The following is a 56,973-nucleotide window of genomic DNA, read 5'->3' as shown; positions in this document are numbered from 1 at the left end:
ATGGTTTCCAGCGAGACGCCGGATTTCTCCGCGAGGTCGCGCTGTTCGATCCGAAGCATGGCACGCGCCGCTCTGATTTGTTCGCTGGTCAACATTACGCCCCAAGTGTAAGTTTTTGCGCCCGAGGTGTTGACACATCAGGGGCAAAGGATTACTCTGGTAGCGTAACATCGATGCCCTTGCGGGCAAACAATGCCGCGTGCGCGCCCCACAGATATCGGTGGGGGCGTCGACGGCGCATGGCGCCAATTTGACCATGAAGATCAATAAGATGTTTCGTGGCCGAGTGTGCAATGTAGAGCGTGTCATGAGCAATGACTCCGCTGAGATCAGCCTTGATCAGCTGCCGGTCGGCTCCGCGGCCTCCTCGCTAGAGGACGACTCCCGGCTGCTCGCGCTTGAAAGGCAATTCAACGCGATCTTCGCAGAGTTGCTTGCGTTGGATCGGTTGCGCCACAATCAGAAAACACGTCAAGGTGCTGCTCCGCAGCGACCGGAGCAATCGACCGGCCAGACGAGCCTCGAGGAGCACGCCTGTGAGGAAGCCGTAGCACGTCGGATCGAACCTGTTCTCGCCCGTCTCTACCCAATCGAACGGGCGATCATGGAGACGCAAGCGCGCACAATCGCTGGGTTGGGTCTAAAAGCACGTCATGCAGCCCACGTGATGTCCCAGTACTGGGAAGACCCTCTTGACCAGATTGATTGGGATGCGCAAGCGGTCCGTCTGCTAATCGAAGCAGTCTGCGACGTAGGGGGCACGCCACTGCCATTTCGCCATGCGGGCGACAACGATGATTGCGCCACACGTCGAAGCTCCTTGCAAGGCGCGCCGGGAATGGAAGAAGGCGAATGAGCATCGTATCGATCATGGCCGCGATTCTCGAAGATGAATTGCGAGAGCACGGCATTCTCACGCTGACCCAGCTCGATTGCGAGACAATGGTCCACAACATGATCGAACGTACGGCCGAGCTTGCGGTAGACATCAAACAGCATCGACTGGAGCCGAACCCAAGCGACGGAACCTAGTAGTCTGCTCAGAACCTGACAAAGCCGCACGCGCTTTCCTCTCCGGACAGGACGGATTTGTGGGCGGCAACCTGAGCAGCGATAGGGATTCTCACTGGCCCTGGCGTTCTTTGCGTTGCCGATTGACGATGCCGAACACTCCTTGTCATTTCTTTTTATACGCCAGGGTACTCACGCGATAATTGCCTCGTTGCAGCGGCTCGCTGCTTGCCTTCTCTGATCATCCCATCTGAGGCCGCTCGGGACGGCCTAGTTGGTGGGGACGGCACTGGTGAATCATCCCATTCAATCGAAAGCGGTTTCGCGTGGAGCGCGCATGCTGCGCACCGCGTTCGGCTCAGCTATCGCCCGCTTTCTTGAAGATTCGACCGTCGTCGAGGTGATGCTTAACCCCGACGGGCGATTGTGGATCGACCGCCTGTCTGTCGGTTTGGCAGACACCGGACGATTCGTGTCGGCCCAGGACGGGGAGCGCATTGTCCGATTGGTCGCTCATCACGTGGGTGCCGAGGTTCACGCAGGCAGCCCGCGCGTCTCGGCTGAATTACCGGAGACAGGGGAGCGCTTCGAGGGACTATTGCCGCCGGTGGTCGCGGCCCCGTCCTTCGCTATTCGCAAGCCAGCGGTCGCCGTGTTCACGCTCGACGACTATGTCGCCCAAGGAATCATGATCTCGTGCCAAGCCGACGCTTTGCGTCGCGCGGTTGGGGCACGCAAGAATATTCTCGTGGCTGGTGGTACCTCCAGCGGCAAGACGACGCTGACCAACGCGCTATTGGCGGAGGTTGCCAAGACTTCGGATCGGGTCATCCTCATTGAAGACACGCGAGAGCTGCAGTGCAAGGCACCGAATTTGGTGGCGCTCCGCACCAAGGATGGCGTGATCTCGTTATCGGAGCTTGTCCGATCGTCGCTGCGTCTGCGCCCCGATCGGATTCCGATCGGCGAAGTGCGCGGTCCGGAGGCTCTCGATTTGCTCAAGGCCTGGGGCACAGGTCATCCCGGGGGCATCGGCACCATCCACGCCGGCAGCGCGATTGGTACTTTGCGCCGGCTCGAGCAACTCATTCAAGAAGCGGTTGTCACCGTGCCGCGCGACCTGATTGCGGAAACCATCAACGTCATCGCTGTGCTTTCCGGCCGCGGCAACGAACGCCGGCTCACCGAGCTCGCCAGTGTCGAAGGTCTCGGAGCTTCGGGCGACTACGTTCTTTCAGCCATAGGGGACCCATCATGAAGTTCAATCAATCGGGCATGCGAGGGATTGTAGGGGCGGCCGCGTTCGCAATCACCTACCTTACCATCACTTCAGCATCGGCTGCCGGCTCCAACATGCCGTGGGAGCAACCGCTCAACCAGATCCTGCAATCGGTTGAGGGCCCCGTCGCCAAGATCGTCGGCGTCATCATCATCATCGTCACCGGACTCTCGCTCGCGCTAGGCGATACGTCCGGGGGCTTCCGCAAGTTGATCCAGATTGTGTTCGGCCTGTCGATCGCGTTTGCGGCCTCGAGTTTCTTCCTGTCGTTTTTTTCATTCGGCGGGGGAGTTGTGATCTGATGGACGGACAGATCCCAGGATTTGAAGCACCGGTCCATCGCGCGCTGACCGAGCCGATCCTGATGGGCGGGGCGCCACGCTCGATCGCCATCGTTAACGGCACGCTCGCTGCTGCCCTCGGTATTGGTCTGCGCCTCTGGGTCGCGGGCCTCCTGCTTTGGTTCGTTGGTCACATGGTCGCTGTCTGGGTGACCAAGCGCGACCCTGCCTTTGTCGAGGTCGTCCGCCGGCATCTCCGGATCCCCGGTTATCTCAACACATGAGGTCTTCTATGATGAATCTCGCCGAATACCGCCGATCCAATACCCGGCTCGCTGACTTCCTGCCGTGGGCCGCTCTTGTCGATGAAGGAATCGTCCTGAACAAGGATGGGTCGTTTCAGCGCACGGCGAGATTTCGGGGACCGGACCTCGATAGTGCGGTGCCGGCCGAGCTCGTTGCTGTCGCCGGCCGTCTCAACAATGCGCTGCGGCGCCTGGAATCAGGCTGGGCGATCTTTGTCGAGGCGCAACGCCATTCCACTGGCAGCTATCCCCCGAATACATTTCCCGATGCGGCTTCCGCCCTCGTCGATGCAGAGCGGCGAGCACAATTCGAGGAGGCCGGCGCCCACTACGAGTCGAGCTATTTCCTCACGTTTCTCTATCTGCCGCCGCCAGAAGGAACGGCGAAAACGGAACGGCTGCTCTACGAAGGGAGCAACCGCACCGTCGATGCCGATGGGCGCGAAATCCTCCGTGGGTTCGTGGATCGGACTAATCGTGTTCTGCAGCTGGTGGAAGGCTTCATGCCGGAGTGCGCCTGGCTTGATGACGAGGAGACGCTCACCTACCTGCATTCGACGATCTCGACCAAGCGACATCGGGTCAGGGTGCCCGAGATCCCCATGTATCTCGACGCGCTGCTCGCCGATCAGCCGCTAACCGGTGGTCTTGAGCCGATGCTCGGGTCGGCGCATCTGCGCATCCTGACGGTGGTCGGGTTTCCGACGGCGACCACGCCCGGAATTCTCGACGACCTGAACCGGCTTCCGTTCACCTATCGCTGGTCGACCCGCGCGATCATGCTCGACAAGGCCGATGCAACAAAGCTCCTGACCAGGATCAGGCGGCAATGGTTCGCCAAACGGAAGTCGGTGGCCGCGATCCTCAAGGAGATCATGACCAACGAGGCTTCTGCTCTTCTCGATACCGATGCCCACAACAAGGCAATGGATGCAGACGCGGCGCTGCAGGAATTGGGCTCCGACCAGATTGGAGAAGCTTTCGTTACGGCGACGATCTCAGTCTGGGATGGCGAGCCCGCGAGCGCCGACGAGAAGCTCCGCCTGGTCGAAAAGGTGATCCAGGGACGCGATTTCACCTGCATGATCGAGACGGTCAATGCTGTCGAGGCCTGGCTTGGCAGCGTCCCGGGCCATGTCTACGCCAACGTCCGTCAGCCCCCGATCTCGACTTTGAACTTGGCGCACATGATCCCGCTGTCCGCGGTGTGGGCCGGCGAGCCCAGGGACCATCATTTTAAGGCTCCGCCTTTATTCTTGGCCAAAACGGAAGGATCGACCCCGTTTCGATTTTCACTCCACGTTGGTGACGTCGGGCATACGCTGGTGGTCGGGCCGACAGGAGCGGGTAAGTCGGTGCTGCTGGCGCTGATGGCGCTGCAGTTTCGGAGGTATCCGGAATCGCAGATTTTTGCGTTCGATTTTGGGGGATCCATCCGTGCTGCCGCGATCGCCATGGGCGGCGACTGGCATGACCTCGGTGGAGCTGTCACTGGGGAGACTTCTGAGTCCGTCTTTCTTCAGCCTCTTGCCGGTATCGATGATATCGGCGAGCGCGCCTGGGCGACGGACTGGATCGGTTCAATCCTAAGCCGTGAACGCATTGAGGTCACCCCCGAAGCCAAGGAGCATATCTGGTCGGCTTTGAGCTCGTTAGCCTCCGCGCCGGTCGAAGAACGCACGCTTACTGGTTTCTCCGTTCTGCTGCAATCGAACGTTCTGAAGCGGTCCCTGCAGCCCTATTGCATCGGCGGCCCTTATGATCGTCTGCTCGATGCCGAAAATGAACGGTTGGGAGCGTCATCCGTCCAGGTCTTCGAGACGGATGGCTTGATTGGTACCGCTGTTGCGCCCGCAGTTCTGGCTTATCTGTTTCACCGGATCGAGAGCCGCTTTGATGGTCGGCCGACCCTGCTCATCATCGACGAAGGGTGGCTCGCCCTCGACGACGCGGACTTTGCCGGACGGCTGCGCGAGTGGCTGAAGACGCTGCGCAAGAAGAATGCCTCGGTCATCTTCGCCACCCAATCGTTAGCGGATATCGACGGCTCAGCGATCGCGCCGGCTATTATCGAGAGCTGTCCGACACGGATCTTGCTCCCGAACGACCGCGCCATCGAGCCACAGATCATGGCGATCTATCGGCGCTTTGGGCTGAACGACCGGCAGATCGAGATCCTGGCTCGCGCCATACCCAAGCGCGACTACTACTGCCAGTCGCGTCGCGGCAATCGTCTGTTCGAACTTGGTCTAGGCGAGGTTGCGCTTGCCTTCACCGCGGCTTCTTCAAAGGCCGATCAGGCGCTGATCGAACAAGTCCTTGCCGAACACGGCCGCGATGGTTTTGCGTCCGGATGGTTGAAGGCACGCGATATTGCCTGGGCGACCGACCTCATCCCTCATCTTGCTCAATTGGAGGCGTCCAAATGAAGCGCCTGTGTCGTCTTGCCGCCGTCGGCGTCATTGCGGTCACCCTAATCGTTGGCTGCAGGCCTTGTTCGGCGCAGTTGGTTGTGTTCGACCCCAACAATTATGCGCAGAACGTGCTGACTGCAGCTCGTACCCTGCAACAGGTCAACAACCAGATCGTGTCGCTGCAAAATCAGGCGCAGATGCTGATCAACCAGGCGAAGAATTTGGCCACGCTGCCGTTTTCGTCGTTGTTGCAGCTGGAGCAATCGATCCTGCGAACCCAGCAGCTTCTCGCCCAAGCTCAGCGCATCGCCTATGACATCCAGCAGATCGATCGTGCTTTCTCTACGACCTATGCGTCCGCATCATCGAGCGTTTCGGACCAGGCGTTGATAGCGAACGCGCAAAGCCGTTGGCAGAATGCAATGGCGGGCTTGCAGGATGCTTTGCGGACACAAGCCACGGTCGTCGGCAACCTCGACACCAACCGCACCGAGATGTCCGCTCTTGTCACCTCGAGCCAGGGGGCGACCGGCGCGCTGCAAGCGGCCCAGGCCGGCAATCAGCTTTTGGCGCTGCAGGCCCAGCAGCTTGCCGATCTCACGGCGGTCATCGCGGCTCATTCGCGCGCACAAAACCTGGAGTCCGCGCAGCATGCGGCCGCCCAGGACCAGGGCAGGGAGCAACTGCGGCGTTTCCTGACCCATGGCGCCGGCTATCAACCCACAACCGTGCAGATGTTTCACTGATGAAAACGAAAATGGTCCAACGAACTCCAACCTTCTCAGCCGTCGTGCTGGTTCTCCTTGTCGTCGCTGCCTGCGCGATTCGGCTACACGGCGGCGGGGAGCAGACGAACAAACCCGTGTCCGCCGACCTGACATTCGTTCCATTGCTGCCGAAGCTCACGGAATGCCGCTCTGTAACCAACGAGGAGAATGACGCTCTGCCCGAGTGTCTGAAAGCCTCGAATGAGAACCATCGCCAGTTTCACGGGCAGAAAGCTCCAGCAACGTCCGATACCAGGGCGGCCCAAGCGGGCTCCTCGTTGTTCGTTGCCCCGAAGGACGAGAGCCGTCTGCCATCTGATTCCCCTCCGATCCAGCCGACCGACAAGGAGTGAACGATGGGTGGCACGGGAATCATTGATCAGTTTCTGGAGACGTTCACCCGGTACATCGATTCCGGGTTTGGCCTGCTCGGGGGCGAAGTCGGATATCTTGCCACGACGCTCGCGGCAATCGACGTCACGCTTGCCGGCCTATTCTGGGCATGGGGGGCGGATGAGGACATTCTGGCCCGGGTCGTCAAGAAGACCTTGTTTGTCGGCGTCTTCGCGTTCCTGATCGGCAATTGGAGCAGCCTCGCACGCATCGTCTTCGAGAGCTTTGCCGGCTTGGGGCTGAAAGCTTCCGGCACTGGCCTTTCCACGGCCGACTTCTTGCGGCCAGGAAAGATTGCTCAGGTTGGGCTCGATGCCGGACGACCGATTCTCGATTCGATCTCAGGGCTGATGGGCTATGTCAGCTTCTTCGAGAACTTCGTCCAGATCTCGGTGCTGTTGTTTGCCTGGATCGTGGTGCTGCTGGCGTTCTTTATTCTGGCCATCCAGCTCTTCATCACCCTCATCGAGTTCAAGCTGACGACGCTCGCGGGCTTCGTGCTGATCCCATTCGGTCTGTTCGGCAAGACCGACTTTGCCGCCGAGCGCGTGCTGGGCAACGTGATTTCGTCGGGCGTCAAGGTTCTGGTGCTGGCCGTCATCGTCGGTATCGGGTCGACGCTGTTTACCCAGTTCACGGCCGGTTTTGGTGGCAATCAGCCGACCATCGATAACGCCATGGCGCTCGTGCTCGGAGCCCTTGCCCTTCTGGGCCTTGGCATCTTTGGACCGGGAATTGCCAACGGCATCGTGTCGGGCGGACCACAGCTCGGTGCCGGCGCCGCAGTCGGCACCGGCTTGGCCGCAGGCGGTGCCGTCGTTGCGGGCGCGGGTCTTGCCACCGGTGGTGTCGGAATGGCCGGCGGCGCGCTGCTGGGCGGAGCCCGTGGGGTCGCCTCGGTTGCGAGCGGGGCAACCAGTGCCTACCGAGCCGGAGGACTGTCGGGTGTCGCGAGCGCAGGCGGCTCGGCGATTGTCAGCCCGCTGCGCCGTATGGCTGCGAGCTTCGCAAGCAGCTCGTCAACGAGTGATGCAGCACCGGCCTGGGCGCGCCGGATGAAACGTGCGCAGACGGTCAATCAAGGGGCATCCGCTGCCACTCATGCTGTCCGCAGTGGTGATAGCGCAGGTAGCGGGGCTTCCGTTGATCTGTCCGAGGGAGGACACTGATGTTCAAGCGGCCATCCGTGCACTACGGCAGCACGCCGCAGCCCGTAACGCCCTATCAGAAGGCAGCACAAGTCTGGGATGAGCGGATTGGTTCGGCCCGGGTCCAAGCCAGGAACTGGCGGTTGATGGCATTTGGATGCCTGTTGCTGTCCGGCGGGCTCGCCGCGGCTCTCGTCTGGGAATCCACCCAAGGCACGATCACTCCGTGGGTCGTGCAGGTTGATCATCTCGGCCAGGCCCAGGCGGTTGCGCCGGCAAGTTCCTCCTATCAGCCGACTGATCCGCAAATTGCGTTTCATCTCGCGCGGTTTATCGAGGATGTACGGGGCTTGCCGACCGACGCCATCGTGCTGCGGCAGGACTGGCTCAGAGCCTACGATTTCACGACCGATCGTGGCGCCGCCGCGTTGAACGATTACGCCCGAACGAACGATCCCTTTGTCAAGCTCGGCAACACCCAGGTCGCGGTCGAGATTTCCAGCGTCATCCGCGCCTCACCGCAAAGCTTTCGAGTGGCATGGACCGAGCGCCGTTACGACAGCGGCCAGCTCGCTGCGACCGAGCGCTGGACCGCGATCCTTTCCGTGATCATCGAAACCCCGCGCGACACCGATCGCCTGCGCAAGAATCCGCTTGGCGTTTATGTCAATTCCATCAACTGGTCGAAGGAGCTTGGCCAGTGAGAAAGCCTGCACCGTTGTCGGTTGGTCTGAAGCGCAATAGCGGCCCCGTTGGTCTCGTCGTTCTCGTAACGGCCGCGCTCTCCGGCTGCACAACGTTCAAGCCCCCGCAGGTCAGCTATGATAACGACCTACAATCGTCCCCCGATCTCCCAATGGCGGCGGACGAACGCGCGCGCCCGCTGCACGTCCCGCCGCCCTGGACACCAACCCGCGGCGGTAAGAAGGGCGATGAGGAGGCCAACGAGCCGGCGGACCGGATCGCGACGGCCAATGATGCCGCGCGGGTCGAGCCGCGGCGGGCAGGGTACTTCAACGCCGTCCAGGTGTTTCCTTACAGCCCCGGCGCGCTCTATCAGATCTATGCCTCGCCCGGCCAGATTACCGATATCGCGCTCGAGCCGGGCGAGCAGCTGACCGGTTCGGGACCACTTGCCGCCGGCGACACCGTACGCTGGATCGTCGGCGATACCGAAAGCGGCAACGGAGATACCAGGCGCGTCCACATCATGGTCAAGCCGACGCGGACCGCTATCGAGACAAATCTCGTCGTCAACACCGACCGGCGGACTTACCTCATCGAGCTGCGCTCCCGCGAAAGGCCATACATGCCGTCGGTCGCCTGGTTTTACCCCGAAGACCGAAGGGACCGCTCCAAGGCTTTGCCCCCAACTCCGCTCATCCCGGCGATAGACCAGCGCCGCTACCGCTACGTCGTTGAGGGCGACAACCCGCCCTGGCGGCCAGTCAATGCGTATGATGACGGCCGAAAGGTCTATATCGAATTCTCGCCCGGGATCGCACAGGGCGAAATGCCGCCGCTGTTCGTCGTCGGCCAGGACGGCAAACCGGAGCTCGTCAACTATCGCGTCTACAAAAATATCCTGATTGCCGACCGTCTGTTTGCCGCGGCCGAACTGCGCCTTGGCGGAGAGAAGCAACAGATAGTGCGGATTGCGAGGAACGACGGAGGCCGATCGTGACGGACAATGGTTCAAGCGAGCGCGTCAGTCCTTCAACTGGACCAAGATCGGCGTCGACTGATCATACGCAGGCCGTACGATTGGCTACAGAGCGTCCCAAGATCACGCGGCTCTCCCGCAAAATTCTTGCAGGCGGCAGCACGCTGGCTTTGCTGCTCGTCGCCGGCGCGGTGCTATGGGCCTTGGGCAACCCGCCGCACAATCCCGCACTGGGCGAACTCTACAGCACAGACCATCACAACGTGGCAGACGGTCTGACGAAGTTACCGCAAGACTATGGCGGCGTTTCACACGAGACCACCCGATCTGGACCGCCGAAGCTGGGTGACCCGGCGCCCGCCAGCGCAACGGCGGCATCAGCAATCGGCCTTGACGCTGAACAACAACGTGCCAACCAGGAAACCGAGGCAGCTCGGACCAGCAAAGTCTTTGCATCGACAACCGCGCCGCCGACGTCGCCGCATGCTGCATCTCAGGAGACGGCCACCAACGCCACGGCATCATCCTCGGACGAAACCTTCACGCAGAATGGGCAGGATCGCAAGCAACTGTTCGTCAATGCTCCCATCGATCGGCGGACCACGGCGCCCGACAGGCTTCTGCGTCCTGCATCTCCATACGTCGTTCAAGCGGGGACCATCATTCCGGCAGCGCTCATGACCGGGATTCGCTCTGATCTCCCCGGCCAAATCACCGCACAAGTGACAGAGGCGGTCTATGATACTCCTTCTGGCCGTGCAAAACTTATCCCGCAAGGCGCAAGACTCATAGGAATCTATGATAGCCAGGTCGCATTTGGCCAGTCTCGGGTGCTGTTGGTGTGGACGCGTCTGATCATGCCGGATGGTCGATCGATCGTGCTGGAACGGCAACAGGGAACGGATGCGGGCGGGTATTCCGGTCTCGAGGACGACGTCGACAATCACTGGGCTGAGCTGTTCAAGGCGGCGCTGCTGTCAACCACCCTTGGCGTGGGAGCGGAGCTTGGCTCTGGTGCGGATAGCGGCAGCAACACCGATATTGTTCACGCGCTCCGCCTGACCGGGGCGAATTCCTTGAACCAGACTGGACAACAAGTCGTTCGAAGGAACCTCAATATTCAGCCAACCCTGACAATTCGGCCTGGCTTCCCGATACGAGTGATCGTCAATCGTGACCTGGTGATTGAACCATGAAGCGAATGATACAACCGACTAAGCTCAAGATCGCGGCCATTGAAGATGATATGCCAGTTAGTCTGACCGTGCGGATGCCGCCCAGCACTCATCGCGATCTGGTCGCCTATGCCGAAATTCTAAAGCTCGAAAGTGGAAAAGCGGTCGATCCGACATCACTGATAGTGCCCATGCTGACGCGCTTCATGGCCACTGATCGAGCGTTTGCCCGAGCCAGAAGAAAGCAACTTCAGACGGGGAAAGATGCCGGATAGCGTTCATTCAATAACTTGATGAAATCCCTTAGCGGCGGACTTTCGTTATCCTCCCTCCATGCTGCGGCGAACTCGAGGCGGCTTGGTCCGGTTCCGTCCCGGACTTCTCGATACGTCAACCCGGGGAAATTGGCGCCGATGTCTGACTCGAGCACAAGACTTAAGCCTAGCCCCATGGCGACCAGGCTCTTGAGGACCCCACGGCTAACGTCGTGCCGTTCGATCCGCAGGCGATCGCTTGTTGACGTAAGCTTTGTGGTCAACAGTCCTTCCAGCTCGCGGCCCGGATCATACTGACTTAGCAAGATGGTCTGGTCTTGCAGATCCGTCCAGTAGACGACATCCTGCGCAGCAAGGGCATGGCTCTCCGGCAGAACGACCAGGATGCGCTCACTCCAAAGTCGCATTACCTTGCTGTAAAAGGAAGGTGCGTCACCTGTTACAATGTGAATGTCGATGGCTCCGTTGCGAAGCGCGGTCACAAGCCGCGCTCTCGATCGCTCGATAGTCCCAAGCTGCACATGCGGAAATCTCGTTCGAAATTCGAGCAACGTCGCACGAAGGTTGCCGGTCGTCAGTGACGTGCAGAATCCGACGGTGAGTCGCCCCGATTCGCCCCGTCCATTTGCTTGGGACACCGCTATGATCATATCCATCTGATCAAGTACGGATCGCGCCATGCGGAGAAATTGACGTCCCGCGTCGGTTGCCTGAACGCCGCCGCTCGTTCGTGCAAACACCGCTACCCCAAGCGTGTCTTCGAGTTGACGAATGGAGCGGCTGATAGTGGATTGCTTTATCAGCAATGCTTCGGCGGCTTGTCGGATGCTGCCGTAATCCGCTGCTATCACCGCATATCTGAGCTGCCGAAGGTCAAGACCCGAAATTGCGCTGCCGCCGTGCGGCCTATTATTGGAATAGGGCATAAAAATACGTCGGTGCTGTAGCGAAACCACAACAATTGCACCACGAGTCCTAGCGATTGCGGCGCTGAGCGCTGTGACCGCGAGTAGGAGAACTGAAACTCCGGCATGGCCTCTAAGGCTCTTAATGGTAATTAGATACCAAAAACTTAATTGTAAGTAAATTTCAGTGCTCGCGGACTGCTTTCAAGTTGCCCGGTCATCTAGCAGAGGCGTCGCTGCGAGATCGCAAAATGCGACCTTCGCGGATCGCCAGGTCGCTCGGGACGGTTCGTTTCAGCGCTACGCTTGTTGTGCGATAGGCCATGGGAGGAGTAACCGAGGGGTCTACTGGATAGGTGATGAAGGAGCGGGATCGTCGAGCATTGAATAGCTCAGCTTATTTCATCAGACGATCGAACGGAGCCGGGCGTGTCCGGAAATGACTTCATATTGTGCAGTCGATAGACGTTCGTCAGCAGTATGTTTGGGTACCTGTCTGTTCGCCAAGTCAAATGTATATCGGACGCATTGACCAACGATTTGCGTTGGCGCAACGCGAACACATAGGCAAAAATTGAATCAACCTGGCAACTCGACGCCTTCGCCTAAAACGCAGTTTCGAGTTTGTAGCCCGGCTCGGGGTGAAGCCGTTTCGGCTGCCGCGGTACTCCCATCGATCAGGTCACCGGGCGCAAGCAGACGGAACGCGCCCTTCATCGGCTCAATCGGACGCTCAGAACCCTCGGCGCGGCTGACGCAGCAGCCGTGCGCGCAACAACCGAGCAGGAATTGCTCGATGAAATGTGTAGGGTCGGCGTGGAATGCAGCGGTTATCGCCTGGCCTGGATCGGGTTTGCCGAACACGACGAGGCCAAGTCGGTACGGCCGGTGGCATGGGCTGGCGAGCATCCCGAATTTGTTCAAACGGCGAAGATCACCTGGGCGGACACCGAGAAGGGACGGGGCCCGACCGGGACCGCGATTTGGACCGGTGAAGCGCAGATCAACCAGGACGTCGCGACCAATCCGGCCATGGCGCCCTGGCGCGAGGACATACTCAGGTTCGGTTTTTACGCCAGCATCTCGCTGCCTCTCAAGACTAAATCGGAAGTGTTCGGCAACCTCGCTTTCTATGCAGGAGAACAGGATGCCTTCGGCCCGGAGGAGGTCGGCCTGCTGAAGGAGCTGGCCGGAGATCTTGCGTTCGGAATTTCAGCGCGGCGCGACCGTGTCGGGCACGAGGCGGCGCTCTCCGCCGTGCAGGAAAACCTGAAAGCGACCGTCCAGGCGATCGCCGCCGCAGTTGAGATGCGCGACGTTTACACGGCAGGCCATCAGCGCCGCGTGGTTGATCTTGCGGTCGCAATCGCGCGCGCGATCGGTCTGACAGAGGAGCAGGTCGAGGGCATCTTCCTTGCAGGCCTGATTCACGATGTCGGCAAGATCAACGTGCCGGCCGAGATACTGACCAAGCCGGGCAGTTTGCGCTGCTCGAATTCCAGATGGTCCAGACCCACGCGCAAACCGGATATGACATCGTAAAGGGTATCAAGTTTCCCTGGTCCGTCGCCCAAGCCATCCTGCAGCATCACGAGCGGCTCGACGGCTCGGGCTACCCGAACCACCTCAAAGGCGAGGACATCCTGATCGAGGCCAAGATCCTGGCGGTCGCCGATGTAGTCGACGCGATGATGTCGCATCGTCCCTATCGCGCCGGGCTCGGTCTCGATGCGGCTCTGGCCGAGATCGAGGCCGGGAAAAACCACATTTACGACCCCGCGGCTGTCGACGCCTGCGTCGCCCTCTTCCGCCAGAAGGGCTTCAAGTTCAATTGAATCAAGTTCGATTGAATTGCACGCCGCTATCGGCGTTGGCGGCGGCCAGGGTGAACCGCCTCGTTGTTCTCGCGAGGGGCTGGACCCCTTGATTCAAATCAAAATCATCTTCCTAGTAGTGAATATATTGCAACCTAACGTTAAGTTGCATTGATGCTGGGGCCGCCAGAAAGTCCTTTCAATGTTTTTGCGCAACGTCCTGCTTGCCTTAGGCGGTGTCTTGGTGCTCGTCGGAGCTGGACTCTTCATCGCGTGGTTCAGCCAGATGAGAAGCCGCCCCGTCGCGGTAGTCGAAAGATCGGTCGAAAGCCGACCGGCAGTTCTGGTGGCGGCCCGTACAATCGCCCTCGGCACATTGTTGCGAAAAGAGGATATCGCCTGGAAGGACGTGATGCCGGGTGAGGTTCGCCCCGGATATCTCATGCGTGGCCAAGTTTCGGAAGCGGAATTCTTGGGCGCGATCAGTCGGCGCAATTTTGCCCAGGACGAGCCGCTGATTGCGAGCGAGTTCGTCAAGCCCGGCGATCGGCAATTTCTCGCTGCAGTGCTCAAGCCGGGGAGCCGCGCCATATCGATTTTCGTTGATGCGGCGCAAAGCGCGGCGGGGATGGCTTTGCCCGGCGATCGTGTGGATGTGATATTGACGCAAAGCTTCGGCGAACAAGCAACCGATCCCGGGCGCAAGACGGTCAGCGAGACCATGCTGCGCGACGTACGGGTGATCGCCATCGATCAGTCTCTGACCCCGTCGACCAACGTAGCGGCTGCGATTAGCACCGAGGCCCGTATTCCGAAGACAGTCACGCTCGAGCTGCTTGAACGGCAAGCGGAGGCGCTCATGGTTGCCGCGCAGCTGGGCAAGTTTCAGCTTGCGGTTCTGCCCCTTGAGCGCGTAGCCGTCGAGCATCCTGAAGAACAGACGGAGGCCGGGCCAGTCTGGGCATCGGATGTCTCGCCTGCTCTCAGGGAGGTCGGGCCACCGGCGCTACGGAAATGCAATCCGGATGAGTCGCTTTCCGGGAGCTCGCTCGAATGCCTGGTCCGCCGTCCACCCAACTCGTCTGGCGGCAGCGCGCCCTTTTTTGACCCGGCAAGTCATCGCGCCCGGTAACGTCGAGAGAGGCCCAAAGTGATGGATACGCCCGGACAAGATCCCGGCCTGACCCACGCCCAGGAAGCTGCGCCGGTTGCGACGGTTTTTGTATCCGATCAGGACTCCGAGGGAGTCATCCGTCAATCGCTCAGCGATCTTGGTATCGACGATGCCGAGTTCAAGAAAGGTACGGTCGAAACCGCAACTGCCTACCTCGCCACGCAACCGTCACCGCGTCTTCTCTTTGTGGACCTGAGCGGCGTCGATGACCCGGTCGTGCATATTTATGAGCTTGCGGACCGATGCGAACCGAGCGTCAGCGTCGTGGTGATCGGCGACAGGAACGACATCATTCTCTACCGCGACCTAAAAAACGCCGGTGTGAGCGAATATTTCTTCAAGCCTTTGATCATCGACGCGGTTAAAGCAACCTGCAACCGCATTCTGAACGACGGGCGCGAACATTCGCCGAGTCAACGCACCGGCAAGCTCGTCTTCGTGATCGGCGTCCGCGGCGGCGTCGGAGCCACCACGATCGCAGCTAACGCGGCCTGGTATTTGGCTGAGAAAAAGCAACGCTGGGTCATGCTTGTCGATCTCGACCTGCACAATGGCGACGCTGCGCTGCAATTTGATTCGACGCCGGGCCATGCGCTCAGCGAAGCGTTCGAAAAGCCTGAGCGCGTCGACAGGCTCTTTCTCGAACGCGGAACGATACATGTGCGCGAGCGTCTCGATTTGCTGGCGTCTCTTGAACCGCTGAGCGAGAGCACGACGCTAGCCGAAGGCGCCGTGCTCTCGCTGCTGGGAAAATTGCTGCACCGGTATCGTTTCGTCTTTGTCGACTTGCCGTCGATCGTCGCGTTGGGGCTGGCTCAGGTGCTGCATCAGCCGAGCGTCTGTGTCCTGGTCAGCGATGCCAGTCTGGCGTCGGCGCGAGAACTATCGCGCTGGCGCGAATGGATCGGGCCCAATTCTGCCGAGCGCCGGACGCTGCATGTTCTCAACATGAACGGAGCCGACGGAGCGCTACCGCAAGCCGAGTTCATTCGTGCGGTTGGCCAGGCCCCCGATATCATCATCCCGTATGATCGGGACATCGCGATTGCCTCAAAATTTGGTGTGAAGGCCACACGGAAATGCGCTGTGCTCAACCGTGGTCTGGCGCGGTTGCTCCGCGACTTTACGGGAGAGACTGACGGGCCAACGCGTTCGATATTCAGTCGGATCTTTGGTTGACATGGGCCAGTTCGGCAGAAAAACCGCCAGCGAAACGCCTGCCGCGGAGCTGGCTCCGACGAACCTGCGGCAGGCAACCGCGGTCGCCGATGCCCTGATGAAGGCCTCGACGAGGCCGACGGTCTCCGAGGCGAAGGACTTCATCCGCGACCAGATTTTTCTGCGTATCGAGCCATTGGTTGCGGTGCGGATCAGCCAGCAAGACCTGATGGTCTCCGTCAATAAATTGGTGGCCGAGATCGCGACTGGACGAAAAATCCTCCTGAACCAGGATGAGCAGCGCGTTCTCAGCGCCAGCATCGTCGACGAAATGGTCGGACTCGGACCGATCGAGCCGCTCCTACGGGATCTGTCGGTAGCCGATATCCTCGTCAACGGGCCGCGCATGATCTATGTGGAGCGGCGGGGCAAGCTGGAGTTGACCAAGCTGCAATTTCGCAGCGATGCGCACGTTCTGCATGTGGCGCAACGCATTGCATCGTCGATCGGCAGGCGCATCGATGAATCAAGTCCCATGCTGGACGCAAGATTGGCGGATGGCAGTCGTGTCAACGTGATCATTCCGCCGCTCAGCCTCAGAGGTCCTTGTATTTCGATCCGCAAGTTTTCCAGGTCCATGATGGATTTCGCAAGCTTTGTCACCGGAGGTACGCTTTCGCCGGAGCTCGCAAGCGCGCTCGAGATCGCCGCGCGTTGTCGTCTGAACATTATCATCTCCGGCGGTACCGGCTCCGGTAAAACGACCCTGCTCAACTCTCTTTCGCGCATGATCGATCCGGGCGAGCGCATCATCACGATAGAAGATGCTGCCGAGCTCCAGCTTCAGCAGGCTCACGTCATTCAACTGGAGATGCGTCCGCCCAATGTCGAAGGGCGCGGCGAAATCAGCCAGCGTGACCTGATGCGCAACGCCCTTCGAATGCGGCCGGACCGGATCATCGTGGGGGAGGTTCGTGGAGCAGAGGCGTTTGACATGATGCAGGCGATGAGCACAGGGCATAACGGCTCCATGTCGACGGTTCATGCCAACTCCGCGCGCGATGCGTTGGGACGTATCGAGAACATGATCCTGATGGGAAGCGGCAATTTGCCGATGCGGGCGATTCGCACCCAGATCGTCAGCGCGCTCGACCTTGTGGTGCATGCCGAGCGCATGCGCGATGGGGTTCGCCGGGTGACCGAAGTTGCGGAGGTTGTCGGATTGGAAGGGGAGGTCATCACCCTCGGTTCGTTGTTCACCTACAAATACCAGGGCGAAAACCCGGATGGCACCCTCCGCGGAGGTTTCGAACCGACGCAGGTCCGGCCGCAATTTCTTTCGCGGCTGGAATATTTCGGATTAGCCTCTGCGTTCTTGCGGTCGCTTGGCGTTCTGGAGAAAGCAACCGAGGAATAGACTCATGTCGTCCGTCATCGGGTTGGCGCTTGTTCTGCTGCTGATCGGCGGGGTCGTACTGACGGCGGCGCTGCTGATGGGCCGAAGAACACGCCTGGAGATAGAGAAACGCGTGAACCTTGTCGCTGGCAAAAGGGAGACGCCGGGGTTCGCGGACGGGCTCGGCGAGCTGTTGAAAACCAGAAAATTCGACGCGCGGGTGCGGCGCATATTCACGATCGGAATCAAATACACTTGGGCAATGCGGTCCGGCGCGCTCAAGCTCCTGCTAATAGCCGCCCTATCGGCCGGCGGGATGTGGTTCCTGACTCAGCAGCTCCTCGGTCTCTCGTCATTGCTCGCGGTGGCGGCGAGCGCGGCTGCGTCATTCTTCGCGCCGCGCCTTCTTCTTTCCCGGGAGCAGAAGCAGACCGAACGCATGTTCGTCGACTTGTTTCCGGACGCGGTCGACACCGTCGCTCGCATGCTCCGGGCCGGCCTGCCGATCACGGTGGCGATGCGGACTGTCGCTGTCGACGGATCCCCACCCGTCAGCAGAGTATTCGGCTTGATCGCCGATGAGCTGCGAATTGGCGTTCCGCTCGAGGAAGCCCTGGATACAAACAGCCGGGAAATAGGGCTGCCGGATTTTCGCTTTTTTGCCGTAGCCATGACGCTGCAGTTTGCGACCGGAGGCAACCTCACGGCGACGCTGGAAAGTCTTTCCGACATCATACGCAAACGCCGCGCGGCCCGCCTCAAGGCCAAAGCCGCCACCGGTGAAATTCGCCTCACCGCTTATACTCTCGGAGCGATACCGATTCTGACCACCGGAGCGTTGCTCGTCGTCCAACCGCGCTATCTCACCCCCTTATGGACGGACCCGCGCGGCCATTTGATTCTCGTGCTGGCTGGCGCTCTGTTGCTGCTATCGTTCCTTACGATGCGGAAGATGATGCGCAGCGTAACCAACGCGTGACGGAAGTAGAGGCGAAGCCATGAATGCGTGGCAGCTCTGGAACTCTCTGACTTTCGCTGACCTGATGGGGCTGTTTGGCATAATTGTGCTGGCTGCGGGTGGCGCGGTTCTGATTGCTTCCAGCATTCTGGTGCATGCGGACGCGCTGGCGCGGCGCGTCAATCTGGCCCTGCCGCAAGCCGCGATGGCAGAGGCTGCAGCGCCGGGAGAGGCACATCCAACGATCGTGCAGCAGCTTCCTTCGCTGGCGGTCGGCGTCTCGAAGACGGAGCTGCAGCAGATCATCCGGCTGTTTTCGTACCTCCGTGTGCCGGCCGATCGGGCAATGTCATATTTTGTCGTCGCCAGGGTTGTTTTTGCCTTGAGCTTTGCCACATTGACAGCCGCGGCGGCGGTGCATTGGGCCTTCTCTGGGGCGCGCTGGTGGCTGCCGATCATGGCTGCGATCGTAGCCGCGATCGTGGGCTGGATTTCACCGATCTTCTATATCGATCACGTTGTCAGGCAGCAGACCAAGGCCGTCGCGTCAGGGCTGCCGGATGCGCTCGAATTGCTGGTGGTCTGCGTCGAGGCCGGTTTGTCTCTCGAGGAAGGGCTTCATAGGGTCGCTCACGAGCTCAGGGAGGCGCAACCGGCGCTCGCCGATGAACTCGTTCTGACCTGGGCGGAAATCAATGTCCTGCCCAGTCGCGCGCAGGCGCTCACCAATTTCGCTGCTCGCAACGACATTCCGAGCGTGCGATCAGTCGTGAGCATGCTGTCCCAGAGCCTGCAACTCGGAACGCCACTTGCCCAATCGCTGCGGGTGGGGGCAGTGGAAATGCGCAATGACCAGATGATGCTGTTGGAAGAGCGGGCAAGCCGGCTGCCGGCGATGCTGACCATTCCGGTGATGCTGTTCATCATGCCTACGGTCTTTCTGCTCGTCGGCGGACCGGCTGCCCTGCGATTGATCGATATGTTCCAGCGTGGGTTTCATTGAAGCGGTCATTGGCGACGGGAAAGCCGGAGCGTCCGGCCATGCCGGCGAAATCGAACCGCGGGCGATGGGCGACGGGGCATTTGGGCAACACCTGGACGGTATTGCGATGATAGCGTCAAGTGCGCCCTCGTCCGCCATTGACATTAATCTAATTTCAACAAAAGGTTGCATCTCTTTGTAAAATCGCTTTTGGGCATTTGCTTCGAGCTGGAGCATGAGGTTTGTCGCTTTCGAGCGAATGAGTCGCAATTGAATCCGCCGCTTGGGGGATGGCTGTTATTTTGGTTGGGCGGCAATTGAATGGCTGGCGCGCTCGTTCCGTGTTCGATGGCGGCGCCAGGGATCACGATGCATGGGACTTGGCCAGCCGCGCCGAACGTTCCGAAAATGGCTTTGTCTAATATCCCGAAAGAGGCAGGCATGTTCCACAGGTTGGTAGGCGGTATTGGCCTGGCCCCACAAAGCGGAACGCCATCGGTGTTCAGAGGACTTTTTTCGGGCCGCGTGGTGATGGGCTACACGTGGGCAGCCGTGGCTTTGATGGCTGCGACCATCAGCATCGGGATCTACGGCATCGGTCCGGCGAGGTCGCAGGTGCGCGTGGTTCAGGATGACCCTGTGCCAGCGCGGCAGATTTCGGTGACGCGCGACAAGTCGCGCACGATCAAACTGGATAAGCCATTTGCCTCGGCGCTCGTTGGAGCTCCAGATATTGCCGATGTTCTGCCGATGTCCGATCGCATAGTCTACATTCAGGGAAAAAAAATCGGAACCACCAACGTTACCCTATTCGATCAAGACAAGAATGTGATCGGCGTGATCGGACTGGAAGTCACGATCGATATCCAGAATATCGCTAGCAAGATTCGCTCCGGAACGAACAGCCCCGGCATCCGCGTCTCCAGTAGCAACAACCAGATTGTGTTGAGCGGCGAGGCGAGGGATGCCGTGGATGCCGAAAAGGCAGTCGCGATCGCCAGGGGAATGGCGACGCCGCCGGAAGGAAAGGATCCAGAAAAATACGTCATCAACGCGATGCGCGTCGCTGCGTCGCAGCAAGTGATGTTGAGAGTTCGTTTCATCGAAGTGAGCCGCCAGGCGGAGCGGGAAATCGGCGTGAACTGGTTCGGTGCCAATGCCAGCGGAACACGTGGCATCAATACCGGAACGGGCGCCATCAGCCAGGCTGGCCCCACGGCTACGAGCGCCGGGGTTCCCGTGTTCAACACAATCGGAACGTTCGCTGGAAGCACCTTGAGCGCGCCCTTCGGCGTTGGGCTTTTCAATCTTGCTAACAAGGGCGGCAGCGTCGACGTTCTTATCACTGCGCTGGAAAAGAAAGGACTCGCAAGGCGGCTCGCGGAGCCGGATCTCGTCGCTCTTTCCGGCGATACGGCGAGCTTTCTCGCGGGCGGAGAATATCCCGTGCCTTCCGTGCAGTCCTCGTCGGGCACGACCCCTGTCATCACCGTATTGTACAAGCCATTCGGCGTGCAGTTGACGTTCGTTCCAACCGTGCTCGCTAGCGGAATTATCAATCTGCGCCTGACGCCTTCGGTCAGCGAGCTCGATTACACGAACGCCGTTGCGATCTCCGGTACTCTTGTCCCGGCGTTGAGCAAACGCGAGGCGCGGACGGCGATCGAACTGCGCGACGGGCAGAGCTTCGCGATTGCCGGTCTTCTTCAGTCGGATAATTTGCGGGACGTCGGACAACTGCCCTGGCTCGGTTCGGTGCCCGTTCTCGGGACGCTGTTCCGCAGCACGTCGTACCAGCAGAAAGAGACTGATCTCGTGGTGATCGTCACGCCTCATCTTGTCGCGCCAGCGGCTCCGGGCCAGGCCCTGGCGACGCCATTTGACAAACAGCTTCCCGGCAACGATGTCGACCTGTTCCTGATGGGCCGACCGGAAGTCCGCAAGCAATATACCGATTACCTGACATCTGGTGGGGCGAATGTAGGGCCCTATGGTCACATGATGCCCCTCGAACCGAAATGATGGCGCGACGTTGGGAAGGAAGGTTCGAATGACGAAAATGACCGGCTTGGTCGCACTCCTGATCCTGATCGCCTCTGGCGATGCGCGGGCGGCGGACTACCCGTTTTGGGATGAAATGGCTCGGTATTTTCAGCGGATCGATACGATTTCGGTGACCTCCGGTGACGCCAGAGAGGTGAATGCGGTCACCCACATCATCGCCCCTTGGCCGCGCCATGTCCGTAACCGGCGCATTCCCGCAAATGGCGAGCGCATGGTCGGTGCAGTCACACGCTACCGGAACCCGGGTGGTCCGGGTACGGCCGCGGCTGCGCCGACCCTCGCCCCGATCATTATTCCAACCGCGAGCAGTAGTGGCGGTGGCGGCGGGGGAGGCTATGGCGGCGGGCAGTAGGGCGCGCGGGACAATCACCCGGATGCAGCTCTAGCCGGAACTCTCCCGAGTTGAAGCGCCCGGGCACCAGTTACAGACTCTAGCATCCGCTTTCCGAAATTCGTGAGTCGTTGCTACCGTATTCCCACACGAGATTCGGAAAGTCATGGGTACTAGCAAGCTTATGGTTCTAGCACCGCTTTTCGAGATGTCCCTGAGACGAATTCGCGGCAGGTGGTGCACGAACTTCAGATCGGCGGACGAAGGGCATTTCGAATCGATATGGCGCGCATTTTTCATTTGTTGTCTGCAGGACTGCTCACAATCGCGCTTGGAGGGTGCGAAACCGTAGCGGGCTCGGTCGCGGTCGTCGACGATGCAGGAACCACCGTGACGATCTCAGAGCCTGGGGACGTCAAATATTATCCTTCAGATGAACCCTTGCGGTTGGGCGAGGAATATTTCAATCGCGGGATTTACGGAACAGCCGAGAAGTATTTCCAGAGTGCGGTCGAAAAGGCTCCGAAGGACGTGAGTGCATGGATCGGACTTGCCGCTAGCTATGACCGCCTTGGGCGTTTCGATCTGGCGGACCACGCGTATGGCCAAGCCATCAAGCTGGGTGGAGAAACCACGCAAATTCTCAATAACCTTGGTTACTCCTACATGCTGCGCGGAAAACTGACCGCCGCTCGGACGAAATTCATGGAAGCTTACCGGCGTGAACCTGATAACCCGACGGTTCTCAACAACATCAATCTGCTGAATTCAAGCTATCGATTCATTGAGCGCGAGCTGCCTCCGCAGTAGATGTATTCTGTATCGAGCGGGGCTGGCGGCGCGGAGCGTTGCGTTGCATCGAACACAATCATCTCGCCATGACCGACGCTTCAATCGGAATCAGAGGGCAGCCGTTTCGACGAGACCCCGGCGCAGGAACTCGGTGGCGCGTTCGGCTAGCACGGCCTTGCTGAAGTAAAAGCCTTGCCCGACCAGGCAGCCGGCGGAGACAAGGAAATCGAGCTGGACCTTGGTCTGAACGTCCTCCGCAACGACATTGATGCCGAGTTCACGCGCCAGACTCAGCATCACCCTGGTAATCGCGATAGCGCTGGCGTTTTCCGGGATGCCGAGGATGAAGCGCTGCGCCAGCTTGAGACGGTCCACCGGATAGGCACTCAAATAGGCGAGAGAGGAGTACCCGGTCCCGAAGTCGTCGATCGCAATACTCGCCCCGAGCCGCGGGACCCGTGCCAGGGCATCGCCATGTATCTGCGTGGTTTCCATCAAGACGGACTCGGTAAGCTCGAGTTCGATTTCGCCGGGACCAATGCTCCATCGTTTCAGGTCCTCAGCCAAATCCTCCTCGAACCCCGTGCAAATGCACAACTCCGCCGCGGAGACGTTGATCGCCAGGCGAGATGGGGCGATTCCCTGGTCCCGCCAGGCCTTGAACTGCCGGCATGCCTGATCCAACACCCAGTGACCAAGGGGGCAGATCGTCCCTGTTTGTTCCGCAAGGGGAATGAAGAGATCGGGCAATAGCAGGCCGCGTCGCGGGTGGTTCCAGCGAACCAGCGCTTCCAGCCCGACGATCCGGCCGGAGGTACGCTCGACCTGTGGCTGGTAGTAGAGTTCGAGCTCATGGTTATCGAGCGCGGCGCGCAGTTCGTTGGTCAGCGTGAAATGTTCGCGCACTTCCCGGTCGAGTTCCTCGGCGTGGAAGCAATAGCGGTTACGGCCTTCGTCCTTTGCCCGATAGAGTGCGAGATCGGCCTGGGTTAGCATCGTCTCAGGTTCCGCAATCGCCGGATCGCAGAATGAGATTCCGGTGCTTACCGTGATGTGAATCTCGGACGCGGATCGGCTTGATCCAGATCAACTACAGATCCCGGCCTGGAACGGGTGATATACGCGCTGGTGTGCGATCTTGCGCAACGCCCGCTACGGATATTGCGGCGGATAGCATGCCGTCGTGCTCAACGTCATGGTGTTGGCGCTGCCAAACGTTGAAGTCCCATAAAACCACGGGATGACAAACTGGAACGTATAGGTTGCGCTCACCTGCTTGCCGCAGGCAGGTTGCGTGACCGTGAAGGCCGCAGCCGTGACATCAAGCCCCCATGCCTCGCCTACGGCATAATTTTGGATCAGGCCCGCGTTGGCGCACGCCGTGCTATTGACGGCGGCGCATCGCGCGGCGGCTTCGGTCGCCCGGCTCAAGGTCGTAAATGTCCATAGCAGGCGGCCGATGTCGATGATTCCGAAGATGAACAGCAACAGCACCGGCAGGACGAAGCCATATTCAATGGCGACTGCGCCGCTCCGACGAGGCCGAGTTCGCGATTTCAGGATTGGCGCCATCGCCTAGTTCACCCTGACCACCGCTTTCGCGGTAAATGTGCTCGGCACCGGCAGACCGGGAAGGGACAAAATGCTCAGGTGATTGAGCGCCGCGTTGACCTGAACATATTGGCTCACAGCGCTCCCGTCGGGGCAAGTCGAACTGCATGTCGCCACCGCGATGCCGGTTGCTTGTGGACAGCCGCAAAACTGCGATGGAGCCGGAGTGGCTGTCAGGGCCGGCGTGCCGCCCGGATAGACGCTGCTCGCATTGAGTACCGAATTGGTAATGCCCGCGGAATCCCAACCGTTCTTGGCCGCATATAGCATGCCTGCTTCGACCGCATTGCTCACCTGCATTGCCTCATACATGGCGAACCCGAGATCGACCGTCCCCACCAGTAGAATGAACAGGAATGGGATAAACAGCGCGAACTCGATGGCCGCCGTGCCCGATTCACTCCGGCGTCCGGACAGTTTTCCAAATCTCGTCTTGGTCGGGGTCATAAATGCTCCTCGTCTACTCGACAAGCCGAGACGCGCTGCCACCGATCGGAACGGCGCATTGAGAGCCGAGAGTGGCGTTATTGTAAATCGCGATCTTGCGAGCGATCAGCTGACCGCAGGTGCGGGCATTCAGCGTCGCGTTGTTGTCGAACTGGAGGATCTGATTCGGAAAATAGACGGCGCCATTTAGGTTCAGGATCGTGTTGTTGCTGAATCTCTGAGTACTCGTTGAAGTCGCAGTCCGGGGGCTGGCAAAGACCAGACCGGTATATTCTCCACTTGTGGGGGCCGTGAGGTTCATCGTCAAATTATTCCCAAGGGACATGGCGTAATTGCCATTGATGATCAGCGTGACGCCGGTTCCGTTCACCGTCACGTTGTTTTGCAGACTTAGTTGAGTGTCGATGTAATAGGCGCCGGGGTCGAGGTTGAGCGTTACGTTATTGCTGTAATTCAAACGGCATAAATGGACTTCCCCGGTGGGGTTGAGGATATGCACGGTGGAGGCGGACGCAGGCGGATTTGTGCAAGGGCCTGGCGGCGGCTGCAGCGGGACGCCGGCGTAGGGGTCCGTCATCGCCGCGGCATTCTGCTTTTGAGGCGTGCCGGTAAGTCTGGCGTTGTTCGCCAGCGACCACTTCCCGACCACCGAAACGGGGCCCGTGATCAAGGCGTTGTTGTTGAGCGTGAGGGCGCTGTTGCTGTTGGAGTTGGCGCCGACGCCGCAAGCATTCACGGCGGCGTTGTTGTTGAGATAAACCGCCGCGGAGGCCGTAGGGTCCAGCGCAAAAACGCAATAGAGGCCCGCATTGCCCTGGAGCGCCACCGCGCTTACGCCCAGCTTGAAAATCCCCGAGCCGAACAATCCAACGAGAATGAGAGTCTGAGGCTGGGTGATGATCACCTGGACCGCGGTTGGATCCGCGGCATGCGCGGCGCTGGCCGGCGGACTGACCGGCGGATGATTGACGGTGATCACGACGCCATCGACGCCGTTGACATAGCCGACGGCGGCCGCGAGCGCATACGCCTCGGTCCTGAAATCGGCGGGATGGCCTGTTGCCAGTGCGGTTGCGGCGCCGAACGCCGCCGCGTCCGCGGCCGACTGCATTTGACGATGCTTGTAAATGGCGAAACCGATGTCGACAGCCAACGCGGCCATGCCGATCAACACGGCCGCTAACAGGCCCATTTGTATGGCGACGCTGCCCTGGTGCGACCAGCGAAGTTTTCGTGCCAGGGCGCCGATCCGAATACGCATCCTAATGTACCCCATACAGATGCTGTCCGCGATGCGGCCACATGACGAAGCCGCAAAACGGGTCAGTTGCATAACGGCTCGATGTCGGCTCGCTCCACGCGAGCCGACCTGACATGGCTGCTCGAAATTAGAACGTTCCGCGATGCGAAATGCTCTGCCGTCGAGCGCCGATCGATAATCGCGCAACGTCATGAACTATAATGCCAGAGTTACCGATACCGTTGCTCTTGCCCTTGGCGCATCGGGGCACGTGCTGTCCAAAAACGCGCAAGGGTTTGGGAACCGTATTCTTTTGGGGTGTTGAGCTATGTCAACGCTTAATTGTCAATCTGTAATATCAATACCATTGATTGTATCTGTATTCAGGAACAAAGGGGCATGGGATGCGTAAGTTCGCTACAAAGGTGGCCGGCTGGCTTTCGATCGACTCTGAGTCAGGTGTCACCGCGATCGAATATGGGCTTCTCGCCGCGCTGATCGCTGTCGTGATCATCGTGGGCGTGACGCTCATCGGCACCAACCTCCAGGCCATATTCAACTACATCGGCGGCAAGCTGAAGGTACCTGGCACCTAGTAGTCTCAGCCGGCGACGCCGTGGCCGTCGCCATGTGGTGATCGCCAGACTGCCGTTGCGGTGTTGAACCGCATCAGGACGTCATGAGCGCGTTCCGATTTTGTCGATTTTGACAATGGGGCATGCGATGCGTAAGTTCGCTACAAGGGTAGCCGGCTGGCTTTCGATGGAGTTTTAGTCAGGTGTCACCGCGATCGAATAGGGGCTTCTCGCCGCACCGATCGCTGTCGTGATCATCGTGGGCGTAACGCTCATCGGCGCCAACCTCGAGGCCATATCCAAATACATTAGTGGCAAGCTAATGGTACCGATGCCTAGTAGTTTACACCAGCGACGCTGGCGTCGTCGCCGCGCGCCAGGACGCGCGGCATTTGCGGGTGGACAGAAGCCATGAGCCTTCTGTTTCTGGTCCACGCTATCTGTCAGCCGGCGAGCCTGATTGTGCTCGGCATCAGCGCTGCCATCGATTTGAAGGACAGAGTCATTCCAAATGAGCTTGTGGTGGCTATCGCCGTGATCGGATTTGCTCAGGGTCTTGCTTTGAGACCCGGGCTGGTTTGGTTTAGCCTGCTCGTTGCCATCATTGTATTCTTCGGGCTATGGATCGTCGCTCACGTCAAGATCATTGGGGGCGGCGACCTGAAGCTCATCAGCGCCGTGACACTTCTTGTCCCGCCCGATCGCGTTGGACAGCTCTTGATCGACATCGTTCTGGCCGGCGGGCTGCTCAGCTGCTTCTATCTCGCGGCGCATTACGGGCTTAAGCGTCTGCCCGAGCCTCGATCCGCCGCGGCGGAAGCTGCTCCTTCGGCGAAGAAGAGCGGGTTTGTCCGGACGCTCAAGGCGGAGCGTATCAGGATCGGTGGAGGATATCCTATGCCTTACGCCGTGGCCGTGCTGGGCGGCGTCATCGTTTACAACGCCATGCAGTTCCTTCAACCTTAGTTGTGCCGTTGCGCGATAATCAGCCAATCAACGGCAGGATATGAGGAAGCGCAAGATGCCCATTCCCACCATGCCCGACGAGAAAATGCGCCTTGCGCTGAAGGAGCTGGAGCAGGCCGCTTAAAACCACGAGCGATGGGCCGAAATGAATTTCGGCACCGTGATCTGGCGCCGGATCAACGGGATATCAGCGACGACGCGCATCGCATGTGCCGGTTTGGCCAATGGTACTAAAAGGATGGGATAAGCGAGCTTGAATACCATCCCGGCGTCGCAGAGATCGGACTTGAGCATGAGCGGATGCATCAGCATGCGGCGAGACTCCTGCGGGCGTCCGCGAGTGGCGACCCGATCGAGATCGGGGACTTCGAACGCTTCGTGACCTCGGTGAAACGTCTGCGTCTGGAACTCGCGACCGTCCAGCGTGAACTCGCGGATACGCTCTTTAACCTTGATCCGTTGACGGGGACGCGGAGCCGCACATCGTTGCTGACAGGCCTCCGCGAGCAACGGGAACTGGTAAGGCGCGGCGTGCAACCGTGCGCCCTGGCGATGATGGATCTGGATCACTTCAAGGCTATCAACGATAAGTATGGACACGCCACCGGGGACAAGGTGCTGATCTATTTTGCGCGCCACATCATCATGCACCTGCGCCCCTACGACAAGATATTTCGATTTGGCGGCGACGAGTTTCTGATCTTTATGCCGGACGCCGACCTGAAGGCAGGCCGCGACGTCGTTGATCGGTTGCGGGAGGAACTCGGGGCGTTGCGAATTGACGCGAATGGCAAGGAGATGTTTCAAGTCACCGTCTCGTTCGGGTTGACCCTTTTGGACCCGGACATACCCGTAGAGCAGTCCATTGATCGCGCCGACAACGCTCTTTACGTCGCCAAGGCGATGGGAAGGAACCGCGTAATCGTCTGGAACGATTCAATGAGTGCATCCCCGGCCGGCTCTGTCTAAATGCTGGTGTGCCAAAGGACGTAATTCCCGCAGGCTCAAACTTGGTTCGATACCGGAGATCTCCGCCCTCGCGCGTATTCTCTTGAAGACGAAGCGTAGGTTTCGCTCGGGTTCGAGCAGACCCTCGGCAACGATCAGCGCGCAGACCGCCGCTCGTACGTCTCCATCACACACTGCGATAACCTGGTCCGCCCGCCAGCTCAAGAGCGTCAGGCTCGATCTGGCAAATTTGCGCGGAGGGACGGAACATTGGGCCGCATTCCGTGTTGACCGGACGGTCGTGTCCTATTTTGTTCACTTGTCAATCGAGACCCATGGCGAGGCTTTATCGGCTCGGTTGGCGTGTCCGCGTGCGTTGCGTTTGCGGCGTTGTGGATGCCCCTGTCAGCGAGAGAAAGTGCGAATATAAGGCCAAGCCAGACTTGCAAACTGCGTGTGGGCGAAAGGTCGCGGTTTTCCGCTCGGGAGACTCGGCAGCCGTTTGATGCGTCCGCGATCCGGAAGCAGGGGTGTGAACTTGATCGAGCGTTGGTCGAACCCGAAAGGCAGTGCCTGCTTACGAGTTTCGGCGATTGAAGGTTGCGTACCTATCGAAGCCCGGTACCAGCCGTTAATGCAGGCGCGCCTCGGGTTGACATCTTCCCCAGCCTGTTCATGGCACCGGTCGGCCTGTAGAGACCACGTCGTTCCGTCACCGGCTTAAACGCGTCCATCAGCCCCACGAGAGTCTCAGCCGCGCCGAGCATTAGAAAGCCGTCAGGCTCAATCGCCTTGGCCAGGCGATTAAAGATATTGATCTTAGTTTCTTGATCGAAATAGATCAGCACATTTCTGCAGAAAATGACGTCAAAGATACCAAGCCTTGAAAAGTCATGCAGGAGATTGAGCTGGCGATGCTGAACCATCGCGCGCAGATCGGCATTGATCTGCCAAAGCTCGCCTGTCTGCTTGAAGTATTTGACCAGTAACTGAATTGGCAGACCGCGCTGGACTTCAAACTGGCTGTAGAGTCCCGTCTTGGACTTCTCGAGCACTTCCTGCGAGAGATCGGTTGCAAGAACCTCAACTCGCCAACCATTCAAAGCTAGCCCCATCTCCTTCAAGCACATCGCGATCGAATAAGGTTCCTGGCCGGTTGAGCCGGCCGCGCACCAGATCCGAACGCTCCGGCGACCCGCGCGCGTCTTAAGCAGCTCTGGCATGATCACATCGCGAAAATGATCGAACGGTGTCTTGTCCCGGAAGAAGAACGTCTCATTGGTGGTCATTGCTTCGACCACCTGAGCGACAAAGGGACTCGAGCCACCCTTCAGCTTCTGCACGAGGTCGCTAACGTCGCGCATCCCAGATTTGCGCGCCAATGGGAGCAGCCGGCTTTCAAGCAGGTATTGCTTGTCTGACGACAGATCGAGACCTGAATGATCCTTGAGAAGTTTGCGCAGGAATTCGTAGTCAGGAGGGATCATGGGTGCTCTCGAAAGCAGGCGAATTGATCACGGAGATATCCGCGAATTCTGGTCAATCAGTCGGATATCTTGGAATCTCGGATATCTTGGAATCTGGCCACGACAGCGTCCCTGTTGAAAGGCTTCACGACGTACTCGTCGGATCCGGCATGCAGCGCATCCGAGATGTGATCGATATTGCTTTCGGTTGTGCAGATCACCACGATCGGCTGATCGCCGCCCGACAGACGAAGCAAGTTTCCGAACAATTCGCATCCGTCGGTGACCTGCGTGTCCCAGTCGAGCAACACAACGTCGGGAAGATCACTTTTGCGCGCCTCCACTGCCTTCTCCCCGTCCTTGGCTTCGATGATCCGGAATTCCAGTTCTTCTAGAATTCGCCGTGCGATCTTCCGCCCGACACTGGAGTCATCGACGACCATGCATGTCTTCATGAGTCTTCCCAAAGACGGCAGACGGACTGCGCTGGAGCGAACCAATCTCAAACGCGTTCCACGCAACCGCTGCTCGGCGTTTACTCCGCGACAGTGCCGATACGTGTTCGGCGGCTTCTTTAGCCGAATACCCGCTGAGTATTCTCCCTCCCGTTAAGTTTCGGGTCCGCACAAATACGGTATGGAGTGACTGCTCGCCAACGGGTCGCATTTTCAAACAACACGGCAATACCGACGGTGCACCGAAGCATTCTTGGGATCTAGGCAAAAGCGAATTCCCAACGCAGTCGATGCACGCGGAAACCGAACGCGCCCTCCGTGTTCCTACGGTGCTCAACAGTTAAACAATCTAGAAGCATTCCAATCAGAATATCAGGAACCGGCTGATTCCATCGGTCACAAAATTCGTAAGCTAGGTCTGCAGATGCGCACCAATCTTCCTGTGACGACCGTCGAATATCCGATCTCCGATGAAACCATCATCGTCTCCAAGACGGATCTGAAAGGGAAACTGACCTATTTCAACGCGGCGTTTGTCGCTGCGTCGGGCTTTACCGAGGCGGAGCTGATAGGGCAGCCACACAACATCGTCCGCCACCCCGACATGCCGCCGGAAGCGTTCGCTAATCTCTGGGAGACACTAAAGGGCGGCAATCCCTGGGTTGGCGCGGTGAAGAACCGCCGCAAGAACGGGGATTTCTATTGGGTTCTGGCTACCGCCTCGCCGGTGCGTGAGAACGGCCAGATCGTCGGCTATACCTCAATTCGAACCAGGCTTTCCGCCGACCAGCGTGAGGAGGCTGAAAAGGTCTACAAGCTGCTGCGCGACAGGAAGGCGCAGGACTACAGGATTAGCGCAGGTGTGATCCGGCGCCGGTCGGTCGTCGATCGGCTGTCGTTCTTCACCGGCACATTGAAGGCGCGCTTGACGATGCTCGTTTCCGTACTCGCTGTGTTCATGGTCGTTGCGGCGCTGACCGGCATCCTGTCGACGCGCGCCAGCAATATCCGAATGAAATCGATTTACGAAGACCGAACGGTGCCGCTGTCTCAATTGCTTGAGATCAATGATCGCATGCTGCAAAACGCGACGCTGCAATACGAAGCAGCTGCCAACGGCCGTGCCGAGAGGCCGGTTGGCGACGTCGCGTCTAAGGTCAGCGCGAACATCGAACGAATTACCAAGGTCTGGGGTGACTATCTGACGACTTATTTCACGCCAGAGGAAAAAGCCCTTGCAGAAAGCTTCTCCTCGAAGCGCAAGAATTATGCGGACAACGCCGTTAAGCCTGCGCTTGCTCTGCTTGGCGAACGCAAGTTCGACGAAGCCAATCTGCTGCTGGCGGGCAAGGCGGGCGAATTCTTTGCGGCCGCCAAGCAGGATCTCGACAAGCTCGTGGAGATCCAGGTCAAGGAAGCCCAGCGGGAGTACGATACGGCCATCCATGAATATATTGTCGCGATCGTGATAGCTTCCATCATTCTCCTGGTCGGCCTGTTGTTGGGTGGATGTATTGGAACGCAAACCATTCGCAGCGTGCTGCGGCCATTGAAAGTCCTGAACGAAACGATGCTCAATATAGCGATGGACAAGCTCGACAACCGCATTCCAGTCGAGCACGACGACGAACTCGGCGAGGCGCTGCGCAACATGCAGAACGTCCAGGCCATCGTCCGGTTCAATGCCGCAGAGGTGAAGGCCGTCGAACAGCAGGCGGCCGCGCAACGCAAATTCGATATGGCGCGGCTCGCCAGCGAGTTCGAGGGGGCCGTCGGAAACATCATCGAGACCGTGTCCTCTGCCTCAAATGATCTGGAATCATCAGCCTCCACGCTGTCTTCGACCGCAACTCGTTCCCAGCAGCTTGCGACCGCGGTGGCGGCCGCCTCCGAGGAAGCCTCGACCAACGTCCAATCGGTTGCTTCCGCCGCCGAAGAGCTGACCTCTTCCGTCCACGAGATCAGCCGTCAGGTTCAGGAGTCGGCCCGGATTGCCAGCGGGGCCGTCGAACAAGCCCGCACGACGAATGAGCGGGTCAATGAATTGTCAAAAGCCGCTGCACGCATCGGTGACGTCGTTGAGCTGATCAACACCATTGCCGGACAAACCAATCTTCTCGCCTTGAATGCCACCATTGAGGCGGCCCGCGCCGGCGAGGCCGGACGAGGTTTTGCAGTGGTTGCGTCCGAGGTAAAGGCCCTCGCCGAGCAGACCGCCAAAGCCACTGGCGAAATCGGCCAGCAAGTATCCGGCATTCAGGCAGCAACCCAGGATTCGGTGATGGCGATCAAGGAGATCAGCTCGACGATCGAGCGCCTGTCGGAGATCTCTTCGGCGATCGCAGCGGCCGTGGAAGAGCAAGGCGCCGCCACTCAGGAGATTTCTCGAAACATCCAGCAGGCCTCACGGGGCACGGAGGAGGTCTCCTCGAATATCGTTGATGTTCAGCGCGGGGCCAGCGAAACCGGGGCCGCCTCATCTCATGTCCTGTCGGCTGCGCAGTCGCTGTCAAACGAGAGTACCTATCTGAGAACGGAGGTAGGCAAGTTTCTCGACGTCGTGCGGGCGGCTTGAATATCCTGCTCTCCAAGAGTCAAAGCAATTGTGCCGCATTGAATCGCGATCTGGTTCGGAGCGAATCATGCGGTTGAAGGCTTGTCCGTCTCAGGCAGAATGGTAGATCTCGATCGCTTTTCTGAGCTGAACGTTTGCGTCTGGCCGGCGTCGCGCCGAACGTTGTCAACAGCCGACGGCCCGACACGGAGGTGCTTGCAAGCGCTCTCGACTTCGCAGGATCTGCTCCGGCGCGCAGCCGCGCACGGACCTTGGGTGAAGCGATCCGCGCGGAAGACGGAGTTGCGGATGCGATTGCGACCCTCGAGCGTATAGTGGCAAGTTAATTTCAAGACGGCGCACGGTCAGAAGGCACGCGCGTGCTTATGCCGACGGTGGCGCCTGGCTTGCGCCACCGACACCCCGCGCTCCCCGACCAACTTGACCGCTTCGACCTTGAACTCGCGACTGAACTTCCGTCTCTTCATCGCCCACCTCCGGCTCAATGAAACACCTAACCCAACAAGGGAGGTCCCCCGGCTCTGCCGGGGAGGCAGCAGAAGTTTGACATTTCCTTCAGTTGCCCATCGTCGAAACTCTCGACTCGTGAGCCTCCACGCACACGAAAGGGAATTTCGCGATGGACGATTTAGAGAGCCTAAGTCACAGCAAATGGGAGTGCAAATACCATGTTGTTTTCATTCCCAAGTACCGCAGGAAGGTGCTGTACGGCGAGCTGAGGCGGCATCTCGGGGATGTTTTCCGCAGGTTGGCGTTGCAGAAGGAGTGCAGGGTCGAGGAGGGGCATTTGATGCCCGATCATGTTCATATGATGCTTGAAGTGGACCCCAGATTTGGGACCAGAAGCATAGTTGGAATCTAGCCGTTCCGTTTGGTAAACGGAGCGGACGATGACGAAGAAGACGAGACGGAAGATCGACGCGGCGCTGAAGGCGAAGATCGCCCTGGAAGCGCTGCGTGAACAGGTGAGCGTGGCAGATCTGGCGCAGCGCTACGAGGTGCACCCCAACCAGATTTACGCTTGGAAGAAGCAGCTGTTGGACCAGGCGGCCAGGGCTTTTGACGCCGGTGCTGGAGAGGTCGCGGAAGCTGGTCGCGACCGTGAGATCGAGAAGCTGCATGCCAAGATCGGCCAGTTGATCGTGGAGCGGGATTTTTTAGCGAAGAGGTCCGGAAGATGAGCATCCCGGACCGCAGGGCGAAGCTCGACCGCGCCCATGGCGTGCTGTCGATCCGCCGCCAGTGCCGGCTGCTCGGGCTGTCGCGCTCGAGCGTTTATCGGACGCCGCTGCCGGCCAACGATGATGATCTGGCGCTGATGCGCCGGATCGATGAGTTGTTCACCGCCCGGCCGTTCCTGGGCTCGCGGCGGATGGCTTGGCTGATCAGCGAGGATGGCGTCAGGATCAACCGCAAGCGGGTGCAGCGGCTGATGCGCAAGATGGGGATCGAGGCGTTGGGGCCGAAGCCGCGCACCAGCAAGCCCGCGCCGGGTCATCGGATTTATCCCTATCTGCTGCGCGCCATGACCATCGACCGGCCGAACCAGGTCTGGGCCACCGACATCACCTACATTCCGATGGGGCGCGGCTTCCTCTACCTGGTGGCCGTGATCGACTGGGCCAGCCGCGCCGTGCTGAGCTGGCGCCTGTCCAATACGATGGACGTGTCGTTCTGCGTCGACGCCCTGGAGGAGGCGCTGTCGCGGTTCGGCAAGCCGCAAATCTTCAACACCGATCAGGGCAGCCAGTTCACCAGCGCGGCCTTCACCAGCGTGCTGGAAGCCGCCGGCATCCAAATCTCGATGGACGGCCGCGGCCGCTGGATGGACAACGTGTTCATCGAGCGGCTGTGGCGCAGCCTCAAGCACGAGGACGTGTATCTCAAATTCAACTAAGAAAGCGGCATCAGTGGTCCTGCTCCTGGGGTCCACTTCAGATTATACCCTACTGCATGGCGCCTTAACCTCCAATCTCCCAGGCCGGGCACCGCCTTCCAAGTGGGCCTCCTGTTTGAGACTCCCAGGGCGGGGTTGCTCGTTTTCCTACGAGCATTGTGATCAGCGTCATCATGAAGGTTTTGTGGCAAGAAGCACAATTTCGCAGATGTGAGCATTCCCAACTTTCCGTGGGAGTAGTCTGTGCCGGCGGGGGCGACAAACGGAGGAAACACACCATGTCCAAGAAAGCAGCTGAGCACCACAAACAGTCGGCAGAACACCATACGCATGCCGCCCGCCACCACGGCGAAGCCGCTAAGCATCATGAAAGTGGAGCGCACGAAAAAGCGGCGCATCATGCACATACCGCAAGGGGGCACGCGCTTCACGCCAGGCATCACTCTGACGAAGCTGCCAAGCTTCACATGGAGGAACACGGCAAAAAGTAGTTTCTCCCCGTTCAACGGTGAATTTGAGGCCGCTTCAGTTGGCGGCCTCTTGTTTTACTCAGCAATACCGATCATCGGATGATCCTGTCTTCGCTGCCTTTTTGCGTGGCTCCGCTGCGCGATGTTCGCGAACATCACTGGCAAACGGCGGCGGCCCGTCCGTAGCATCTCCGTCGTGGTCGCCACTCAGGCCGGTCGTGCATTGTCCGGCGTCGAGGAGCGTTCGAAGCGAGCAGCCGTCCGGCAGCAGCGCGACGATCCGAGCTCTCTTCTAGACGAACGCCTTCGTAGTTTTACGGACCGGCCTTTTACATTACATTGGGTTACGTCGGCTTGCTTATGATGGTCCCCGCGAATCAATCTGGGGGAATTCTTTTATGCCGTACACCCAAACATCAGCAACCGCGCCGCAAGGTGTTCGAGTCTTCAGTGATGACGAGTGCGTTCGGAGGCTTGCCCTGCTCATTGAGGACGCGGACAATAAGAACCTTGATGAGATCGTCACGCTGATCGCGCGTTTGGCGGTTCCCATAGAGCAGTGTTGACACATAGGAGGTCGCTCACCCCCGCGCTGAGGGCACCTCGGATTCGCCAAGCTGCCCCGGCCGCACCCACCCAGCCCAGAGCGGCGACCCCGCGTCTTGCGAAACGTCGCGCCATTCAGAACAGAACTGCGAACTCGTATGTTATTGAAATAGTATTCTGATTTTCGGCGCGGCGCATATATCGGTCCGGGCGGCAGAAAGCCAATGGCTGCCATTTTGCTGCTGCCGCGAATAGGGAGGGATCGGCGCACAACTTGAGCAGAACGAAGGACGCAAGGTCCCCGCTCTGGCGAATCCGCCTGCCTTTTACCTCGAAGCCCTTCGTATTATCTGCGCGATCGCCGATACGAGAGCGGCAAGTGCCGCGACCGCAGCCCACCGCGATTGCAGAGTCAGATCGCAGCCGACCGATTCACCGTTTGCTGCAAAGAGCCCCAAGTTCAGGGCGACGCGCAGCGCAAGGGCGCTTGCGGCGAACGCCGAAATGAACGCGGTCCAGGAGGCGGCACGCTTGCCCATCGCGCTCCTCAAAGCAGCGCCACGGAGCGTGCAAGCCATATTGCAGCCTTCGTACGTCGCGGCTGGGTCACGTCAAATCCTCGGGTGCAGTCGAACATGGCTCGCCGAGCGTTGATTTTTCGCTCGGCATCGAAGACGCGAAGCTGCAGGCTGGTCCGATCAGTATTTTGCGACGATAGGCCCGCCAAATCGATAGTTCACGCGCACCGTGGCCATATCGACTCCCTCTCGAACGTTATCGACGCGGGTCTGCATTCCGATCGGCGCAACAGCCGCGTTGAGCGAGGTGAACGAAATGCTCCGGCTGGGTATGAAGAGGTGATCGTACTCGATACCAACCGACCAATTCGGCGCAAAGCCGATTTCAATACCCGTTCCGATCGTTCCGCCCCAGCGTGTTCCAGAGGCCCTGTCGTTCAGGACGCTCGTTCCGGTTATCAGGCCATCATACTTGTCGTTCGTGATGGCTGCGCCCCCTTTGATGTACCAAAGTACGTTCTGCCATGCCGCGCCGGCCTGCCCAGTGAATAAGCCGATGGCATCGGTAATGGTTCGGTTCGTCAGCGTAGGGTCGAGTTGGCTGATATTCGATCCCCGCAGATTGGCCCAGTCGCCCTGCGCCTCGACACCCAGCACCGCGAACGCACTCTGCCAGCGATATCCGGCTTGGCCGCCGGCAATTGCGCCCGACGTGCTGTGACATCCCTCGGAAATAGCTGGGCTGTTCAAGACACCGAAGCTGAAGGCATCATCCCAGCAGGCGTGGGCTTTACCGCCGCCGACGTTGACTCCGACATAGAAGCCGCTCCAGTCGTAATTGGGCTCGAACACCGGCTTCGGCCGGCTGTAATTGTAGTACACCCGTTCCGTCTGGTCGGCGCCGAACGAAGGACTCGCGACAAGGCCGGCCGCCAGGAGCCCTGCTGCGCCGATCAATACTCGTTTGGTCATTGCGGTTTCTCCGAACTCAATCCGGGATGGCTCATGACTTGGTGGTGTCTTTGGGCATTTCGGGGTTGGGTATTTCGGCTTTCGGCATTTCAGCCTTGGGCAGCTGGACCGCGTCAAACACGCAGGCGCGCCAGTCGGTGGTGGGGCAGTTGGTTGGCCAGCCGCCGCCCAGCGCCATAAACAAGGCTGCGACATCCGAAAGTCGTGTGGCTTCCGCCTGAACTCGCGCAATCACGGCGGAGAGATACGCTTGCTGGGCCGTTAATACCGTTGCCTGATTGACCAGACCTAGGACAAGCTGCTTTCTGATCAGATCGAGGCTTTTCTTTGTGGCCATTTCCGACTTGATAGCGGCCTGCACCGCCGGTGTGTCCTGCTGGAGGCTGCGCAGAGCGTCTGCGACGTTCTGGAACGCCGTGATGACGGTCTGGCGATACAGCGCATCGGCCTGGTCAAGCGCGGCCTCGGCCGACTTCTGCTTGTGGTACAGCGTAAACCCATCGAAGATCGGGCCGGTGACACTCGCAGCCAACACGTAAAATCCTGTGCCTGGGGTAAAGCTCTGGGCGAAGTTGTAGCCGGTCGATCCGCCATTCGCGGACAACGGGAAGCTAGGCAGACGGGCGGCGATCGCAACCCCGACCTGTGCGCTTGCCGCATGCATTGCCGCTTCCGCGGCCCTGACGTCTGGCCGCTGGCGCACAAGCGTGCTCGGCAAGCTCACCGGCAGGTTTCTCGGCAATGCGATGTGTTTCAGATCGAACTTCTGGAGAACCTCGTCGGCGGAAAACTGGCCGGCAAGTGCCGTCAACAGGTCTCGTTGTACCGCGAGTTGCTTCCTTAGGGGCAGCAGGGTCTGCTCCACCTGAGCGAGCGCCGCCTCCTGTGTCAGCACGTCGGTCTGCGCAGCCTGGCCGGCATTGAATTGCTTCTTCAGGAGCTCGAGTATCTCGCGCACAACCTTTATGACCTGCTCGATTCCCTCGATCTGGCCGCGCAGCGAAGCCTCCTGAATGGCTGCAGTGACGACGTTGGCGGTAAGCGCCAGGTGGGCGGCCTCGAGCTGGAAGTGGGCCTGCTCGGTCAGCGCATCCAGGTTTTCCACGGCCCGGATGTTAGCGCCCCAGACATCCGGCAGGAAGCTAACGGTCACCTGATGGGTCACCAGCGAGTATCGAGTCTGCGGCACCGAATCGAGAGGGACTCCGAAAACGGTTCCGGCGTTCGTCAGGAGGGTTTGTGAGGGGCCAGAACTGCCGCTGATCTGCGGGAAGAACAAGCCGCGCTGGGCAAGTGCGTTGTAGTTCGCTACCCGGATCGCCGCTTCCGAGGCCTGCAGCGTCGGACTGTGGTCGACAGCAAGCCTAATCAGGTCGTTGAGCGGCTGCGAGCGAAACGCCGCCCACCAACGGGTCGGAATATCGCCCCCTTCGATGAATCGCTGGCCGGCGATCCCTGGCGACTCCGGGCTGGAGTGGGGCGAGGACAGCAGCTCGGGTGTATAGCGCGCGACATCCGGCGTCGGCGGCGACGAGAACTTCGGTCCAACCGCGCAGCTCGACAGTAGCAGCGCCGCGCAGGATGCCGCGAACACCGAACGATACCTAAGCATTCCAACCCCGATCATTTCCGAACAGCGAAGGGCTTTTGGTCCCGGTCCCATCGCCTGAGGTAAACGATCTCTGAACGCTAGAGCACTTGGCCTCGCCGGGAACTGTGATTTGTCACGGCAATTCCTCGGGGTTTGTCACAGTGAAATGCCAAGTCCGTCAGAGGCATAATTACGGGGATTTCAAAGCCTGCGTGCTGGTGTCGCCCGGGCTCTCGCATGGGTGCATTGATGGCAGTGGTCCAATCCAGAGTGATCGTCGTTGTTGCGGGTGGCGCGCTGTGCTTCCTGGCTGGAGCAGCCTCAGTCAGCTACGTCAACGGCTGGTTGCAGTCGAGCGCCCAGATCGTGAGCCCGAGCGCAAACGCTAAGACGGATTCTCCTGAAGCCAAAATGGGCGTCGTCGGCGGCATGCCGAGCATCGAACTTAATGAGAAGCAAATGCTGACCGTCAAGGTCGAGGCGGTCAAGGACCAGGAGTTCCCGCTCGAGAAGGCGGCGGTCGGCAGCATCGATTTCAACGAAGAAATGACCCTTCAGGTCTTCACGCCGTACCAGGGGCGCATCCTGGAGACGTTCGCCAAGGTCGGCGACGAGGTCAAAAAGGGGCAAGTCCTCTTCACAATCGATAGTCCGGATTTGCTTTCAGCCGCGTCAAGCCTGATCGCAACTTCCGGCGTGCTGCAGCTGACGACGCGGGCATTGAACAGGCTCAAGACGCTCTATGAAAGCCGGGCGGTCGCCCAGAAGGATGTTGAGCAGGCAATCTCGGATCAGCAGACCGCTGAAGGCGCGCACAAAGCTGCGCGTGATGCTGTCCGTATTTTCGGCAAGACTGACGCCGAAATTGACGCAATCATCAAGGAGCGCCGGGCCGATTCAACGCTCGTGGTGAAAAGCCCGATCAACGGTCGCATCACCGCGCGCAACGCCGCTCCCGGGTTGTTCGTCCAACCTGGCAGCGCGCCGGCGCCGTTCTCGGTTGCGGACACCTCGACCATGTGGATGATCGCCAACGTCGCTGAAAGCGACGTTTCGGCCATCCACGTCGGCCAGCACGTCAAGGTCTCTGTGATGTCGTATCCCGGCAAGATCTTCGAGGGGCACATTTCAACGATCAGTTCGAACGTCGATCCCAACACGCACCGGATGCTGGTCCGCTCCGAGATCGAGGACCCTGATCACGAATTGCGCTCCGGCATGTTCGCGCGCTTCTCGATCGTGATCGGCGCTCCCGTCAGATCACCTGCCGTGCCGCTCGACGGGGTGGTGCGCCAGGGCGATGGCACCATGACGGTATGGGTCACGATCGACAGGAAGCGTTTCACTCAACGCGTCGTCAAGATCGGCGACCAGAAGGACGGGCTGCGGCAGATCATGGAAGGGCTGCAGCCGGATGAACTCGTTGCCACCGAAGGCGCGCTGTTTCTGAGCAACATGCTGGCTATCGGCCAGGCAGGCGGCTGAAAAGTTGTGGATCGCATCCATCCGTCCAACAGCAACTCGATCAGAGAGGCATAAAAAGTGCTGAAGGGAATCCTCGCATTTGGCTTGACCCGGCGCGCCATTATCTTGTTGGGGGTGCTGGTGTTCATCTGCGGTGGGCTGATCGCGTTCCGCAACCTGAACATCGAGGCTTATCCCAATCCCGCGCCGGTCATCCTTGAAATCACCGCGCAGGCGCCGGGTCTGTCGGCCGAGGAAATGGAGCGCTACTACACGATTCCGATGGAGGTGGGTCTTGCCGTCACACCGGGCGTCGATGTCATTCGCTCGACCTCGTTCTATGGCCTCTCGTTCGTGCGAGTCACGTTCAAATACGGGGTCGAATTCTATTTCGCCTACACCCAGGCGGCGCTCAGCCTTCAGCAGCGTGTCAACCTTCCCAACAACACGCAGCCCAATATTCAGCAGTCCAGCCAGGCGGGCGAGATCCTTCGTTATCAACTGGCCGGACCTCCGCATTTCGGATTGACCAACCTGCGTACCGTGCAGGATTGGATCGTACAGCGCCGCCTTCTGACGGTTCCCGGAGTCGTTCAGGTGAACTCGTGGGGCGGCACGACCAAGCAGTACGACGTCGAAGTCGATCTGCACAAGCTTGACGCCTACAACCTCACGCTCCAGCAAGTCACGACTGCGCTCAGCAATTCCAATATCAATGTCGGTGGACGCGAGATCGCGGTCGGACAGCAATCGGTCAATATTCGGGGCGTTGGTTTGTTTGACAGCGGCGGCGAGAAGGACCTGACCCAGGGTTACAAGGTCAGCGATATTGAGAACGTCGTGTTGACCCAGATGAACGGCGTCCCCGTGCAGGTGAAGGACGTCGCCAAGGTCTCGGTCGGCTTCGTGCCGCGGCTCGGTATTGCCGGCCGGGACAGCAATGACGACGTGGTGATGGCCATCGTGGTCATGGGCAGAACCTATCATACGAACGAGGTGTTGCCGCGCGTCGAGGCGGAGATTGCCAAGATGAACAGCGACGGCACCCTGCCTCCCGGGGTCAAGTTGGTGCCATTCTATGACCGCGGCACGCTGATCTCGGTCACCACCCGCACGGTGCTGCACAACCTGATCTTTGGCTGCGCACTGGTCTTCTTGATTCAGTGGCTGTTCCTCGGTGATCTGCGCAGCGCAATTATCGTCGGCGTCAATATTCCATTCGCGTTGTTTTTCAGTGTCATTGTCCTCGTGCTGCTGGGGCAGGACGCGAATCTGCTGTCGGTCGGCGCCGTCGACTTCGGGATCATCGTGGACTCCGCCGTGATCCTCGTCGAAAACATCTTCCGGAACTTCCAGGCAAGCGACAAGCACAAGCAGGAAACTCTGGGCTACCTCTCCGAAGGTCAGTGGGGTCCGGATCCAACCCGGCCCAAACCTGGCTCTCCCAATCTCTGGACCGATCGGTTACGGCTGATTCTGGCCAGTGCATTGCAGGTTGACAAGGCGGTGTTCTTTTCCGCTGCGATTACGGTCGCCGCTTTCGTTCCGCTGTTCACTATGCAGGGCGTGGAGGGCCAGATCTTCAATCCGATGGCCAGAACCTACGGCTATGCGCTGGTCGGAGCGCTGATCTCGACCTTTACGATTTCGCCGGTGCTGGGCTCTTTCCTGCTGCCCGAACACGTCACCGAGACAGAAACCATCGTCGTGCGTGCCTTGCGGGCGGTGTACGCTCCAGCGCTGCGCTGGGCGCTCGGCCATCGCAAGCTGGTGGCGTCCCTGGGATTGGCAATGCTGGGTGTGACCGGATTGCTGATGATGCGCCTCGGTAGCGAATTCCTGCCGCACCTGGAAGAGGGCAATCTCTGGATTCGCGCGACCATGCCGCCGACCATCGGCCTGATGTCCGGCGAACCGGTGGCTCACAAGGCACGCGAAATTCTGCTACGTCATCCCGAGATCACCACGGTGGTCACGCAGCACGGACGCCCCGACGATGGCAGCGATGCGGCAGGATTCAATAATCTGGAACTCTTTGCGCCGCTCAAGCCGTTTGACCAGTGGCCCGCCGGTCTGACCAAGGACAAGCTGACGAAGCAATTGCAGCAGGAATTCGCCGACGAGGCTCCGGGGGTCGTTTTCAACTTCTCGCAGTACATTCAGGACAATTTCGAGGAGCAGCTGTCCGGAGTCAAAGGCGCGAACTCGGCCAAGATAGTCGGGCCCGACCTCGTGACCCTCGAGGAGCTTGCGCGACAGGTCCGGCACGAAATGGCCCAGGTCCGGGGCATCGAGGATCTCGACGTGTTCTGGGTGCGCGGTCAGCCCAATCTGAACATCAAGGTCGATCGGGAGCGGGCGGCCCGGTACGGACTCAATACCGGTGACGTCAACACCCTGGTCCAGGCGGCGCTTGGAGGCGCGCATGCGACCGCATTGCTCGAAGCGGACCGTCAGTTCAACGTCGTGGTCCGTCTGCCGGCGGAGTACCGGGAAAGCCTTGAGGCGGTTCGCAACATCAAGGTCGGTATCAACACTCCGGCAGCAGCAAATGCCTATATACCTTTGAGCGAGTTGGCCGACATCACTCTCGATACCGGCTCATCCTACATCTATCACGAGAGTCGCGAGCGCTACATTCCGGTCAAGTTCAGCGTGCGAGATCGCGATCTTGGCGGCGCCGTTGCCGAAGCCCAGGAACGGATCGCGGAGAACGTGAAGCTGCCGCCGGGCTACCGGGTGTTATGGGCCGGCGAGTTCGAATCGCTGCAGCTCGCCAAGAAGCGACTCGAAGTGATCGTGCCCATCAGCCTGGCGATGATTCTGGTTCTTCTCTACGGGCTCTTCAATTCGCTGCGCGACAGTCTGCTGGCGCTGGCCGGCATTCCATTCGCCGTTGCTGGCGGCATCATTGCGCTATACGTGACCGGCCTCGATTTCAGCATCTCGGCGGCGATCGGGTTCGTCTCGCTATTCGGCGTGTCCGTCATGGACGGCATTCTGATGATCACCTACTACAACCAGGCGCGGCAAGGAGTGGCGGACTCTGTCGAAGCGATGTTCCAGGCCTCAACGCAGCGGATGCGGCCGATGCTGATGACGGCAATGTCGGCCTGCATCGGACTTTTTCCGGCCGCCCTCTCCGAGGGCATCGGCGCCCAGGTGCAGCGGCCGCTCGCCACCGTGGTCGTGGGTGGCATGCTGATCGGGCCGATCATGCTCCTGGTGGTGGTGCCGGCACTTCGAGTGATGTTGCTTGGCAGAGAAGGAGAGGCGTCGGGGGCAGGCGATGCCAGTAGCTTCGCACCTGCCGAGTAAGCGAGGGGCTCTCATGGTTGCAGGCCGTACCTGTGGAATCCGCTTCGTCTGGCTCGTTGGCATCGCGCTCAGCGTTTCAGTCATAGGTCCAGCCATCGCCCAGGATGCCGGGGGTGGGGTTGAGGCAACGCCGGCATCGGGCACAGGAGCCGATCAAGGCAACGGTGGGTCGGCCAAAGGCGGCGGGCCGGATGTCAACATGCTGTTTGCGCCGAAAGGCAAGGGTGGCAAGGGATCACCACCGAGCGGGTTTGGCAAGGTGCAGGGAGCAGGCGTGGGCCCGATCCAGCCCACTGCAAGCGCAAAGCTGCAAACCGCCGGCCCCGCGACTGCGAGTTCGAACAACGGGACGCTCCCGGGGAAGGCCTCGACGGCCGCGCGTGCCCCGATCGCAGCGCCTCCGGGCGATCAGGCGTCCAGTTCATCGAGAAATGCCGCGGCTGCCAACGGTTCAAGCGTCAACGGCACCAGCATGGTCCGGCCAGCCGACCGAACAGCGGCCGTGGGGGGCCCGACCAAAACCGCTGTTGGCGTGTTGAGCGGGAGTAGCCTCACGAAGCGTCAGTAAGAGCTTACGATGGCCAGATGGTTCGATCGGATGATGGGAAGTGGACGAGCACTACTGGCGCTGTCGCCAAGAGAAGCGCTATCGTTGGATCGTTCCAGGACAATGAAGAAGGTGGATGCAGTTACGGCAGAAAGCGGACGGGAAAAGATACGAGAACTTCTTCGACTCGAACTCGATTGTGCGGCCGACTCCTCACTGAGAACGGGTAACCTGACCGCCGCAAAGATCCTTCGGAAGCTTGCTGAAACGACACGGCACGTGGACGTATCGGTGTTACAGGCTTATGCGCAATTGCTTGATGACATCGTTCCCGGCACATCGTCCGACGAACTTCGCAATATTGGTTCTGGATGGTTTCCTGAGAGCGCTGCCGAATATGTGCAACGGCTGGTGTTGGTCCAATGCCCCGATCGGATTTCGCTTCAGACGGCTAACAAACGGAAGGTCTGAGTGCTTGCGCTCGAGGAGGAGCGCATATCCATTGGAGTCTCCCAACCGATCGGAAGATCAAGGTTCGATCAGCTTGCCAGTAACCGCCTTGATGGCGGCCTGAGTCCGGGTCGCGACCCCGAGCTTGATCCGGGCGTTGTCGATGTGAAAGTCGACCGTGCGTTTGCTCAGTCCCAGAATCTTGGCGATTTCGGCCGAGGTCTTGCCGCGCGCGACCCATGTCAGGGTTTCAATCTCGCGATGGTTCAGATTTACCTCCTTGACCCAGACGTCGGTTCGCGCAACGTGGGCGAGGCGTGCGTTGATGATCGACACCAGAATGTCGAAATCGATGGGCTTGGTGACGTAATCGTCCGCACCAAGCTGCCGCCCCTTCAGTTCGTTTCTTCGATCGGTAAGGGCGGTGAGGAAAATGAACGGCATGTTATTGAATCGAGGCGCGATCTTCGTGAGGTGCTCTAGAACCTCGAATCCGGACATCACGCGCATGTTGATGTCGCACAGGACCAGATCGGGCATTGTTCTGAAAATCGCTGCGAAACCCTCTCCGCCGTCATAGGCCAGCGTGACGTCGAATCCTCGCTCCGTCAGCTCTTCGACGATCAGGGCTGCCGTCTCGCGATCATCCTCGATACAGAGAATTTTCCTCTTATTAGTCGCCATCGCTGCGTCTCTGGATCGCGGAAAAGCACTGACCTCTTGACCTAGCTCGCCCACGGGAGGCTGTAGTTCCACCAGCCCTTAAAAGGTATCCGGAACCGACGCAAATGTGATAAATCACAGTAGCAGTTGAAAGCGAAAATCCGAGAAGTTCAAGAGGCTTAGTCACAACCGAAAAGAGCGGCATGCGCGCGCGTTCGCTGAAATCTGTTCTGTCATTGGTATTCCTGTTCTTCTTTCTGCTGATCGTCGCCTTGGGCTTGTTCAGCATCGAGCGGCTGCGGGAGTTCAACGGGATCTCGGCGGACGTGCGTGACATCTGGCTGCCGAGCGCCCGATTCGTCGGGGATCTCAACAACTTTACCTCGGACTTCCGGGCCGCCGAGGGGCGCTATCTACTCTCTCCAAGGCAGGAGTCGGGGCCTGGCAGGAAGGAGATCGAAGGCCTCGGAAAAGCGGTGACGCAGGCGCAAACAGGCTACGAAAGCCTCCGCCAGGCGCCGTCTGCCGCCGCGCTCTACGCCAAGTTCAAGGAGAATTGGACCGTCTACCGCGAAGTGGTGGGCCGCGTCCTGCAGCTGCATGAAGCGGGCCGTACTTCGGAGGCCGTCAACCTCTACCGCACCACCTCGCAATCGGCCTATGACGCGAGCAGCGACGCGCTGGACGGTATTACGCGCCTCAATATTGAGAGTGCAATTGCCGCAAGCAATGCGGCGGATACTGCTTACCGGCATTCAAGGGCCCTGATCATCCTCGCCATGAGTATTGCAGTAGTGTTGGTCATGGGAGCGCTTTTCTATGTGAAGCGCTTTATCTCGACGCCCTTGCTCGAGCTTGCGGCCGGCATGCGAAAGCTTGCGCGAAACGACGCCGACATTGAGATACGCGGTGCCGACCGCATCGATGAAATCGGCGAAATGGCCCGCGCGCTAAGTGTCTTCCGCACGAACGCTATTGAGTTAATGCTCAGTCAACGCTCGTTGTCACAACAGGCGAGCATGCTGGAAGAGAGGCTCGCGGAGGAGCAGCGGTTAAGCCAGCTGCGGCAGGATTTCGTATCGATGGCCTCGCACGAATTCCGCACGCCGCTAACCGTAATCGACGGGCAGGCGCAGCGTCTTGCCAAAACGAGCAAAGATGCCACGAGCGCTGACATCGTCGAGCGCGCGGGAAAGATCCGCAAAGCGGTGTTCCGTATGACTACGGTAATCGACAAACTCCTCAATTCCTCGAGTCTGGTTGAAGGTAAGGCGGAACTCTATTTTCACCCCGCTGAAACCGATCTGCGGGGAGTCTTGGAAGAGGTTTGTAACGTCCATCGTGAGGTCGCTCCGCAGGCGAACATATCGCAAAGGCTGGGCACTTCGCCGTTGCCTGTGTTCGGCGACGTCAAATTGCTGTTTCAGATGTTCGGCAATCTCATATCAAACGCTCTCAAATATTCTCCCGACGGCAGTTCTATTGAGGTCATCGCAGCGACGGAGGGAGATAAGATTGCGGTTTCTGTCCGCGATCGCGGGATGGGTATTCCTCAAAGGGACCTCGCGAACATCTTTGATCGCTACACCCGCGGCAGCAATGCTTCAGGGATCGTGGGCACTGGTGTAGGTTTATACCTGGTCAAGATTGTTGCCGAACTGCATAACGGCAGCGTTGTTGTAGACAGCATCGAGGACGAAGGATCCTGCTTCACGGTTCGCCTGCCTTCGTTGCGTGTAGATAACCATCCGAACTCTCCTGAAGCGAACCTTCGGCCGGCAACATTGGGCGATAGGTAGCAAGTCGGTGAGCGGGGTCATTTGGATTTTGCCCGAGCCTGGTCTCTAAAATAGCGAAAGTAAGAGGCCTTGGTGACCAGGAGGCCGACACGGAGACTGGATTTCGCGAACCGTTCGAACCGAATTTTTTCTCCCTTCACGAACCTGAACTTTTCCGCGGTGGGGGCCCGGCCGGCGATCACCTCGGTTTCCGCCGCAGCTCTAATGATCGTTTGATTCGTGTACGCAGTCGAGCAAGCAGCTCTTCTTCGACGGCTCACGGGCGGCTCTCTTTCGACAGCTAGGGCGGCAGCATGAATCTGGACCCCATTCAGCGTGCCGCCAGCGCCATTGTAAACTGTTACGATGGACATCCCGGATACGGGATTTGTGACAGTTAGGGTTCAGCTTGGAATTGATTTCAGGCTGGCAGTTGGCTCGAAGCAGGGATGGTCCCGCTAGATGCTCGTATTTGTCTCAGGTTATTTGAGGGCACGGCCGTGTTACCGACCAACTATCTTGCCGAAATCCGTCGGGATCGCCCATGGCCACGTTGCTTGTTTCTCTCGCTCAAGCCGCCTTGCTGACCTTCGCTGGTCATGCCGAGCCGGCATTGGATCGCGGGCTGCGGCCGCCTCTCGAGCTCGTCAGGCTGGTGTGCGACCAATACTGCACCTGCTGGCGGACGCGTTATCAAGAGCGCAGGCCAATGCTTGATTATCGTGATGATCAGGCTTGTCTCGTTCGACAGTATGATCGGGCCTACTACAACAACTACTACCGGGCAGGGCCGGCAGTGGGGCTTGGGTTCGAGCGCCGATACCGCGTCCGGGAATTCCCGTTCCCATACTAGGTCGTGTGAATTTTAGATGAGGATGTTTCCTCGAAATAAGACGGATGAGCGTCAATCGGCATTTCTTGCGAAATACTCGCAAAGCCATCCGCGAGGGATCCTGTACTTTCACCCGATATGCGATTACAATTGTTTGACTTTCGCTTTTACGAGAACTGCAATGTGCCGCGCCAGCTTGCTAACGTTGATAGTGGCGTTAGCGGCCGCATTCTCGTCGGACAGCTGGGCCGCTGGATCGTTTCAGACCAAGGCAGCTCTCCAGAACGTCGTGAGGGCCGATGTGGCAGTTCCCGCGCCGCAGAGTTCGGAGCCCGCCGCTTCTCCGAGCGATTTTCTTCCTGGTTGCGGAAAGTGGCGCGTACGCGATCCGCAAACCCATGCCTGCCGTGGTCCGGGGGACGTCAGATAACGAGCCTGGGCGCCATCGGCATCACGCCCTCGCCAGATCATGACGCTCGTCGCAAACTGCTGTCACGGACATCGACTCGGATTTCGACAGGTTGGTCCTTGCACAAAAACTGTTAAATGGCCTGGTCAGATGATGTGATTACTGCGCTGGTCCCGTTGTCTTCGCTTTTGTCGATCGCCGAGGCCCAACCACAATCCGAAACGCTCTAGCGATCGCGTGGCAGACAAGACGACCAGAAGACTGCTGTGTGGAATTCCGCGCTGTCGCTTGAGCATCATCGCATAGCGCAGGGTTCTGCTTGCAAGGCGAAGCGCTGCAATTGCCCCCCAGCGTCGCACTTCAGCGATGATCGTCCTGATCACTTTGTACCTTTACCCTTTGACCGGATTAGCGGCCCGATCGCTCGTCATTTGAGCCACTCCGGCTGTGAGCAAAATGGCGAGGCGACACGGCGAAGTTTACCATGCCGCCACCCGATGACGGGCTGCCATTTTTGTGAATCGCAAGCGGCCTTTGTTGCCTGCCAAGGCTGACACCCAGGTGTGCAGCCAGAGCGCTTGAGCAACAAAGGCCAAGACATCGGCCTCAGAACTGCGCGTGAACCCGGCCGGACAACACCGAGACTGGTCCGCGATCGGCATTGTAGGCGGGGTTCTGCAGGAACTGATAGTCGAAGGTGAAGGTGGCGTCCTTCGCAACCTTCACCGTGTAATAGGTCTCCAGAATCCGCTCCGGCCGGTAGTTGAGGCGGCCGTCGCCGACCAGGATTCCCATGCCACCGGCCGCAAGGAAGTCGCGGTGATCCTTGGAAATCTCGTTGACCGCCCCGGCCAGGCCGACTGTGTCCTCGGGACGGCCCCACGAGGTGCCTTTGATCGATACGCCGCCAGACAGGCTAGAGTCGATATCGGTAAACGCCGAGATCTGGTTCTTGCCGTTGTTCCAGCTCCAGCGCCCGAACACGCCGATGTCATCGGTGACCGCCTGCTCGACATTAAAGACATAGCCGTACTTGATCCGGCCCTGCTGGGTCAGGTCGATCGCGGTAGTGAGGTCCAGCCCGGGCGTTGCAGCCGCCAGATTCAAGGCGTCGCGGTATCCTCCCGAGAGCGTGTCATGCATCCAGCCGATGACGCGCAGCTTGCCCGGCCTCGACAGGACTTCATAACGCGTTTCGAACTCTCCGACATAGCCACCGCGCTTCCCGAGCTCCATGTCGAAGTCATTGGTGTTGGGATGGACGACAACCAGGAAATAGCCGGCGCGCACGGCCCATGCCTGCTGGTTCAATTCCGCCGCCGCGCCGTAGGTCAGCCCGACCATGTCGCCGGGGTAGTCGAACGCGCCGGCCGCCCAGATCGACCAGTTCAGGAATTGAGTGCGCGGGTCCTGAGCGTAGGTGTTGTTGTCGAACATGTCATGCACCGCGAACTTGCCGATCTGGAAGGTGAGGCGCGAGACGTCGCGTTTCCCAGCCATCTGGCCGTAGTCACTTTGGACCGTCTCCTGCTCACCACCGAGGCCGAAGGTCTGCCGCAGGTACAGGCGCGAGGTGATGTAATGAGGATAGGAGAAGTTCGACTTCTGGGCCTCGCCGTTCGGGAAGCCGGCGGCGCCGAACGTCGCGTTCAGGCCATATCCCTGGATCAATTCCGGATTATAGTAGAACTCGCCGCCGTCCCACAGCTTAACGCCGAGGAACAGGCTGTTGCTCCAGGTCTCTCGCGACTGCGCCCCCGGGGTGAAGCTGTTGGTGCTGTAATAGGGCGAGCGAAATGCCGGATAGCCTTGCTGGATGTAGGTCGACTGGCCCTGCATCTCCCAGTAGATGGGCGAGGTGATCGTGTCGCCCGCGCCACTCGGTTCCTTGGCCGAACCGCCGAGCTTGCGGTTGAGGCCGAGCCTGACCGTGTGCAGATCGAAGGTCGAACCGTAGCTCGTGCCCGAGGGCAGCATCACGTTCAACGAGCCGAAATTGCTGTAGAGATACTCGATCCGAGCGGTCCAGTTGCCATCAACGGGCGCCTCGACGCCCGCGCCCGCCACCCAGCCGGCGCGAAAACCGATCTTCTTCTGGGTCGCCGGATCAAACGGATCCTCGGTGAGACGGCCTTGGCTGTAGGCGAGCCCGGCGGTCGCGTAGATAAGCCATCGGGCTGGCGCGTATCCGATCTGCCCACGAAGGCTGCCGTAATAATCGACCTTCTCCGTGACGCGACCATTTGCGTTCACGCCCGACCAGATGATGTCGTCGAAGTCGAGATAGTTCGGGAACGACAAGTCAGTTTCCACGCCGAGCACCACGCGGGAGGGCAACTCACGATTATAGCCGAGCTGCAGGCCGCCGAAGAGCGATCCGACCGACGACTTGAAGGGGGGCAAAGACGGATTGGACTTCGCGCTTCCCCATCCGTAAGCGAGGTTCACGCCACCGTACCATCCGCTCCAATCATAATAAGGGGGCACCACAGGCGCTTTCGCCGGCAGCGCAGGCGCATCGGCCGCCGCAGCGCGATCTCCGCAGGAGAGAGCGCCAAGCGCAATTCCGACAGCGACTGTTTCAGCGATGATTTCTCGAAACACCGCCAAGGGGCGGCTGATCTTGTGATTGGCAGTGATATCGTTAGAGACTTTCGACGACATTGGTTGGCCCCAGCGCTCGACGCATGCCGAGAGCGCAAGGCTTCTCGTTCACTGCGTCCCGACGAACGTGTGTTTCTTTAGTTGGTTGAATGAGATCGGAATGCCTGCGCCGCTTGCCGCGACAGCAGGCCTGCTAGGGTGTTCGTCCATCGATCCCCCCTTCAAAGAACCGGGCCAGCGAAGTTGGCCGTCGCTCAACCCGCCGAGACGGCGAGTTGGGCGATGCGCACGAGGACGAGCCCTGCGGCGACGATCAGATAACCGCGCAGGACGAGCATCCACAGTTTGCTGCCGGCGGCGAGCCGCGCCGGTGGGAGGCGATGGAGCGGCGGCATGCGCCAGTGTTCGCGCTCGGCCAGGTTGGCCGAATCGGCCGGCTTTCGGCCGAGCGCCCCGCTCATTACTGCTGCCACGAGCGCGAGCACGGTGCCCCCGCCAAGAAGGCTCAGGATGACGGTCTCGTCGGTCGCCTCCGGGAACAGGACCGAGGAGGTGAGAACCACGGAAAGCATCACCAGCACCGCGATGACCGCTCCAGTAAACAGGTTCATGCCGCGTCCATTGCACCACGGGCCGAGCACGGCCTTGTCGTTACACAGCAGCAGCAGAAACACCGTGGCGCTCGGCAGCAGCACGCCGGCTAGGGTCTGGACCGCGTTTGTGAGGAGACCGAGCGGGGCGCCGGGGCTGAGGACGAGGCCCGCCGCCACCACGATCAGGCCGCAGTAGACCGCATAAAACCCTTTGGCGTCCTTCGGTTTGCGGTGGAGGGAATGCCTGAGCGAGAGAACGTCGCCGATGGCGTAGGCCGTCGACAGCGAGACCGCCGCGGCGCCGATGATGCTCGCGTCGATCAGCGCGATCGCAAACAGCACGCCCGGCAGCCGGCCGGCATACTTCTCCAGACCGGCGGATACGGCGGCAGCATCCTTGAACTGGCCGAATTCGGCCGTCCCGGTGAACGCCTGGGCGGTGAACGCCATCATGGCGACTGCGCCGACGATAACCAGCACGATCCCGATCCACAGGTCGGCTCGCTGATAGCGAATGAAGCGCGGCGTGATACGTTTGTCGATGACGTAGCTCTGCTGGAAGAACAGCTGCCAGGGCGCGATCGTCGTGCCGACGATGGCGATGATCAGCAGCATGACCTCGCTGAGCTTGGCCCCCTGCGGGAACTGCGGGACGATCAGGTTATGCACGATCTCGGTCATCGGCGGGTGAACCATGATGACGATCGGAACGAGGACCAGGCTGCCCGCGACCAGCACCAGGGCGAACCGCTCGAACTGGCGGAAGTTACCCGTGCTCGCGGCGCCCATGATCACCACCGCCGAAAGCGCAACGCCGAGCTCCTTCGGCAGGCCAAGATAAGACAGGCCAAGCGAAATGCCGATGAACTCGGTGACGATGGTCAGCGCATTGAGCAGAAACAGATCGATGACGCTAAAAGCGCCCCAGAAGCGTCCGAACCGCTCCAGGATCAGGCGGGCATGCCCGACCCCGGTTACCGCGCCGAGACGCAGCACCATCTCCTGGTTGACGTAGAGAACCGGAATCAGTAGCACCAGCGTCCATAGCAGCGCGGTACCATAGTTCTGACCCGCCTGCGTATAGGTTCCGAACGCGCCAGCGTCGTTGTCGCCGACCATCACGATGAGACCGGGCCCTAGAATCGCGAGCAGCGTCTGCAGGCGATGTCGCCAGGTCGTACGGGGGCCGACATCGCCGTGCAAGATGGTCCCGAGCGCGCCGTGGATATGGCCGATATGGGCCTCGTCGAGCACCGCGGTTTCGGTCTCATCGGGTGTGTGCACGTGTATGTTCATCATCGTCTCACTGCGATTGATTTGAACGCTCGGGGCGCTCGATGGAAAAGGAAGGGGTGCGAAACCGACGCTCCACAAGTGGAGCGCAGACGTTCGGGTGATCAGGCCGCAACGAGGCGGCGCCGCGGGGCGTCGTCTCCAGGATCCCACGACGCTCCAGGCGCTGATGGTGACCGGCGCGCGCCACCACCAAGCGAAGGCTCGTGGGTCCAAACGCAGGAAAGCCGTCCGGTCTGTGCGTCCGGCACCCAGGTGCAAATGAGCCGGCGGCGGCTCGGCGGACGGCGGCGAGCCGTCTGCGGAGCTGTCGCGTTCAGCGGCACTTCGCGGGCCGTCGGCAGGCTGACGCGGCTCGGAAACACCTTGAAGGCGAGTATAAAAAGAGCGAATGCCGTGAACATCGCTCACCTCCGATCTTCGTTGGGGTCAACGGCCGGAGGCGAGCGGCAGACAGGAGCCTAAGCTCGAGCTAAGCCTCTCACACGATCCTCAAGGCCGCGGACCGGATATGTCGGCGACGTCGATCGCGCAGACGCGGTCACGACGCCAAAGCTGCTACTGCCCATGTTTCTTTCTGTGTTGCGATTCACCCGAGATGCGACTCCCGAAGTGATGTTTCGCAAGTGCGCCTCTAGTTTGATGATGTCAATCCGAAATATGTGTTTTGGTTGAAGAATTTGAAATGTTCGTAATAGCTCGCAATAGCAGCCGCGCGATCCTGGTCCTGCGCGGGACAACGGTTGAACAAGTCGCCCGTGGCGCAAGCTCAAAGCCAGGGCGGCTGCCACGATATGGGGAAGCGCGGGAGTCCCGGCGAAAACACCCGACAAGCGAGGCCGCGATCATTCCGTGTGAAAGACGGGGCGCCTGCCGCAGGAGCAGCGGCTAGCGCTTGCTGCGACGGGCCTTCAGGAACTGCGCGAATGCACGCAACGTGACTTCCGACACGTGATGCTCGATGCCCTCGGCGTCGGCCTCGGCGGATTCGGTGGGAACGCCCACGGCGCGCAACAGATCGACGACCAGCCTGTGGCGAACGTGCACGCGCTCGGCCAGGGAGCGCCCTTCTTCCGTCAAGAACACCCCGCGATACGGACGCGACGTCGCCAGACCCGCCCGTTTCAGGCGAGAGATCGTCTTGATTGCGGTAGCGTGCGATACGCCAAGGCGTCTTGCGATGTCGGTCGGACGTGCCTCGCCCGTACCCGCCAACAGCTCCGCGATCAGCTCCACATAGTCTTCAAACAAGGCCGTCGATTGGGCCGACCGGGTCTTGCCGAAGCGACGCGCCTGAATGAGCTCGCTGGGCAATTTTCTCGATTGTCGCGCCTTATTTGATGTCGGCGACACCATGGCACGGGTCCTGACGGGCTGAGGATTCCGCTTCAGTGAGAACACATTTTGATCGTCGTGTCAAAAATGTAGCAGAAGCTATATCCTTGGACTGTCTTGACATCTACAAATCGTTCCCCAACTCGTAGCCTGAGCTACATTTTCATGTAAGGGCTGCATGAGCCGAGTGACAGAAACCGTCGTCCCGCGGGGATCGCTTTCCGAGCGGACCGTATCTGCGGCGCGCCAGGTGCTGGAGGGCAGGCACAGCGGCTTGCGGGCCTATTTGGCCTTTGCCGGCCCCGCGGTGATCGCTTCGATCGCCTACATGGATCCCGGCAATTTCGCGACCAATATCCAGGCCGGCGCGAAATATGGTTACGCTCTGCTGTGGGTCGTGCTCGCCGCCAACCTGATCGCAATGCTGTTCCAGGCACTTTCGGCCAAGCTCGGCATCGTGACCGGACGCAATCTTGCGGAGATGTGCCGGGACCACTTTCCGCAGCCGGTCGTGTGGGCAATGTGGGCGGCGAGCGAGATCGCCGCGATGGCGACGGATCTCGCCGAATTTCTCGGTGGCGCGATCGGTCTATCTTTGCTGTTTCACGTGCCGCTTCTGGCGGGAATGGCGGTCACGGCGGTCGTCACCTATGGCGTGCTGATGTTCGAGCGATCGGGCTTCCGTCCGATCGAGCTGATCATCGGCGGCATGGTCAGCGTCATCGCCCTTTGCTACGTGGTCGAACTGTTCATCGCCCCGGTCGATTGGGCGGCGGCTGCGGTCCATTTGGTCCTGCCGCAGATTCCCGACGGCGGGGCGTTGTTGCTATCGGTCGGCATCATCGGTGCCACCGTCATGCCGCACGCGGTCTACCTTCATTCCGGCCTGACGCAGGCCCGTACGCCGGTTCATAACGACGCCGAGCGGCGCAAGCTTCTGCGCTTCTCCAACCAGGAGGTCATCATCGCCTTGGCGGTAGCCGGCCTCGTCAACATCGCGATGGTCATGATGGCTTCAGGCGCATTCCATGCCGGCTATACCGACGTCGAGGAAATCGAAACCGCCTATCACACGCTGACTCCGCTGCTCGGGATCGGCGCCGCGGCGGTGTTCCTGCTGTCGCTCATCGCCTCCGGGATTTCGAGTTCGACCGTAGGAACGATGGCGGGTCAGATGATTATGCAGGGCTTCCTCAGGTTTCGCGTCCCGATTGTTGTGCGCAGACTGGTCACGATGCTGCCCGCATTTATCGTGGTCGCCGTCGGAGCGAATGCAACGAGCTCTCTTGTCATCAGCCAAGTCGTGCTCTCGATCGCACTGCCGCTGCCGATGATCTCGCTCCTGATCTTCACCAGCCGGCGCGACATCATGGGTCAGTTCGCCAACAGCCGGCTGACCTTCCTCGCGGCGCTGCTGGGGACGGCGCTGGTGTTGCTGCTCAACATCTTCTTCATCTTGCAAATCTTCGGTCTGCCGATGCCCGGTTTCGCCGCGTAGCGGATCTGTGCCAACAAGGCATGTTTGCTCGTTTGGCACTTATCATCTCTACCCTGCAATCCAATGATGCTTCCCAGCTCGCGCCGTCATGACCTTGTATTGGCTACGCGCGATATCGCGCAGGCCGGATTCTGCACGTCCAGTTTGCGTTAGGCCCTTGGGGCGTCAAGATGTAGGTGGTCGGCAAAGAAAACGGTATTCGTCCAGCATCGAGCAGAGGAAGCCCAAATGGCATCGATTGAGGAGACATTTATCAATCTGGCGGTTGCAATGCTCCTCGGGGCCGGTATCGGTTTCGAGCGCCAGTGGCGGCAGCGAATGGCCGGGCTTCGTACCAATACTTTGGTGGCGATTGGAGCCGCCAGTTTTGTGGTTTTTGCGAGCCTGATCCCGGGAGACGGGAGCCCCACTCGTGTCGCGGCGCAAGTTGTTTCCGGGATCGGCTTTCTCGGCGCCGGCATCATCTTTCGGGAGGGTATGCAGGTCACCGGACTGAACACCGCGGCCACTCTCTGGTGCTCGGCGGCGATCGGACTGTTGGCGGGCTCCGGTCATCCGTTGCATGCGAGCGTTGCCGCAGCGTTCGTCATTCTGGTCAACCTGCTGCTACGGCCGATCGTACGCCTGATCAATCGTCAGCCAATCGCGCAGGCGGAAACCGACTTTCGTTACCGAGTCAGGATCGTCTGCCGGAGCCCTGAAGAAGCCCATGTTCGTGCCCTGCTTCTCCAGGGAGCGGCTACGGGCCAACTCAGCTTGCGCAACCTCGAAAGCACGGACATCGAGGGCAACGACCGGGTCGAGGTGCATGCTCACCTGACCGCCCATGCGCCAAGCGATACGGTTCTGGAGCAGGTGATTGGGCGGCTCAGCCTCGAGCCCACAGTTTCGGCCGCGGGCTGGAGCGTTGAGCCGCTCGCCGAATAATCCGTTTGAAATTGCGGCCTCTGATCTGGGAGAGGAGGAGGCTGCAGGGGCGAAGAAGAGACGGACTTCTCTTCCGGCCCCGGATCAAAGATGCGGTGCGCTGCGAACCTCTCCCCAAGATGAAAGGAACCTCTCGGTCAAAGAAATGCACGCCGTTCTAACCGGAAGCAATACTGTGCGGGCTCCTTCCGGCATGAAGGTGGTTCTGGTCCTGCCCGCGGCAGCGCGGCCGTAGCCGATCCTGGGGGCCTGCTTAGAGGCCCAATCGTGCGGGACCGCATGCGGGACATGTTTCGACTTGAATAAGAGCTGTCGGTTATGGGTGTCCAAACAGGCCCGGAAATGGAGCAATCCTATTATGGAATAGGCAATCAAAGAGGGATTCTGACTGAAGGCCCTGGATGGAGCGGCCGAGGCGTCCTGGCGGCTTTTCCAATCGCTGGCGCGTTATCGTGTTGGCCTCCTGCCCAGTGACTTGATGGCCGGCTTGACTCTGGCCGCAATTGCCTACCCGAGCAGATGGCGACCTCCCGACTCGGCGGGATTCGCGCCGCAGATCGGCTTCTTTGCATTTATGGCGGGTTCGCTCGGCTTTGCCATGCTGGACTAGTACCTCTGCACAGAGGTTTTGACTCTTTGTTTTTTCGTCGGTTTAGCCGGGACTTTTGGATAGGCGCGGCCGAGTTTGGCCCTGGCCTTC

At 59.8% G+C, this 56,973-nt stretch carries 52 protein-coding genes and 4 pseudogenes (1 of these 56 only partly in view); 39 read left to right on the top strand and 17 right to left on the bottom strand.

The annotated features are described in order from the left end of the window. On the bottom strand, nt 1-95 hold the 5' portion of the coding sequence (locus M2427_RS38705) for a helix-turn-helix domain-containing protein (RefSeq protein ID WP_012041754.1). 163 nt of this gene lie to the left of the window's left edge; 95 of the gene's 258 nt are visible here — the first part of the coding sequence; the start codon lies at nt 93-95; the stop codon falls past the left edge of the window. A gap of 212 nt (nt 96-307) precedes the next feature. Here M2427_RS38705 and M2427_RS38700 point away from each other — a divergent pair, with 212 nt between their 5' ends. The 13 genes from M2427_RS38700 to M2427_RS38640 all read left to right on the top strand — a co-directional run bounded on the left by M2427_RS38700 (nt 308) and on the right by M2427_RS38640 (nt 10,711). Continuing rightward, on the top strand, nt 308-856 hold the full coding sequence (locus tag M2427_RS38700; protein ID WP_148221408.1) for a hypothetical protein: 549 nt from the start codon (nt 308-310) through the stop codon (nt 854-856). Next, entirely contained in the window at nt 853-1,032 is a 180-nt protein-coding gene (locus M2427_RS38695) for a hypothetical protein (RefSeq protein ID WP_041750416.1), read from the top strand. The genes M2427_RS38700 and M2427_RS38695 overlap by 4 nt, the downstream gene beginning before the upstream one ends. 316 nt (nt 1,033-1,348) lie before the next feature. After that, complete coding sequence (gene trbB / locus M2427_RS38690) at nt 1,349-2,269, top strand: P-type conjugative transfer ATPase TrbB (RefSeq protein ID WP_049795323.1); 921 nt, start codon at nt 1,349-1,351, stop codon at nt 2,267-2,269. 17 nt (nt 2,270-2,286) lie between these two features. Next, complete coding sequence (locus M2427_RS38685; protein ID WP_085972682.1) at nt 2,287-2,592, top strand: TrbC/VirB2 family protein; 306 nt, start codon at nt 2,287-2,289, stop codon at nt 2,590-2,592. Beyond that, nucleotides 2,592-2,855: a VirB3 family type IV secretion system protein gene (locus tag M2427_RS38680; RefSeq protein WP_012041758.1), complete on the top strand. Its 264-nt coding sequence runs from the start codon at nt 2,592-2,594 to the stop codon at nt 2,853-2,855. Before M2427_RS38685 ends, M2427_RS38680 begins: the two co-directional genes overlap by 1 nt. A gap of 8 nt (nt 2,856-2,863) precedes the next feature. After that, nucleotides 2,864-5,305 carry a conjugal transfer protein TrbE gene (trbE, locus tag M2427_RS38675; RefSeq protein WP_012041759.1) on the top strand — a complete coding sequence of 814 codons (2,442 nt, stop codon included), beginning with the start codon at nt 2,864-2,866 and terminating at the stop codon, nt 5,303-5,305. Then, nucleotides 5,302-6,036, top strand: a complete 735-nt coding sequence (gene trbJ / locus M2427_RS38670; RefSeq protein ID WP_012041760.1) for a P-type conjugative transfer protein TrbJ — start codon at nt 5,302-5,304, stop codon at nt 6,034-6,036. Before trbE ends, trbJ begins: the two co-directional genes overlap by 4 nt. Next, the gene (gene trbK-alt, locus M2427_RS38665; RefSeq protein ID WP_041750417.1) at nt 6,036-6,410 is read left to right on the top strand and encodes a putative entry exclusion protein TrbK-alt; all 375 of its coding nucleotides are present in this window, start codon (nt 6,036-6,038) and stop codon (nt 6,408-6,410) included. The genes trbJ and trbK-alt overlap by 1 nt, the downstream gene beginning before the upstream one ends. Nucleotides 6,411-6,413: 3 nt before the next feature. Further along, nucleotides 6,414-7,619 (top strand): P-type conjugative transfer protein TrbL, encoded by a 1,206-nt coding sequence (gene trbL / locus M2427_RS38660; RefSeq protein ID WP_012041761.1) that lies wholly within the window; start codon nt 6,414-6,416, stop codon nt 7,617-7,619. Continuing rightward, the gene (gene trbF / locus M2427_RS38655; RefSeq protein WP_012041762.1) at nt 7,619-8,302 is read left to right on the top strand and encodes a conjugal transfer protein TrbF; all 684 of its coding nucleotides are present in this window, start codon (nt 7,619-7,621) and stop codon (nt 8,300-8,302) included. Before trbL ends, trbF begins: the two co-directional genes overlap by 1 nt. After that, nucleotides 8,299-9,282, top strand: coding sequence for a P-type conjugative transfer protein TrbG (gene trbG / locus M2427_RS38650; RefSeq protein WP_012041763.1), 984 nt, complete (start codon nt 8,299-8,301; stop codon nt 9,280-9,282). Before trbF ends, trbG begins: the two co-directional genes overlap by 4 nt. After that, nucleotides 9,279-10,457, top strand: a complete 1,179-nt coding sequence (locus tag M2427_RS38645; protein ID WP_012041764.1) for a TrbI/VirB10 family protein — start codon at nt 9,279-9,281, stop codon at nt 10,455-10,457. The genes trbG and M2427_RS38645 overlap by 4 nt, the downstream gene beginning before the upstream one ends. Further along, nucleotides 10,454-10,711 carry a DUF2274 domain-containing protein gene (locus M2427_RS38640; protein ID WP_041750418.1) on the top strand — a complete coding sequence of 86 codons (258 nt, stop codon included), beginning with the start codon at nt 10,454-10,456 and terminating at the stop codon, nt 10,709-10,711. Before M2427_RS38645 ends, M2427_RS38640 begins: the two co-directional genes overlap by 4 nt. Here the strand turns inward: M2427_RS38640 and M2427_RS38635 are convergent. Beyond that, nucleotides 10,687-11,637, bottom strand: coding sequence for a LysR family transcriptional regulator (locus tag M2427_RS38635; protein ID WP_041750419.1), 951 nt, complete (start codon nt 11,635-11,637; stop codon nt 10,687-10,689). The two genes, M2427_RS38640 and M2427_RS38635, sit on opposite strands and share 25 nt — an antisense overlap. Nucleotides 11,638-12,288: 651 nt before the next feature. Between M2427_RS38635 and M2427_RS38630 the strand changes: the two genes are divergently transcribed. From M2427_RS38630 to M2427_RS38585, 10 genes are all read left to right on the top strand, one after another. Further along, nucleotides 12,289-13,158, top strand: a complete 870-nt coding sequence (locus M2427_RS38630) for a GAF domain-containing protein (RefSeq protein WP_256374715.1) — start codon at nt 12,289-12,291, stop codon at nt 13,156-13,158. Next, entirely contained in the window at nt 13,119-13,451 is a 333-nt protein-coding gene (locus M2427_RS38625) for an HD domain-containing phosphohydrolase (protein WP_012041768.1), read from the top strand. Before M2427_RS38630 ends, M2427_RS38625 begins: the two co-directional genes overlap by 40 nt. A 181-nt stretch (nt 13,452-13,632) precedes the next feature. Further along, on the top strand, nt 13,633-14,562 hold the full coding sequence (gene cpaB / locus M2427_RS38620; protein WP_012041769.1) for a Flp pilus assembly protein CpaB: 930 nt from the start codon (nt 13,633-13,635) through the stop codon (nt 14,560-14,562). A 21-nt stretch (nt 14,563-14,583) separates the two neighbouring features. Further along, nucleotides 14,584-15,783: a cellulose synthase operon protein YhjQ/BcsQ gene (locus tag M2427_RS38615; protein ID WP_148221409.1), complete on the top strand. Its 1,200-nt coding sequence runs from the start codon at nt 14,584-14,586 to the stop codon at nt 15,781-15,783. A gap of 1 nt (nt 15,784) precedes the next feature. Next, nucleotides 15,785-17,179, top strand: a complete 1,395-nt coding sequence (locus M2427_RS38610; protein ID WP_041750420.1) for a CpaF family protein — start codon at nt 15,785-15,787, stop codon at nt 17,177-17,179. A gap of 4 nt (nt 17,180-17,183) precedes the next feature. Then, on the top strand, nt 17,184-18,137 hold the full coding sequence (locus tag M2427_RS38605) for a type II secretion system F family protein (protein WP_049795325.1): 954 nt from the start codon (nt 17,184-17,186) through the stop codon (nt 18,135-18,137). Nucleotides 18,138-18,156: 19 nt separating this feature from the next. After that, nucleotides 18,157-19,119, top strand: coding sequence for a type II secretion system F family protein (locus M2427_RS38600; protein ID WP_012041773.1), 963 nt, complete (start codon nt 18,157-18,159; stop codon nt 19,117-19,119). Between the two features lie 300 nt (nt 19,120-19,419). Then, entirely contained in the window at nt 19,420-21,120 is a 1,701-nt protein-coding gene (locus tag M2427_RS38595) for a type II and III secretion system protein family protein (protein ID WP_244424381.1), read from the top strand. A gap of 28 nt (nt 21,121-21,148) precedes the next feature. Then, nucleotides 21,149-21,514, top strand: coding sequence for a hypothetical protein (locus M2427_RS38590; protein WP_041750421.1), 366 nt, complete (start codon nt 21,149-21,151; stop codon nt 21,512-21,514). 216 nt (nt 21,515-21,730) lie between these two features. After that, on the top strand, nt 21,731-22,303 hold the full coding sequence (locus M2427_RS38585) for a tetratricopeptide repeat protein (protein WP_280712020.1): 573 nt from the start codon (nt 21,731-21,733) through the stop codon (nt 22,301-22,303). Between the two features lie 90 nt (nt 22,304-22,393). Here the strand turns inward: M2427_RS38585 and M2427_RS38580 are convergent, their stop codons facing one another. The 4 genes from M2427_RS38580 to M2427_RS38565 form a co-directional block, all read right to left on the bottom strand. Next, nucleotides 22,394-23,281, bottom strand: a complete 888-nt coding sequence (locus M2427_RS38580) for an EAL domain-containing protein (RefSeq protein ID WP_012041777.1) — start codon at nt 23,279-23,281, stop codon at nt 22,394-22,396. Nucleotides 23,282-23,437: 156 nt separating this feature from the next. Further along, on the bottom strand, nt 23,438-23,857 hold the full coding sequence (locus M2427_RS38575; protein ID WP_012041778.1) for a TadE family protein: 420 nt from the start codon (nt 23,855-23,857) through the stop codon (nt 23,438-23,440). 3 nt (nt 23,858-23,860) lie between these two features. Continuing rightward, a complete protein-coding gene (locus M2427_RS38570) occupies nt 23,861-24,343 on the bottom strand; it encodes a TadE/TadG family type IV pilus assembly protein (RefSeq protein ID WP_148221410.1) in 483 nt (160 codons plus the stop codon). Between the two features lie 13 nt (nt 24,344-24,356). Further along, on the bottom strand, nt 24,357-25,604 hold the full coding sequence (locus M2427_RS38565) for a pilus assembly protein TadG-related protein (RefSeq protein WP_168167876.1): 1,248 nt from the start codon (nt 25,602-25,604) through the stop codon (nt 24,357-24,359). A gap of 383 nt (nt 25,605-25,987) precedes the next feature. Between M2427_RS38565 and M2427_RS38560 the strand changes: the two genes are divergently transcribed. Next, nucleotides 25,988-26,179, top strand: coding sequence for a Flp family type IVb pilin (locus tag M2427_RS38560; RefSeq protein ID WP_041750423.1), 192 nt, complete (start codon nt 25,988-25,990; stop codon nt 26,177-26,179). Nucleotides 26,180-26,569: 390 nt separating this feature from the next. After that, entirely contained in the window at nt 26,570-27,124 is a 555-nt protein-coding gene (locus tag M2427_RS38555; protein WP_012041782.1) for an A24 family peptidase, read from the top strand. 120 nt (nt 27,125-27,244) lie between these two features. Here the strand turns inward: M2427_RS38555 and M2427_RS38550 are convergent, their stop codons facing one another. Beyond that, a complete protein-coding gene (locus M2427_RS38550) occupies nt 27,245-27,436 on the bottom strand; it encodes a hypothetical protein (protein ID WP_148221411.1) in 192 nt (63 codons plus the stop codon). On the opposite strand from M2427_RS38550, the gene M2427_RS38545 reads away from it, so the two are divergent. Next, the gene (locus M2427_RS38545; RefSeq protein WP_083780618.1) at nt 27,425-28,093 is read left to right on the top strand and encodes a diguanylate cyclase; all 669 of its coding nucleotides are present in this window, start codon (nt 27,425-27,427) and stop codon (nt 28,091-28,093) included. The two genes, M2427_RS38550 and M2427_RS38545, sit on opposite strands and share 12 nt — an antisense overlap. A 587-nt stretch (nt 28,094-28,680) precedes the next feature. On the opposite strand, the gene M2427_RS38540 is transcribed toward M2427_RS38545, so the two are convergent. Next, a complete protein-coding gene (locus M2427_RS38540) occupies nt 28,681-29,559 on the bottom strand; it encodes a protein-glutamate O-methyltransferase CheR (protein WP_012041787.1) in 879 nt (292 codons plus the stop codon). A gap of 56 nt (nt 29,560-29,615) precedes the next feature. Then, nucleotides 29,616-29,993 carry a response regulator gene (locus M2427_RS38535; RefSeq protein WP_041750424.1) on the bottom strand — a complete coding sequence of 126 codons (378 nt, stop codon included), beginning with the start codon at nt 29,991-29,993 and terminating at the stop codon, nt 29,616-29,618. Between the two features lie 424 nt (nt 29,994-30,417). On the opposite strand from M2427_RS38535, the gene M2427_RS38530 reads away from it, so the two are divergent. Then, nucleotides 30,418-32,568 (top strand): methyl-accepting chemotaxis protein, encoded by a 2,151-nt coding sequence (locus M2427_RS38530; protein ID WP_012041789.1) that lies wholly within the window; start codon nt 30,418-30,420, stop codon nt 32,566-32,568. 377 nt (nt 32,569-32,945) lie between these two features. Here M2427_RS38530 and M2427_RS38525 read toward each other — a convergent pair. Further along, nucleotides 32,946-33,035: pseudogene (locus M2427_RS38525) on the bottom strand (transposase); the annotation flags it as partial. 152 nt (nt 33,036-33,187) lie between these two features. Here M2427_RS38525 and tnpA point away from each other — a divergent pair. From tnpA to M2427_RS38505, 4 genes and pseudogenes are all read left to right on the top strand, one after another. Then, nucleotides 33,188-33,424: pseudogene (gene tnpA / locus M2427_RS38520) on the top strand (IS200/IS605 family transposase); the annotation flags it as partial. A 34-nt stretch (nt 33,425-33,458) separates the two neighbouring features. Next, a pseudogene (locus tag M2427_RS38515) lies at nt 33,459-34,453 on the top strand (IS3 family transposase); the annotation flags it as partial. Nucleotides 34,454-34,743: 290 nt separating this feature from the next. After that, a complete protein-coding gene (locus tag M2427_RS38510) occupies nt 34,744-34,956 on the top strand; it encodes a hypothetical protein (RefSeq protein ID WP_083780619.1) in 213 nt (70 codons plus the stop codon). 377 nt (nt 34,957-35,333) lie between these two features. Beyond that, nucleotides 35,334-35,501 (top strand): hypothetical protein, encoded by a 168-nt coding sequence (locus tag M2427_RS38505; protein ID WP_211400802.1) that lies wholly within the window; start codon nt 35,334-35,336, stop codon nt 35,499-35,501. Between the two features lie 306 nt (nt 35,502-35,807). Here M2427_RS38505 and M2427_RS38500 read toward each other — a convergent pair whose 3' ends face one another. The 3 genes from M2427_RS38500 to M2427_RS38490 form a co-directional block, all read right to left on the bottom strand. After that, complete coding sequence (locus tag M2427_RS38500; RefSeq protein ID WP_012041795.1) at nt 35,808-36,020, bottom strand: hypothetical protein; 213 nt, start codon at nt 36,018-36,020, stop codon at nt 35,808-35,810. A 159-nt stretch (nt 36,021-36,179) separates the two neighbouring features. Beyond that, on the bottom strand, nt 36,180-36,971 hold the full coding sequence (locus M2427_RS38495) for an outer membrane beta-barrel protein (protein ID WP_041750427.1): 792 nt from the start codon (nt 36,969-36,971) through the stop codon (nt 36,180-36,182). Nucleotides 36,972-37,002: 31 nt separating this feature from the next. Then, on the bottom strand, nt 37,003-38,583 hold the full coding sequence (locus tag M2427_RS38490) for an efflux transporter outer membrane subunit (RefSeq protein WP_244424383.1): 1,581 nt from the start codon (nt 38,581-38,583) through the stop codon (nt 37,003-37,005). Between the two features lie 228 nt (nt 38,584-38,811). On the opposite strand from M2427_RS38490, the gene M2427_RS38485 reads away from it, so the two are divergent. The 3 genes from M2427_RS38485 to M2427_RS38475 all read left to right on the top strand — a co-directional run bounded on the left by M2427_RS38485 (nt 38,812) and on the right by M2427_RS38475 (nt 44,362). Beyond that, nucleotides 38,812-40,047, top strand: a complete 1,236-nt coding sequence (locus tag M2427_RS38485; protein ID WP_211400803.1) for an efflux RND transporter periplasmic adaptor subunit — start codon at nt 38,812-38,814, stop codon at nt 40,045-40,047. A gap of 57 nt (nt 40,048-40,104) precedes the next feature. Then, on the top strand, nt 40,105-43,344 hold the full coding sequence (locus M2427_RS38480) for a CusA/CzcA family heavy metal efflux RND transporter (RefSeq protein ID WP_012041799.1): 3,240 nt from the start codon (nt 40,105-40,107) through the stop codon (nt 43,342-43,344). A 577-nt stretch (nt 43,345-43,921) separates the two neighbouring features. Next, the gene (locus M2427_RS38475; RefSeq protein ID WP_148221413.1) at nt 43,922-44,362 is read left to right on the top strand and encodes a hypothetical protein; all 441 of its coding nucleotides are present in this window, start codon (nt 43,922-43,924) and stop codon (nt 44,360-44,362) included. Nucleotides 44,363-44,419: 57 nt separating this feature from the next. Here M2427_RS38475 and M2427_RS38470 read toward each other — a convergent pair whose 3' ends face one another. Next, on the bottom strand, nt 44,420-45,079 hold the full coding sequence (locus M2427_RS38470) for a response regulator (RefSeq protein WP_280712019.1): 660 nt from the start codon (nt 45,077-45,079) through the stop codon (nt 44,420-44,422). Nucleotides 45,080-45,207: 128 nt separating this feature from the next. Between M2427_RS38470 and M2427_RS38465 the strand changes: the two genes are divergently transcribed. After that, nucleotides 45,208-46,803 carry an ATP-binding protein gene (locus M2427_RS38465; RefSeq protein WP_280712018.1) on the top strand — a complete coding sequence of 532 codons (1,596 nt, stop codon included), beginning with the start codon at nt 45,208-45,210 and terminating at the stop codon, nt 46,801-46,803. 523 nt (nt 46,804-47,326) lie between these two features. Beyond that, the gene (locus M2427_RS38460; RefSeq protein WP_012041804.1) at nt 47,327-47,635 is read left to right on the top strand and encodes a hypothetical protein; all 309 of its coding nucleotides are present in this window, start codon (nt 47,327-47,329) and stop codon (nt 47,633-47,635) included. A 994-nt stretch (nt 47,636-48,629) separates the two neighbouring features. Here M2427_RS38460 and M2427_RS38455 read toward each other — a convergent pair. From M2427_RS38455 to mntR, 3 genes are all read right to left on the bottom strand, one after another. Further along, on the bottom strand, nt 48,630-50,687 hold the full coding sequence (locus M2427_RS38455) for a carbohydrate porin (RefSeq protein ID WP_280712017.1): 2,058 nt from the start codon (nt 50,685-50,687) through the stop codon (nt 48,630-48,632). A 194-nt stretch (nt 50,688-50,881) separates the two neighbouring features. Continuing rightward, on the bottom strand, nt 50,882-52,516 hold the full coding sequence (locus M2427_RS38450; RefSeq protein ID WP_012041806.1) for an NRAMP family divalent metal transporter: 1,635 nt from the start codon (nt 52,514-52,516) through the stop codon (nt 50,882-50,884). Between the two features lie 885 nt (nt 52,517-53,401). Next, a complete protein-coding gene (mntR, locus tag M2427_RS38445) occupies nt 53,402-53,869 on the bottom strand; it encodes a manganese-binding transcriptional regulator MntR (RefSeq protein WP_049795327.1) in 468 nt (155 codons plus the stop codon). A 157-nt stretch (nt 53,870-54,026) separates the two neighbouring features. Between mntR and M2427_RS38440 the strand changes: the two genes are divergently transcribed. The 3 genes and pseudogenes from M2427_RS38440 to M2427_RS38430 form a co-directional block, all read left to right on the top strand. Continuing rightward, the gene (locus tag M2427_RS38440) at nt 54,027-55,346 is read left to right on the top strand and encodes an Nramp family divalent metal transporter (RefSeq protein ID WP_012041809.1); all 1,320 of its coding nucleotides are present in this window, start codon (nt 54,027-54,029) and stop codon (nt 55,344-55,346) included. 228 nt (nt 55,347-55,574) lie between these two features. Next, nucleotides 55,575-56,273, top strand: coding sequence for an MgtC/SapB family protein (locus M2427_RS38435; protein ID WP_012041810.1), 699 nt, complete (start codon nt 55,575-55,577; stop codon nt 56,271-56,273). Between the two features lie 397 nt (nt 56,274-56,670). Then, nucleotides 56,671-56,877 (top strand): annotated as a pseudogene (locus M2427_RS38430) (SulP family inorganic anion transporter); the annotation flags it as partial. Nucleotides 56,878-56,973: the final 96 nt, after the last annotated feature.

The organism is Bradyrhizobium sp. BR13661 (assembly GCF_029892425.1).
Classification (GTDB): Bacteria; Pseudomonadota; Alphaproteobacteria; order Rhizobiales; family Xanthobacteraceae; genus Bradyrhizobium.
This window is presented reverse-complemented; position numbering and strand designations above follow the sequence as displayed.

Coding starts and splice junctions, on each gene's coding strand:
- M2427_RS38700 (WP_148221408.1), top strand. CDS start 308: ATGAGCAATGACTCCGCTGAGATCAGCCTTGATCAGCTGCCGGTCGGC.
- M2427_RS38695 (WP_041750416.1), top strand. CDS start 853: ATGAGCATCGTATCGATCATGGCCGCGATTCTCGAAGATGAATTGCGA.
- trbB (WP_049795323.1), top strand. CDS start 1,349: ATGCTGCGCACCGCGTTCGGCTCAGCTATCGCCCGCTTTCTTGAAGAT.
- M2427_RS38685 (WP_085972682.1), top strand. CDS start 2,287: ATGCGAGGGATTGTAGGGGCGGCCGCGTTCGCAATCACCTACCTTACC.
- M2427_RS38680 (WP_012041758.1), top strand. CDS start 2,592: ATGGACGGACAGATCCCAGGATTTGAAGCACCGGTCCATCGCGCGCTG.
- trbE (WP_012041759.1), top strand. CDS start 2,864: ATGATGAATCTCGCCGAATACCGCCGATCCAATACCCGGCTCGCTGAC.
- trbJ (WP_012041760.1), top strand. CDS start 5,302: ATGAAGCGCCTGTGTCGTCTTGCCGCCGTCGGCGTCATTGCGGTCACC.
- trbK-alt (WP_041750417.1), top strand. CDS start 6,036: ATGAAAACGAAAATGGTCCAACGAACTCCAACCTTCTCAGCCGTCGTG.
- trbL (WP_012041761.1), top strand. CDS start 6,414: ATGGGTGGCACGGGAATCATTGATCAGTTTCTGGAGACGTTCACCCGG.
- trbF (WP_012041762.1), top strand. CDS start 7,619: ATGTTCAAGCGGCCATCCGTGCACTACGGCAGCACGCCGCAGCCCGTA.
- M2427_RS38640 (WP_041750418.1), top strand. CDS start 10,454: ATGAAGCGAATGATACAACCGACTAAGCTCAAGATCGCGGCCATTGAA.
- M2427_RS38635 (WP_041750419.1), bottom strand. CDS start 11,637: ATGCCCTATTCCAATAATAGGCCGCACGGCGGCAGCGCAATTTCGGGT.
- M2427_RS38625 (WP_012041768.1), top strand. CDS start 13,119: ATGGTCCAGACCCACGCGCAAACCGGATATGACATCGTAAAGGGTATC.
- cpaB (WP_012041769.1), top strand. CDS start 13,633: ATGTTTTTGCGCAACGTCCTGCTTGCCTTAGGCGGTGTCTTGGTGCTC.
- M2427_RS38615 (WP_148221409.1), top strand. CDS start 14,584: ATGGATACGCCCGGACAAGATCCCGGCCTGACCCACGCCCAGGAAGCT.
- M2427_RS38610 (WP_041750420.1), top strand. CDS start 15,785: ATGGGCCAGTTCGGCAGAAAAACCGCCAGCGAAACGCCTGCCGCGGAG.
- M2427_RS38605 (WP_049795325.1), top strand. CDS start 17,184: ATGTCGTCCGTCATCGGGTTGGCGCTTGTTCTGCTGCTGATCGGCGGG.
- M2427_RS38600 (WP_012041773.1), top strand. CDS start 18,157: ATGAATGCGTGGCAGCTCTGGAACTCTCTGACTTTCGCTGACCTGATG.
- M2427_RS38595 (WP_244424381.1), top strand. CDS start 19,420: ATGGCTGGCGCGCTCGTTCCGTGTTCGATGGCGGCGCCAGGGATCACG.
- M2427_RS38590 (WP_041750421.1), top strand. CDS start 21,149: ATGACGAAAATGACCGGCTTGGTCGCACTCCTGATCCTGATCGCCTCT.
- M2427_RS38580 (WP_012041777.1), bottom strand. CDS start 23,281: ATGCTAACCCAGGCCGATCTCGCACTCTATCGGGCAAAGGACGAAGGC.
- M2427_RS38575 (WP_012041778.1), bottom strand. CDS start 23,857: ATGGCGCCAATCCTGAAATCGCGAACTCGGCCTCGTCGGAGCGGCGCA.
- M2427_RS38570 (WP_148221410.1), bottom strand. CDS start 24,343: ATGACCCCGACCAAGACGAGATTTGGAAAACTGTCCGGACGCCGGAGT.
- M2427_RS38565 (WP_168167876.1), bottom strand. CDS start 25,604: ATGCGTATTCGGATCGGCGCCCTGGCACGAAAACTTCGCTGGTCGCAC.
- M2427_RS38560 (WP_041750423.1), top strand. CDS start 25,988: ATGCGTAAGTTCGCTACAAAGGTGGCCGGCTGGCTTTCGATCGACTCT.
- M2427_RS38555 (WP_012041782.1), top strand. CDS start 26,570: ATGAGCCTTCTGTTTCTGGTCCACGCTATCTGTCAGCCGGCGAGCCTG.
- M2427_RS38545 (WP_083780618.1), top strand. CDS start 27,425: ATGCATCAGCATGCGGCGAGACTCCTGCGGGCGTCCGCGAGTGGCGAC.
- M2427_RS38550 (WP_148221411.1), bottom strand. CDS start 27,436: ATGCTGATGCATCCGCTCATGCTCAAGTCCGATCTCTGCGACGCCGGG.
- M2427_RS38540 (WP_012041787.1), bottom strand. CDS start 29,559: ATGATCCCTCCTGACTACGAATTCCTGCGCAAACTTCTCAAGGATCAT.
- M2427_RS38535 (WP_041750424.1), bottom strand. CDS start 29,993: ATGAAGACATGCATGGTCGTCGATGACTCCAGTGTCGGGCGGAAGATC.
- M2427_RS38530 (WP_012041789.1), top strand. CDS start 30,418: ATGCGCACCAATCTTCCTGTGACGACCGTCGAATATCCGATCTCCGAT.
- M2427_RS38510 (WP_083780619.1), top strand. CDS start 34,744: ATGTCCAAGAAAGCAGCTGAGCACCACAAACAGTCGGCAGAACACCAT.
- M2427_RS38505 (WP_211400802.1), top strand. CDS start 35,334: ATGCCGTACACCCAAACATCAGCAACCGCGCCGCAAGGTGTTCGAGTC.
- M2427_RS38500 (WP_012041795.1), bottom strand. CDS start 36,020: ATGGGCAAGCGTGCCGCCTCCTGGACCGCGTTCATTTCGGCGTTCGCC.
- M2427_RS38495 (WP_041750427.1), bottom strand. CDS start 36,971: ATGACCAAACGAGTATTGATCGGCGCAGCAGGGCTCCTGGCGGCCGGC.
- M2427_RS38490 (WP_244424383.1), bottom strand. CDS start 38,583: ATGCTTAGGTATCGTTCGGTGTTCGCGGCATCCTGCGCGGCGCTGCTA.
- M2427_RS38485 (WP_211400803.1), top strand. CDS start 38,812: ATGGCAGTGGTCCAATCCAGAGTGATCGTCGTTGTTGCGGGTGGCGCG.
- M2427_RS38475 (WP_148221413.1), top strand. CDS start 43,922: ATGGCCAGATGGTTCGATCGGATGATGGGAAGTGGACGAGCACTACTG.
- M2427_RS38465 (WP_280712018.1), top strand. CDS start 45,208: ATGCGCGCGCGTTCGCTGAAATCTGTTCTGTCATTGGTATTCCTGTTC.
- M2427_RS38460 (WP_012041804.1), top strand. CDS start 47,327: ATGGCCACGTTGCTTGTTTCTCTCGCTCAAGCCGCCTTGCTGACCTTC.
- M2427_RS38455 (WP_280712017.1), bottom strand. CDS start 50,687: ATGTCGTCGAAAGTCTCTAACGATATCACTGCCAATCACAAGATCAGC.
- M2427_RS38450 (WP_012041806.1), bottom strand. CDS start 52,516: ATGAACATACACGTGCACACACCCGATGAGACCGAAACCGCGGTGCTC.
- mntR (WP_049795327.1), bottom strand. CDS start 53,869: ATGGTGTCGCCGACATCAAATAAGGCGCGACAATCGAGAAAATTGCCC.
- M2427_RS38440 (WP_012041809.1), top strand. CDS start 54,027: ATGAGCCGAGTGACAGAAACCGTCGTCCCGCGGGGATCGCTTTCCGAG.
- M2427_RS38435 (WP_012041810.1), top strand. CDS start 55,575: ATGGCATCGATTGAGGAGACATTTATCAATCTGGCGGTTGCAATGCTC.